Source organism: uncultured Phascolarctobacterium sp. (assembly GCF_902463975.1).
Classification (GTDB): Bacteria; Bacillota; Negativicutes; order Acidaminococcales; family Acidaminococcaceae; genus Phascolarctobacterium_A.
This window is the reverse complement of record NZ_CABQHJ010000017.1, coordinates 1-57,238: the sequence shown is the minus strand read 5'-3', so window position 1 is coordinate 57,238 and position 57,238 is coordinate 1. Positions and strand designations below refer to the sequence as shown.

Here is a 57,238-nt window from a genome sequence, read left to right as displayed (position 1 = left end):
GGCGGCCGTACCGTTGGCGCTGGCGTTGTTTCCGAAGTAGAAGAGAAATAATTTTTCCGGCATAGTAATGCAAAATACAAGACCGGTCAGCTTATGGCCGGTCTTGATTTTTTAAGACTGATTGCCAAAGAAACGCTTTAGAGTAAATAAGCACTGTTTGTGCAGAAAAAATTTGCGTCAGACGGATATTTATAGTTGACATAAAGTGTTAACTGTGTTACTCTATATTAGCGACAATTTGTGATTGGTTTTATTATTATGTACGTAAGCGAGGTGTAACTAAATGCGTAACCTGATTACTTTGGCTTGCACTGAGTGCAAACAGAGAAATTACCAAACCAACAAAAACAAAAAGAACGATCCTGATCGTATCGAGCTCAATAAATATTGCAAGTTCTGCAAGAAACACACTCTGCACAAAGAGACCAAATAATATTGGCTCGTGCGTAACCGGGTAGTAATAGCAAGGATGTGACAAGATGGCCGTTCCGGAAACTACAGACACTGAGAATAAGGGCTTTAGTATTACCACCTTTCTTAGTGAAACTAAAGTAGAATTAAAAAAGGTTACCTGGCCTACCAAACAAGAGCTTATTGCTAACACTATAGTGGTAATTATTGCAGTTGTTTTGTGCGCAGCTCTAATCTGGATTATTGATTCCATCTTTAGTATGTTATTCCGCATGATTTTGCAATAATGAGCTTTTAAGCTTAAGTAAGGAGGGAAGGGGAAGCGTTGCTTTCCGTTTATTCATGGAAGAAGAAAAGCAAGGAAAACATTGGTATGTAATCCATACCTATTCTGGCTACGAAAATAAAGTACGCGCAAACCTGGAACGAAAAGTTCATTCCTTGGGTATGGAAAATGAAATTTTCCGTATTGAAATACCTACGGAAAAAGAGGTTGAAATCACTTCGGATGGCAAGAAAAAGCTTGTCGAGCATAAGGTTTTCCCAGGCTATGTGCTGGTGGAAATGATTGTCAATGAGCGCAATTGGTATGCTGTCCGCAATACTGCAGGTGTAACTGGTTTCGTCGGTTCTGACTCTACCCATCCGACTCCGCTTACAGCTGAAGAAGTAAGGCAGATTATGCCTTCGATGGGTATGGAAGTTGAAGCAACTGAAAAACCCGCAAAAATTGATTTTCAGTTACATCAGAGAGTCCGCATCAAGACTGCGCCCTTCATGGATTTTGAAGGCACAATCAGTGAAATCAACGAAGAAAAGGGTAAACTGAAGGTACTCGTTGATATCATGGGACGCGAAACTCCTGTTGAAATTGACTTTACACAAGTTGAAGAAATTGAGTAAGGAGGTGTAATTAAATGCCGAAAAAAGTCGTTAAAATGGTAAAATTACAGGTACCGGCTGCTAAAGCTACTCCGGCTCCTCCGGTAGGTCCTGCACTTGGCCAGGCTGGTGTTAACATCATGGCCTTCGTTAAGGAATTTAACGCACGTACTGAGAAACAAGTTGGCCTCATCATTCCTGTTGAGATCACTGTATTCGAAGATCGTTCCTTTACTTTCGTAACCAAAACCCCTCCGGCTGCAGTTCTGCTGAAGAAGGCTGCTGGTCTGGAAAAGGCTTCTGGTGAACCTAACAAAAAGAAAGTTGCTAAACTCGGTCGTGACAAAGTTCGCGAAATCGCAGAAAGCAAAATGCAAGACCTCAATGCTGCAAACGTTGAAGCTGCTATGAGAATGGTAGAAGGCACTGCACGTAGCATGGGTATTGTAATCGAAGACTAATTTTAAACAGTCTTCTCATTTAGTGGGAGGCAAAAGCCGCTTGTACCACATAGGAGGAATTCATAACAATGGGCAAAAAGTATGCTGACGCTTTGAAATTAATCGAAGCTGACAAATTCTACTCTCCGAAAGAAGCAGTAGCTCTGGTTAAGAAAACCGCTGCTACTAAATTCGACAGCACTGTTGAAGTTGCTTTCCGTCTGGGTGTTAACCCTAAATACCCTGATCAGCAAGTTCGTGGTGCACTGGTTCTGCCGAACGGCACTGGTAAATCCAAGACTGTTATGGTTTTTGCTAAAGGCCCCAAAGTTGCAGAAGCAGAAGCTGCTGGCGCAGATTTCGTTGGCGGTGAAGAATATGTTGATAAAATCAAGAACGGCTGGATGGCATTTGACGTGTGCATCGCAACCCCTGATATGATGGGTCTTGTTGGTCGTCTTGGTAAAATCCTTGGCCCTCGTGGTTTAATGCCTAACCCGAAGGTTGGTACCGTTACCATGGACGTAACTCGTGCCGTTAAGGAATCCAAAGCTGGTAAAATCGAGTATCGTACCGATAAATCCGGCAACGTACAAGCTCCTATCGGTAAAGCATCCTTTACTGAAGAGCAACTGTTACAAAACTACATGACTTTGGCTGATACCCTGGTTAAGGTTAAACCGGCTGGTGCTAAAGGTCAGTACATGAAAACTATCACCATGTCCTGCACCATGGGCCCTGGCGTTAAAGTTGACGTCCTGAAAGCTAATAGCGATAAATAATTGTAGTTTTACTTAATTTTACTAAATCAGAAGATAATCGGGCCATAGACAGCAGGTGCCACGTGCGTAAGTTTTAACTACGCCTGCCGAGGCTGGAGCGTGAAGATATATTAGACCTTCCGACCTCCGGCTACGGCCGAGAGGTCTTTTTGATTTAATAAAAACATCAAAAAAAGGAGGTGCAATCTAAATGGCAGTTATTAGACCTGAAAAAGTAGCTAAAGTTGCTGAAATTCAAGAGTTGCTTTCTAACTCCAAATGCACTATTTTAGTTGACTTCTGCGGTTTAACTGTTGCTCAGGATACCGAGCTGCGTCGCAAAATGCGTGAAGCTGGCGTTCACTACAATGTAGTTAAGAACACCCTGCTGCGTATTGCTGCAGAACAAGCTGGTATTGAAGGTCTGGAACCTTCTCTGGAGAAAAACACCGCTATCGCTGTTTCCCCGGAAGATCCTGTTGCAGTTGCAAAAATCGTTTGCGAATTCGCAAAAGAAAACAAAGAACTGAAAGTTAAAGTTGGCGTTCTTGATGGCAAAGTTATCGGTGCTGACGAAATCAAAGCACTGGCTTCTCTGCCGCCGAAAGAAGTTCTTATTGCCAAGATGCTGGGCAGCATGAATGCTCCTATCAGCGGTTTTGTCAATGTACTTCAAGGTACTATCCGCAATGTCGTATACGCTCTGGAAGCTGTACGCAAACAAAAAGAGTCCGCTTAATTTGCGGCATGCTGCATAAGGCAGCTTAAAAAATAAAAACTTACTTATTATTGGAGGTAACTATAATGAATAAAGATCAAATCATCGAAGCTATTGAATCCATGACCGTACTCGAGCTGTCCGAACTGGTTAAAGCTCTGGAAGAAAAATTCGGCGTATCCGCAGCTGCTCCGGTAGCTGTTGCTGCTGCTCCGGCTGCTGGCGGCGAAGCTGCTGCAGCTGAAAAAACTGAATTCGACGTAATCCTGGCTTCCGCTGGCGCTTCCAAAATCGGCGTAATCAAAGCTGTTCGCGAAGCTACTGGCCTGGGCCTGAAAGAAGCTAAAGAGCTGGTTGACGGCGCTCCGAAAGCTATCAAAGAAAAAATCTCCAAAGCTGACGCTGACGCTCTGAAAGAGAAACTGGAAGCTGCTGGCGCAACTGTAGAAGTTAAATAATCTTGTTGCTACGTTAGTAGCACAATAGATTGTTGATTCGTCTGCAATCCAACTCCCGATACACTTAGGTGTGTCGGGAGTTTTTTGATTTTCTGCCTCAAAGAATATATAATATTTGCAACGGAACCGGGAGGCGAGTAGAGGATGCAAGTTAATTATCAAGGCAATCGCGACGCAAAAGTAGTCTTGCTTCAAATAATAGGAGAACACGAGTTACCATTGCTCGAAGAGGAGCTTTCTCATATAAAAGCTATAACGCAGAGTACAGATTTTTTGTTTATTACAGTGCAGGTTGATAGCTGGAACGACGACCTTTCACCATGGGTGGCAGAGCCGATTTTTGGAGAGGCTGCATTTGCCGGCAATGCGGAAAAACTTCTAACACGTATAAAAAATGAAGTAATTGTTCCGTTATTAAGTGAGCATCAAGGTATAAAGATTTTTGCAGGCGGCTATTCCTTAGCAGGATTATTTGTATTGTGGGCGGCTTATCAAACAAATTTATTCGAAGGTATAGCAGCAGTATCTCCGTCTGTGTGGTTTCCTAAATTTGTTGATTTTGTACATAACAACAAAATATTAACCAATAGAGTTTATTTAAGTCTTGGCGATAAGGAAGCAAAGACACGCAACCAAATTCTGGCACAGGTGGCAAATGATATTTATGATGTGTATCGCTCATTGGAAGATTATAGGTTGAGCAGTATTCTTGTTTGGAATGAGGGAAGTCATTTTAAGGAACCTGCTTTGCGTATGGCAAAAGGATTTGCATGGTTGATGAGCTATGAAAAGATTCACTCATAAGAACACCCATAGATTGTTGATTCGTCTGCAATCCGACTCCCGATGCACTTAGGTGTGTCGGGAGTTTTTGATTTTGCAGATTAACCTTATCAGAGTACAATTTGCTGCCTGCATATGCTATAATATAAAAGATGAGCTACTATATTACTATGATAAAATGATTGAGATTTTTTATAAAGGAGTTTCATATGCTTACAGACGAAAAACGTAAAAAGCTTTTGGCAGGTACGCTGATAGCGGTAATGTTGACCGGTGTTGCCGGCTGTGGCAGCAATAAAGACAGCGAGTGGAAGAATGATAACTCTGCTCAGAACGATCAAAATGAAAAGAAGGATGAAAATAACGGCGGCGGCTTTTTTCATGGCTTCTTTCCTTGGTATTTCATCGGCCGCACTTTTGGCGTAGGACCTGCAGCAGGTGTGCGCACTGCGCCTGCTGCTAATACGAAGCAGGATAATACAGCTGCTGGTTCAGCTACTGCCAGAGATAGCAGTAATGCAGCTAATGGCGCCTCTGTGCAACATGGAACTGCAGGAAGCACGCAAAGTTCCAAGCTCGGCAGTACGGGCACTACAGGTAAAAGCGGCATCGGTAGCGGCATGAGCCGTTCCAGTGGCAGCGCAATTTCCTGAGGTGATGAAGATGTATAAATATCATAAGCCTGATACCTGGCTTGATAAAATTGATTTGAATATTATGCCGTATGTGGATGCGCCGGAGTGGGAAAATCGTTATCCTACTATCAGCGCGCTGCTTATGAGCAATGCCAATAAGCGTAAGCTGCAGCGCATCAGTGCCGGCCTTACAGCAGCACTGTCACGCCTGGCAGAGGCTTTGCGTACCAATAATAATGGCGCAATGCCCTTTAATCTGTTTAATATGACGGATAAGCTCACACCGTATATCCTTGCGGATAACTCTGACCATGTCAGCTATATCAGCCGTCTTGACTTTGTAAAGAATACCGACGGCTGCTATAAGCTGGTAGAAATAAATTCGGATACACCCTGCGCTTTGCCTGAAACCTTTTATGCCAACAAGGTTGCGGAAGCATATTTTGCTAAGGAATACGGTCTGGATTTGCAGCCGCGTTCAGATGGGGAGGAGCTGGCAGAGCCCTTTTTAAAGCTGCTGGAGCAGGCTAAGTATGCAGATAAGGATGTAGTGCGCATAGCCTTTGCTGCTGATAAAAGCTACAGTGAGGATTGGGCTAATGCTAAATTTTTATTTGAGCGTGTGCAAGAGGTGTTGCGTGAACGCATTTTGAGCAAGCAGCCATTCGTTTGTCGCCTTGTCGGCCTGGATGAGCTGATTGTACATGATGACGGAGTTTACATTCCCAATGAAATCTTCAAAAGTAAGGAAGATAAGCTTGATATACTGTATCGTCTGCATCCGCTGGAGCTTTTGATGGATGATGAAAGCGAGGATGGCTATCCTGTAGGCTTAAAGCTTATGGAGCTGGCAAATTTCGGGGCTGTGGATCTGGTTAACCCTGTAAAATCCATTGTACTGCAGAATAAAGCGCTGCTGGCATTGGCCTGGTATTTATATCAGCACCGCTTGTTCTGGACACCGCAGGAGGAAGAGCTTATAGCTGCGCATTTAACGCCAACATATTTGGACAGCAAGCCGCTGGCAGGACAGCGTTATATCAAAAAGCCTATCTTTGGCCGTGAGGGTGCCGGTATTGCTATTGTAGAGCCTAATGGTGCGCTGAGCTACGAGGCAGAGGAATGCGATGACTGCGATTTGATTTACCAGCAGTTTGTTCCTTCGGCTGATGTACAGCAGGAGACGGACAATGGTGAGGTAACCGGTAAATATACGTATTCATGCTTTGTGATTAATGGTAAAGCATCAGAAACCTTTGTACGGTTGCAGCCGGGAGAAATTACCGGCGTAGAAGCATATTTTGTACCTGTTCTTGATGAAAAATAAGAATTTGAGGAATATCCGAAATGAACATCCAAGTATATCAATCTTTTTTGACTGTTGTACAGTGCCGCAGCTTTACGCAGGCTGCGAAATATCTTAATTTTACTCAGCCTACAATTAGCAATCACATCAATGCTTTGGAAGAGGAATATGGCGTCATTCTTTTTACCAGAGATGGCAAGAATGTTTATCTGACGCAGGCCGGTAAAAATTTTGTGCCGATAGCACAGCAACTGATGGCTGATTATCAGAAAAGCCAGGAGGTAATGCGCCAGTTTCAAAAGAAGAATTACAGCTTAAAAATCGGCGTTTCTACTCAGGGTATAAACTTTTATCTTTTACCAGTGCTGCTGAAGCTCAAAAAGGAATTTCCTGAGCTTGATATAGAGGTTAACCGCTGTATGACGGTGGAATCGACCATCAATGATGCTTTTGTACAAAAGCTGTATGATTTTGCCTTTGTACATATTGATGTGCAGCCATTATATACTAAGCGTGTACAGCTTTGGAATCAGCCGATGGTTTTGGTAGCGTCTAAAGAACTGTATGAGCAGATGGGCAGGAATAATAATATTTATGATTATCCGTTTATTGCTTATCCTGCAAGCGAGGTATACTATAAGCATCTGAAATCTAAGGTCGATTTTACACGTCTGCAAAGCGTTCTGACCTTTAGTGATTCTGAATCCGTCTTGATGGCAGTAGGGAAGAATCTGGGCATAGCGCTGACGCCGCGAATCAAGGTTAGAAAAGAACTGGAGCAGGGAACGCTTGTTGAATTCCCGGCAAAGTATTCGGGAAATATGCCAATTTCTGTTCTTTATGATTATGAATTTAACTTTACCTTGCCTACGAAACGCTTTTTGGAGCTTTTAAAAGAGTCGCAGGAAAAGATAAAGGGTTAATTTACTTTCTGTTCTTTATATAAGAATAATTTATCGAAACGCCATAACAGGAAAAATAATCTTATTGATTTTTTAATTTAGGACTTCTTCAGCATGTTCGAAGAAGTCCTAAATTTTTAGTATAAAATAGTATACATTTAAGCAAATGTCTACGAAATATACTACAAATCTTGTATACAAAATACAAAACGCCTCTAAAAACGCTTATGTATACAAGAAAAAATCCAATAAGTATAGATAAAGAAAACTATTGAGCTAATTAAGTTATAATGATAAAATTTTTATAGATGACGTTGATGTCGCTAAATTAAGCCGGCTAGATGACCGGCAGAAACGAGGGTATTATGTCAAAGGATATGCAAAAAACTGAAGAAAAAACAAATAAGCGTATGCCAACCTTTACGGAATCTGTTATTCCTATTATTGCTATGATGGTTATTCTGACTGTCGGCAAAGGTTATCTGGGTTACGCAACTGAGCCGCTGCTGCTTTTGGTAGCTGCTATTGCCGGCCTGATTGCTTACCGCGTTGGTGTTACCTGGGATGAAATGATGGATGAAATCTGCCAGAAGATTGCTAAGGGCATGCCGGCAATTTTGATCCTGACCTGCGTTGGTGCGCTGGTTGGTACCTGGATGGCTTCCGGTACTATCCCGATGATGATTTATTATGGCGTGCAGATTGTAAACCCGACCTTCATGCTGGTAACCGCGTTTCTGATTACCGCAGTAGTATCTATCGTAACCGGCACCTCCTGGGGCTCTGTTGCTACCATGGGTGTTGCACTGATGGGTATCGCCAGCACTCTGGGTGTAAACTTGGCAGCTACTGCTGGTGCTGTAATCGCCGGTTCCTATTTTGGTGATAAAATCTCCCCGCTGTCCGATACCACTAACCTGGCACCGGTTGCAGCTGGTTCTACTCTTTATGAACACATTGCTCATATGTTCTGGACTACTGTTCCGGCAACTATTATTTCCCTGGTTGTTTACGCTTTCGTAGGCTTAAAGGGCAATATCGGCGGTGATGTTTCTTCCGAAGCAGTAAGCACTATGCTGACTCAACTGGATGGCATGTATAACTTCAACATTCTGCTGATTCTGCCTGTACTGCTGATTCTGGCAGGCTCTATCTTTAAGAAACCGACTCTGCCGGTTATGATGGCTTCCACTGTTCTGGCAGGTGCTGAAGCATTGATTTTCCAAAACATCAACTTGAAAAATCTGCTGCTGGCTACTGTAAAAGGCTTCAAAATTTCTATGCTGACCACTCCTGGCTTTGACCCTGCTACTGCTGCTCCGCAGATTATTAAGCTGCTGAACCGCGGCGGTATGGCTGAAATCATGGGCACCACTCTGCTGGTATTCTGCGCATTCTGCTTTGCCGGTATCATGAGCAAGGCCGGCTGCCTGGAAGTAGTTCTGCAAAAAATCCTGACCTTTGCTAAGAGCACCGGCGATCTGATTGCTTCCACCGTTGCTTCCTGCATTACCATGGGCCTGTGCACCGGTAACTCCTACCTGTCCATTCTGATTCCCGGTGAAATGTTCCGTGATGCTTATAAAGCAAGAGGTCTTGCTGCGAAGAACCTGTCCCGTACCTTGGAGGATGCAGGTACCGTATTTGTACCGTTGGTTCCCTGGTCTGCAGCAGGTGCTTATATGACCGCTTGCACCGGCATTGAAACTCTGGATTATGCACCGTGGGCAATTCTCTGCTACACCGGTTTCATTATCGCTCTGTTCTACGGCTACACCGGTATAGGTATTGCTAAGCTGGAAGACGAAAAGAAATAAGCCGATTGCGCAAGCAAGTCGGCAGTACTGAGCAACTGCTTAGTACACAATGAAAGGAAAAGTGACACATTTTGATTAAGTTAATTAGAAACGCTGACGTTTATGCACCTGCGCATCTTGGAAAAAAAGATGTGCTGGTTATTGCAGATAAGGTAGTGCGTATTGCTGATAAAATCGAAGGCTACGAAGGTATGCCTGAGGTTGAGGTATTTGATTTCAGCGGCAAAAAGCTGTTGCCCGGTTACATTGATATGCATATGCATATCACCGGCGGCGGCGGTGAGCAGGGCCCTGCTTCCCGCGTACCCGAAGCAATGCTGAGCCAGATTACCAGCTGCGGTATTACTACTGTTCTGGGCCTGCTGGGTACAGACGGTGTAACCAGAAGTGTAGAAAACCTGGTGGCTAAGGCACGCGCACTGACGGAAGAAGGCATTACCGCCTACTGCCTGACCGGTGCTTACGGTATCCCTTCTCCGACCATTACCGGTTCTATCGAAAAGGATATCATGATGGTTCCACCGATTATCGGCACCAAGATTGCAGTAAGCGATCATCGTAGCTCTAATCCTCAGGGACCGGAGCTGATTGAGGTTGCTACCGCAACCCGTCGCGGTGGCCTGTTGGCCAACGTTGCCGGCCTGGTAACCATGCATATGGGTTCCGGTGTTGGTAAGCTGGATCCGCTGTTCTACGCACTGGACCATTCCGATGTTCCTGCAAAGAACTTCCTGCCGACTCATATGCTGCGTACGCATGAGCTGATGGAAGAAGGTGCAAAGCTGGTACGTCGCGGCGGTTACTTCGACATGACTGCCGGCAGCACTGATGAGGATATGGAAATCGGCGCAGAACAGATTATGGAGCTTTTGAGCTGGGAGGGTATGAGCACTGATCATCTGACGATGAGCAGTGATGCTTTCGGTTCCCAACCTAAGTTCAATGAAAATGGTGACTGCATTGGTCTAACCTACTGCTCTCCTAAATATCTGCATCTGACAATCAAGACTCTGGTACGCCGCGGCCTGCCGCTTGAAGAGGCTATTAAGCTGCTGACCTCTACACCTGCCGAGCTGCTTGGCAAGACTGGCGTTAAGGGCTGCGTTGCAGTTGGCGCGGACGCTGACCTGTTGGTTCTGGACGAAAACCTGGATATTGACGCATTGTTTGCTAAAGGCCAGGTAGCTCTGCTGGATAAAGAGATTGTACTTAAAGGACGTTTTGAATAAAACGTGGCTATAAAGTTACAGACACCCATAAAAATGAGGTGTCTGTAATTTTTTTTTGAGCTAAATCTTGACAATTTGCATTATTTATGATAACATATCATACTACATCATTATTATTTTTGCAGGTGTAAATTTTGACAACAAATACTGCCGGGTCAGTGGTTGAACGGCGTATCTTGCTTATAATGAAAGATGAGGCTGCTCATCGAAGACAACTGACAAGGTCCTTGTGGTAAGAACCTTGTTGTTTTTTTTGTCGGGAGTGATGCTGCCAAGTTTAGTATGCTGATAATACAAGAAGGGGTGAGGAATTACATGTTTAAACCGGTTCCAGTAGGTGATAGGACTCGGTATAGTTATGCGAGAATCAATGAAATTCTGGCTATGCCGCATTTGATTGATATTCAAAGAAAGTCCTATGAGTGGTTCATTCAGAAGGGCCTCATGGAGATTCTGCATGACATTTCTCCTATTAAAGACTTTGCAGGCAATCTGGAGCTTTACTTCGAAAGCTTTGAATTAGGAGCTCCTAAATATAGCGTTGAAGAGTGTAAGGAGAGAGATGAATCTTATTCTGCACCAATGAACGTAAAAGCTCGTCTCGTTTTCAAAGATGACTCTGGCGAGATGAAAGAATCCTCTGTGTTTATGGGTGACTTCCCACTGATGACTGATACCGGTACCTTTGTTATCAATGGTGCTGAACGTGTTATAGTCAGCCAGCTGGTACGTTCTCCTGGCGTTTACTATAGTGTAACTATGGATCCGAGCGGCAAAAAGATTTATGGTACTACCGTAATTCCTAACCGTGGCGCTTGGATTGAATATGAAACTGATATCAATGATATCATCTCTGCTCGTGTAGACCGTACCCGTAAGGTTCCGGCAACAGTGCTGCTGCGTGCTTTAGGCTTATCCTCTAATGATGAGATTATAGCATGCTTCGGCAATCATCCTGCATTGCTGGCTACCCTGGAGAAGGATACCACTACCAACAAAGATGAAGCAATGCTGGAGCTTTACAGAAAGTTGCGTCCTGGCGAGCCTGTTATCCTGGAAAACGCTGTACAGCTGATTGAGAATACCTTCTTCGACAGCAAGCGTTATGATCTGGCTAATGTTGGCCGTTATAAGCTCAACAAGAAGCTTGGCTGGCGCAACCGTTTGAGCGGTACTGTACTGGCTGAACCTATTGTTAATGAAGAAACTGGCGAAATCATCCTGCCGGAAGGCACTAAGATGACCGACGAAAATCTGGATAAGATTGAAGAGAGCGGTGTCTACAGTGAACGTGGCCTGCGTGCTGTTAAGGTTAAAAATCATGAAGCAGATATGCTGCTGATGTTTACCACCGGCATTGATGCAAAACTGCATACAGTTACCCAAGAGGATGTATTTACCTCCTTTAACTATCTGCTGAACCTGATGGATGGTCATGGTACCGGCGATGATATTGACCATCTGGGCAACCGTCGTGTACGCTGCGTTGGCGAATTGCTGCAAAACCAGTTCCGTATCGGCTTGTCCCGTATGGAACGCGTTGTTAAAGAACGCATGACAATTCAGGACAATGAGGCTATTACTCCGCAGGCACTGATTAACATCCGTCCTGTAGTTGCTGCTATTAAGGAATTCTTCGGCAGCAGCCAGCTGTCCCAGTTTATGGACCAGAACAACCCGCTGGCAGAGCTGACTCATAAACGTCGTCTGTCTGCCCTTGGCCCTGGCGGCTTGTCCCGTGAGCGTGCAGGCTACGAAGTCCGCGACGTACACAACTCCCACTATGGCCGTATGTGTCCTATCGAGACGCCTGAAGGTCCTAACATCGGTTTGATCGGTTCCTTGTCTACCTATGCTGTTATCAATGAATACGGTTTCATGGAAACTCCGTACCGTGTTGTTGATAAAGAAAATAAACGTGTAACTGAAGAAATCAGATACATGACTGCTGATGAAGAGGATAAATATATCGTAGCACAGGCCAACGAACCGTTGGATGATAACGGCTACTTCTTGGGCGAGCGTGTAACTGCCCGTGCTAAGGATGATGTCCTGTCTATTACTCCTGATAAAGTAGACCTGATGGACGTTTCTCCTAAACAGGTAGTATCTATCGCAACTGCACTGATTCCGTTCCTGGAAAACGATGACGCTAACCGTGCTCTGATGGGTGCGAACATGCAGCGTCAGGCTGTACCTCTGCTCTGTACTCAGGCTCCGATTATCGGTACCGGTATGGAATACAAGGTTGCTTCTGACTCCGGTGTCTGCGTCCTGGCTAAACGTGCCGGCGAGGTTATCCGCGTAGTAGGCAACGAAATCCGTGTACGTGCTGAAAATGGCGAGGTAGACGTATATCCGCTGCTGAAATTCAAACGTTCTAACCAAGGTACCTGCGTTAACCAGCGTCCTATCGTCTTCAAAGGCGACAAGGTTGTTGAAAAGCAGATTCTGGCAGATGGCCCGGCTACCGATCACGGCGAGCTGGCTTTAGGCCACAATGTAATCGTTGCTTATATGCCTTGGGAAGGCTATAACTACGAGGATGCTGTTCTGCTGAACGAAGACCTGGTAAAGGCTGATATCTTTACTTCTATCCATATTGAAGAATATGACTGTGATGCCCGCGATACCAAGCTTGGTAAAGAGGAAATCACCCGCGAGATTCCTAACGTATCTGACGAAGCTCTGAAGGATCTGGACGAGCGTGGTATTATCCGCATTGGTGCAGAAGTACGTCCTGGCGATATTCTGGTAGGTAAGGTTACTCCGAAAGGTGAAACCGAGCTGACTGCTGAAGAACGTCTGCTGCGTGCTATCTTTGGTGAAAAAGCACGTGAAGTACGTGACAGCTCCCTGCGTGTACCGCACGGCGAAGCTGGTAAGATTGTCAGCGTTAAGGTATTCAGCCGTGAAAACGGCGATGACCTGCCGCCGGGAGTAAACGAACAGGTTCGTGTACATATTGCCCAAAAACGTAAAATCTCCGAAGGCGATAAGATGGCAGGTCGTCATGGTAACAAGGGTGTCGTTTCCCGCATCATGGCGCGTGAGGATATGCCGTTCCTGCCTACTGGCGAACCGGTACATATCGTACTGAATCCGCTGGGCGTACCTTCCCGTATGAACATCGGACAGGTACTGGAGAACCATCTGGGATGGGCAGCACGTGCTTTGGGTATGGAAATTGATACCACTAACCTGGCAGCTAAGCTGAACGCAGTTGAAAAGACTGGCGCAGCAGAAGGCACTCCGGAATTTGAAGCGGCTTATAAGGAAGAGCTTGCTAATTCCGAAACCGCTAAGAAATTAGAGCATTACGGCTACGATTATGAAAAATATGGTATGCCGGAAACTGTTGAAATTGATAAATTCGGTGGCAAGAGCGTAAAAGCAGTACAGATTTCTGTACCTGTATTCGACGGTGCGCATGAGCAGGATATTGCTGATGCCCTGGAGCTTGCAGGCATTGATAAGACTGCTAAGACTACTCTGTATGATGGTCGTACCGGTGAGCCCTTCGATAACCCTGTTACCGTTGGTCTGACCTATTACCTCAAGCTTCACCATTTGGTTGATGATAAGATCCATGCACGTAGCACAGGCCCGTACTCCCTGGTTACCCAGCAGCCTTTGGGTGGTAAGGCACAGTTCGGCGGCCAGAGATTTGGTGAGATGGAAGTTTGGGCGCTGGAAGCATACGGCGCTGCTTACACCCTGCAGGAAATCCTGACTGTTAAGTCCGATGACGTTGTTGGACGTGTTAAGACCTACGAAGCAATCGTTAAAGGCGAGAATGTACCTGATCCTGGCATTCCTGAATCCTTCAAGGTACTTGTTAAGGAGCTGCAGTCTATCGGCCTGGATATCAAGGTTCTCAACGAGGACGAGGAAGAGGTTTCCCTGCGTGACGATGATGATGAAGATATCGCAACCACCGCTCGCGAAATGGACATGGATATCAGCGGCCAGGTAATTGAAAATGCACCTGAAAAGCCTGTTGATGATTATGCTGATAATGACGCTACCGAGGATGTAAGTGACTCCGGGGATATCATTGCTGATATGGGTAATTTCACAATTACCGATAATCCCGACGGTGACTTAAATGATCCGGATAATATGTAAGAGAAGGGAGCGAATGATTCTTGATCGACGTAAATAATTTTGTGTCTATGCGTATCGGTTTGGCCTCTCCTGACCAGATTAGAGCCTGGTCTTACGGTGAGGTAAAAAAACCCGAAACCATCAATTATAGAACCCTGAAGCCGGAACGAGATGGCCTGTTCTGCGAAAGAATCTTTGGCCCTACTAAGGATTGGGAGTGTCATTGCGGCAAATATAAACGCATCCGTTATAAGGGTATTGTCTGCGATAAGTGCGGCGTTGAAGTAACCCGCAGCAAGGTTCGTCGTGACCGTATGGGCCACATCGAGCTGGCTGCGCCGGTTTCCCATATCTGGTACTTCAAGGGTATCCCCAGCCGTATGGGCCTGATGCTGGATATTTCTCCGAAAAGCCTGGAGCAGGTTCTGTATTTTGCTAAATTTATCGTTCTTGATCCGGGTGAAGGCACTGACTTAGTTAAAGGTCAGCTGCTGACTGAGCCTGAGTATATGGAAAAGCGCGACAAATATCCTGAAGCAGGTATCCGTGTAGGCATGGGTGCGCAGGCTATTAAAGAGCTGCTGCAAGCTATTGATCTGGAAGCTTTGACAGAGCAATTGCGCCATGATATGAAGGAGCTGAGCGGTCAGCGCCGTGTACGCGCTATCCGTCGTCTGGAAGTTGCTGAAGCTTTTCTGAAATCCGGCAACCGTCCTGAATGGATGATTATGGATGTAGTACCGGTTATTCCGCCTGAGCTGCGCCCAATGGTACAGCTGGACGGTGGCCGTTTCGCTACCTCCGATTTGAATGATTTATATCGCCGCGTTATCAACCGTAACAACCGTTTGAACCGTTTACTGGAGCTGCATGCGCCTGATATTATTGTCCGCAATGAAAAACGTATGCTGCAGGAAGCAGTAGATGCTTTGATTGACAATGGTCGTCGCGGTCGTCCGGTTACCGGTCCTGGCAACCGTCCGCTGAAATCCTTGTCCGATATGCTCAAAGGTAAACAGGGCCGTTTCCGTCAGAACCTGTTAGGTAAACGTGTTGACTATTCCGGCCGTTCCGTAATCGTAGTAGGTCCTGAGCTGAAAATGCATCAGTGCGGCCTGCCGAAGGAAATGGCTTTGGAGCTGTTCAAACCCTTCGTTATGAAGCGTTTGGTAAACAGCGGTGAAGCAAGCAATATCAAGAGCGCTAAGCGCATGGTAGAGCGTGCTACCAACGCCGTATGGGATGTTCTGGAAGAGGTAATCAAGGAGCATCCGGTACTGCTGAACCGTGCACCGACTCTGCATAGACTTGGTATTCAGGCATTCGAGCCTATCCTGTCTGAAGGCCGTGCTATTAAGCTGCATCCTCTGGTATGTACCGCTTATAACGCCGACTTCGATGGTGACCAGATGGCTGTCCATCTGCCGCTTTCCGTTGAGGCTCAGGCTGAAGCACGTATGCTGATGATGTCTGTAAACAATATTCTGGCACCGAAGGATGGCAAGCCTGTTGCTGTTCCTACCCAGGATATGGTTTTGGGCTCCTACTATCTGACTATCGTCAAGACCAGCAAGGATGATCCGAACATCAAGGGTGAAGGCAACCGCTATAGCAGCGTGGACGAGGCTCAGCTGGCTTACTTCCACCAGGCTGTAGATCTGCAGGCAACCATTGAGGTTTATATTCCCAACAGCGAAATCTATGACGAAGAAAAGGGTGCGGCCGTTGGTGAAACCGGTATGTCCCTGGTAGTTACAACAGTTGGTAACACTATTTTCAATGGCGAGCTGCCTCTGGAAATGCGTTACTATCATAAAGAAAAAGATCAGGTTGTTGAAAAGCATCTTGATGCTGAAGGCAACGTTGTTGAAGAAACAGTTGAGGTTGAACGTTGGCACCTTGGCAAGCTGATTGACAAAAAAGAATTGGGCAAACTCGTTGCTAAAGCTCATAAGCTGTACGGCAACCTGCGTACTGCTGAGATTCTGGATATTGTTAAAAAGATGGGTTACGATAATGCTTGTAAGTCCGGTATTTCTATCGCAACCTCTGATATTCAGATTCCTGCTGAAAAAGAAGTTATTCTGGAAGCAACAGAGCATGAGGTTGATAAGGTTGAGCGCCTCTTCCGCCGTGGCTTGATGAGCGATGACGAACGTTATCGTAAGGTAATCGACCTCTGGAACGAAGCAACCGATAAGGTTACCGACAAGCTGATGAAATCCACCATGAACAAGTTTAATCCTGTTTCCATGATGGCTGACTCCGGTGCCCGCGGTAACAAACAGCAGATTCGTCAGCTGGCTGGTATGCGTGGTTTGATGGCCGATCCTTCCGGTCGTATCATTGACCGTCCTATCAAATCCAACTTCCGTGAAGGCCTGACCATTTTGGAATACTTCATTTCTTCTCATGGTGCTCGTAAAGGCTTGGCCGATACTGCATTGCGTACTGCTGACTCCGGTTACCTGACTCGTCGTCTGGTTGACGTTGCTCAGGACGTAATTGTACGTGAGGATGATTGCGATATTGTAGGTATGAACCTGGTTAAGGAACGCAGCCGCCTGAGCAAGGCTGTTCTTGGTGCAAGCCAGAACAAAATCCGCGAAAAGGTTATGGGCCGCACCCTGGCTTCCGGCGTACTTGACGCAGAAGGCAATCTGATTGCAGAAGCAGATACCAACATCACTGAAGAGCTTTTCGCTAAACTCAATGATGCTAAGATTGAAGAGATTAACCTCTACTCTGATGAAGATATGAATGGTGAGGATATTGAAACTGTCCGCATCAACATCAGCGACACCTTTGCACATAATGTGCTGAAGGAAGCTATGATGCATAACTTCAACAATAAAGAGGTAGCATCTGATATTGTTAACGGTGCAGGCGAAGTGCTGGCACATACCGGCGACACCATGACCGAAGACATTATCAACGCTATTTTGGCTGACGGTACTGTTAAGGAAATGCGTATCCGCAATAACGAAATTGCCGGCATTGAGGTTGAGGCAATTACCGAAGGCAAGAAAGAGAAAACCATCATTGAAACATTGCATGACCGTATCATTGGCCGTAACCTGGCTGAGGATATTCTGGATGAAAATGGTGAAATTCTCTATCATATCAATGAATATGTTACCGAGCCTATGGCAGAGCGCATCTGCCAGCTGCGTGAAAAGGTTAAGATCCGCAGTGTACTGACCTGTAAGGCTAAATTCGGCGTTTGCCGCAAGTGCTATGGCCGCAACCTGGCAACTGGCAAGAACGTTGATGTAGGTGAGGCAGTCGGTACTATTGCTGCACAGTCCATCGGTGAACCTGGTACTCAGCTGACCATGCGTACCTTCCATACCGGCGGTGTTGCAGGTGCTGATGATATTACCCAAGGTCTGCCTCGTGTCGAGGAACTGTTCGAAGCACGTAAGCCGAAGCATCCTGGCATTTTGTCCGAGGTTGCAGGTCACGTACATATTACCCAGGAGGGCAACAGCCGCAAGGTAACCGTAATGGCACTGGATGGCGAAAACCAGGAATACCAGATTCCTTATGGTGCTAAGCTGTCTGTTGTTGAGGGCGAGGAAATCGCTAAGGGTGACCGCCTGACTGAAGGCTCTCTGAACCCGCATGACGTACTGCGTATCAGCGGCGTCAAGGCTACCCAGAACTATCTGGTATCTCAGGTAGTTGGCGTTTATAAGTCTCAGGGCGTAGATATCAACAGTAAGCACATCGAGGTTATGGTTCGTCAGATGATGCGCAAAATCCGCATCGAGGAATCCGGCGATACTACGATGCTGCCGGGTGAAGACGTTGATGTGGCAGAATTTGAAGATCAGAATACCGAGATGCTGGAAGCAGGTAAGACTCCTGCAGAAGGCCGCGCTATTTTGCTGGGTATCACCAAAGCTTCTTTGGCTACCGATTCCTTCCTGTCTGCCGCTTCCTTCCAGGAAACCACCCGCGTACTCACCGATGCCGCTATCAAAGGCAAGGTTGACCCGCTGCTGGGCCTGAAAGAAAACGTTATCATTGGTAAGCTTATTCCGGCTGGTACTGGTATGAGCCGTTACCGTGATATCAAAGTAAAATATAATGTTCCGATGCCGGAAGTTCCAACTGCTGAAGCTGAAGCAGAGGAAACTACTGATAAGGAATAACGTATAAGCAAGTGCGCCTCAAAGCCTTAGGCTCTGAGGCGCTTTGCTCTATGAGGAGAACGATTTATGCTGATAAAAAAATTTCCTGTTCCCTGTCGCGTTGACTACGTGCCTTCTCCCTATGAGCCTGATGAGGACGGCGTGCAGGATGTCGGCTATTATAACGGCAAGCTGAGCGATGGCCGCGCCTATCGCCTGGAATGCTGGCGTATGGACGATATGCTGATGCTGACAGTAATGTTTTCAGACCAGTGCCTGGAAGGCTACAGACGCGACGATATGCCGCTTTTGCTGGAGCTGGAAGGCATTGTGAGCTTTACAGACACTAGTCGTAAGTTGCAGGCTACACGCACGGAGGATGACCGCGGGCAGGCTGTATGGGCCATTAATCTTATGCTGGCCAATAAAAAAGGCACTTATGCAGAAATTGTGCCGCCGCTGAACAGATATATCATGTAAGACAATCGCTGCTGAAGGCAAAGCTTTGGCAGCGATTTTTCAGTTAAAATTAATTTTACATGCCTATACTGCATTATGATACAATAGCAGTAACGGAGGCGGAAGCAATGAAAATTTTATTAGCTGAGGATGATATAAATTTAGGCAAGCTTTTAAGCATGCTGCTGAAAAAACAAAATATAACTGTGAACTGGGTACAGGATGGCGAGGCTGCCTACGATGCTGTGTATGCCGACGGCTATGATGTGCTGGTATTGGACTGGATGATGCCGCTTTTAAGTGGCCTTGACCTGTGCAAGCGCCTGCGTGAAGAAGATTATCAGGGGAAAATATTGCTGCTGACGGCAAAGGATACATTGGCGGATAAGGTAGAGGGATTAAACAGCGGTGCGGACGACTATCTGGTAAAGCCTTTTGAGCTAGAGGAGCTGGTGGCGCGCTTGAATGCTCTCTACCGCCGCCAGGGACAGTACAGCGCGGAAAAGCTGCGCTATGGTGCTTATACGTTGGAAAGCTCTACCTATTGTTTGGCTTATGGCGAGCAGCGCGTAGAGCTGCGTCCGCGTGAATTTAAGCTGCTGGAGCTGCTTTTGCGCAACCGGGGGCAGGTTATGCCGCGTGCGGTGCTGCAGGACCGTATCTGGGGCATTGACAGCGATGTGACGGAGAACAATCTTGATGTGCATATCCGTCTGCTGCGTAAAAAAATTATGGAGCTGAACGGAGAAGAACTGATTAAAACGATGCGGGGCGTGGGCTATTATGTGGAATAAGCCTTTTGAAAAGCTGCGCCGGCGCATGACCTGCTTATATGCCGCCATCTTCGGTGCTTTGATTTTGGTTATTGTGGCTGCGGCCTACACCTTTATCTGGTGGGAAATACTGGCGCACGAAAAGGAAAACCTTGTAGCGCAGATTTACCATGAGGGCGAAGAATGGATAGAGTCGGAGGAGGCTCCCTGCTCTGAAGCAGCTATCCGCAGCGGAAAAATGCTTGCATACTTTGTGAATGCAGATGGCTCGAAGGTAATTTTAAACCAGCTGGGAACCGGTGAGGCGGGGCAGGAGCTGATGAGTCATAAGGATGATTGGCCGAAGGTGCTGAATACATCGCGTCTTTTGCGGATGCATGGAGTGAATGGTGAGCGTTATCGTTATCTGGTTGCAGTTGCTCCTGTTATTGACGGTGATAAGCAGGTTGGCAGGCTGTATATGTTCAAAAATATGGAGTTTTATTATCATGCGGCTTATAAAACGCTGTTTTTGCTTTTGTGTATGGCGCTGGTGCTGTATTTTGCCGCCTGCTATTTCGGTTATTGGCTGGCAGGACGCAATATCCGTCCTATAAGCAACATGTATGCCAAGCAGCAGCAGTTCACAGCGGATGCTTCGCATGAAATGCGCACACCGCTTGCCGTTATGAAGCTGGCTGTGCAGGGACTGCAGGAGGATGAGGACAGCAGGCTGAGCGATTTTGCCAAAGAGTCAGTAGATATGTTGAAAAGCGAGTCGGAAAGACTTAGCCGTCTTACGGAAAATCTTATGACCTTGGCGCGCAGCGATGAGGATTTTCTTCCAGTGTATACGGCGCAGGTGGATATAACGGCGCTGTGTAAAAAGGTTGCATCACAGATGTCGCTTTTGGCAGCAGAAAAAAAGCTGCAGCTGAAGCAGGAAATCCAGGATAATCTGATAATGCAGGGCGACGAAATGGCTTTATCGCGTCTGCTGATTATTTTGGTGGATAACGCTATGAAGTATTCGCCGGAGCAGACGCAAATTACTCTGCGTGCAGCCAAGGTGAAAACGCATCTGGTACTGGAGGTACGTGATGAGGGTTGTGGCATCAGTGACGAAGATAAGCAGAAGATTTTTGATCGCTTCTTCCGCGTGGACAAGGCGCGCAGCCGCAGTCAGGGTGGCCTGGGCTTAGGATTATCGCTGGCCTTGGCGATTGTGCGTCAGCATGGCGGCAGCATTAAGGTTTTTGATAATATGCCGCAGGGAACTGTTATGTATGTGAAGCTGCCGCTAGAGGCTAAGTAATGCTTTGGCTATATTAACCTGATATAATCTAAAGGCAAGATTAATTTAAGATGAATACCCCTTTCAGTAATCGTTAAGCAGAAGCGTTTATACTGTGCTTAATGAAAAGCAGAATGACAATATTCTGCTGCTGAAGGGGGATTTTTTATGCCACGAAAATATTGGCTGCTGCTTTTTGCAGCTGCCGCAGCATTGCTTTTTGCGGGTAATGGCAGCCTGATGATTACAGATAGCGTAGAATCTAATTATGCTTTGACGGCGAAGGAAATGGTACTGAGCGGCGATTGGCTGTCACCGCAGATTTACGGTCATTACTGGTATGATAAGCCGATTTTCTTTTATTGGCTGACGGCGCTGGCTTATAAAATGTTTGGCTTTACTGAATTTGCCTCGCGCTTCTTTCCGGCATTATTCGGTTTGGGCAGCGTTGCATTATTGGCGTGGGGAGGCAGCAAGCTGGAAAATGCGCGCAGCGGCTTTTTCAGCGCGTTGGTGCTGCTGAGCAGTGTGGAATTTTTTCTGATCAGCAAGTCGGTGATTACCGATGCGGTGCTCTTCTTTTTCTTAAGTGCGACGTTGCTGTTTTTCTATCTGGGCTATCGTGACGGCAGGGCGCACTATTGGTATATTATGTATGCTGCAGCAGGCTTTGCGGTTTTGACTAAGGGTCCGATTGGCGTGCTGCTGCCGGGATTGATTATTACGTTATTCCTGTTGTGGCAGCGTGATTGGCACGTACTGAAGCGCATGCATCTTGTAAGCGGCACATTGCTGTGTGCGGCGGTTGCTGTGCCCTGGTATGCTGTTATGTACAGCCTGCACGGCAGTGATTTCATCAATACCTTCTTCGGCACACACAACTTCCTGCGCGCAACGGTATCGGAGCATCCGCGTGACGATGTGATTTATTATTATACGCTGGTAAATTTGCTGGCGCTGTTTCCGTGGAGCGGACTTGTTCCCTGGGCTGCCTATAAATGGTGGCGGCAGGGACAGCGCAGCCTGGAAGAACAGCAAAAATTTTTACTGCTGTGGGCACTTGTTGTTTTCATTTTCTTTCAATGTATGGCAACGAAATACATCACCTATACCTATCCGCTGCTCTTCCCGGCCAGCCTTTTACTGGGAAGCATGCTGGCAAAATATACCGAATGTGTGGATGGCGGTTATATGATATTTGTCGGCGGAGGCTTTGGCTTGCTGCTTGTGGGAGCATGGTTTGCGGTAAGTCATCAGCTGATAGCATCTGAGCTGATGTTCTTGCTGCCGTTGGCGCTGATTATCAGCGTGATGCTTGATTATATACTGCGCTTAGTGACGGGCGAGCGTGCCTGCAGTATTGCGGCGATGTCGCTAGTATTTTATATTGCGCTCGTTTTCAGCATTGCAGTGCCGTTCAGTGAGCAGCGCAGTGCGAAGAATTTGGGTGAGATGTTGACGGAAAATGATGTGCACGAGGTAGGCTTATATGGCAAATATCCTACTTCTGCAGTTTTTTACAGTAACAGTAAAGTAGTCAAGCTGATGCATGAGCGTGAGGTTGCAGGCTATATTCCCAAGGATTTTTCCTGGACAAGCAAGAACGTTATGCCTTACGCAACGCTGGAGCGGAATCCGTATCGTATTGTTGTTGTTACGCCTTCAAGCTATGATAGATTTATTGCTCAGCAGAATAACAAATGGCAGGTTATTGATGCCGATAATAGCTGGATTATGCTGAGAATGAAGAAGGGATGAACTGAGATATTATTGTCTATATAACCGATAAGTGCCTGTGACGTAGTGTTGCAGGCACTTTTAATAATTTGGCAGATTTTCAGCAAATTAAAGAATAATTAAGTTTATGATAATATGCTATAATAAGGAAATAGTAACTAAACAGGAGGCGTAAGCATGCACAATAAAAATTCTGCTATGGCGTTTATCGTGCTGCTTGGTGTTGTCAGCTTGTTCAGCGATATGACGCATGAAGCAGCGACAAGTATTAAGGGAGCGTATTTATTAATTTTAGGAGCGAGTGCTTCTACAATCGGTTTTATCTCCGGCGTAGGCGAGCTTTTGGGCTATGGCCTGCGTTATCTTTTTGGTCGTTTGGTAGATAAAACGCACAACTACTGGGGCTTTATGATTTTAGGCTACGCTGTGGATGTTTTTGCCGTACCGGCATTGGCGCTGGTCCATCGTGACGGCTGGATAGCAGCCTGCGTGCTGCTTGTTGTTGAGCGCATCGGCAAGGCGATAAAAAAGCCTGCCAAGAATACTATTCTTTCCTTTGCGGCCTCACAGGAGGGTGTCGGCAAAAGCTTTGCTATACAGGAAGCCTTGGATCAGCTTGGTGCTTTTATCGGCCCCTTGCTGCTTTATGCGGTGATGCTGTATAAGCATGGCGATGAATACGAGGTATACAATGCAGCCTTTGCTTTTCTGGCTTTGCCTGCTGTCTGCACAATTGCTTTTTTACTGTTTGCTAAAAGCCGTTTCCCGAATCCGGAAGCCTTTGAGCCGGAAGCTAAGGAAGAGAAGAAGGATAGCTTTGTAGGCAAGAAAAGCTTTTATTTGTATCTTGCAGGCATCAGCTGTTTCGCTTTCGGTTTTGTAGATTTTCCGCTGGTGACTATGCATTTGGCAAAAAATAAGCTTTTTGACGACAGCACTTTGCCGTTGCTATATTCCGGTGCTATGCTTGTGGATGCGGTTGCGGCGCTTTTCTTTGGCTGGCTGTTTGACAAAATGCGCACGAAGGCATTGGTTATTTCTACAGCTATTTCAGCTTTCTTTGCAATTTTTGCCTTTGGTATGACTTCGCCGGGTATGATTATGCTGGGTATTGCTTTGTGGGGCGTAGGCATGGGCGCTCAGGAATCTATTATGAAAGCAGCGGTTGCCACCATGACGAGTAAGGAGCATCGTGCAAGCAGCTACGGTACGTTCGAATTTTTCTTTGGCTTAGCGTGGTTTTTGGGCAGCTGGCTGTTGGGAGCAATTTATGATTACTCATTGAATACCTTCATCATTGTTTCTGTAGCGGCACAGCTTATCGCTTTACCCTGTTATCTTTTAAGCGAGCGCAGCTTTGCACGTGAAAACTGCTAACGAATTGCTTCAAAAGTTACATTACCTTATGTATTCGTGTATACATAAAAAATTGTTAAAAAAAGGCTTGCGTTCTTCAAAAAGTGTGTTATAATAGCGTACATAAGTAAATAACGAGTGGATGATGTATATGGGAGAAGGCACTGCCTACCGAAGGAGCAAAACTCTCAGGTGCTTAATTTTAAGCAGGAACCGTATGCTGACACAACTCTGGAGAGTCCCTTAAATGGGCGCCGAAGGTGCAAAGATGTCTTCTGAATTTCAGAAACGTCCTTATCTCTCAGGCCAGTGGACAGAGCAAAGCTTATGTGATGGCGCTATTGCCTATCATATGTCATTGACTTTTACCGGAGTATTTTTTGTATACTCCGGTTTTTTATTTGCTTATAAATAATTAATGGGAACTAAAAGGGAGATGTTTTAATCATGTTGGAAATTTTGAATGAAATTGATGCGTTTGTCTGGGGCCCGCCGCTTCTGGTACTTTTGGTTGGTACCGGTATTCTGCTGACCTTCCGTCTGAAGCTGCTGCAGGTTTTCAAGCTGCCACAGGCTTTGGGCCTGATCTTCAGTGCTAAGAACGATGGCAGCGGTGACGTAAACAGCTTTAAAGCACTGTGCACCGCGCTTGCTGCAACCGTTGGTACCGGTAACATCGTTGGTGTTGCAACTGCAATTAAAGCAGGTGGTCCGGGCGCACTGTTCTGGATGTGGATGGCAGCCTTCTTCGGTATGGCAACCAAATATTCCGAATGTCTGCTGGCTGTAAAATATCGTACTGTTGATGCTAACGGCAATATTTCCGGCGGCCCGATGTACTACATTGAAAATGGCTTGGGCAAAAAATACAAACCGCTTGCTGTTATGTTTGCTGTATTCGGTATTCTGTGCGCATACTTTGGTATCGGTACCTTTGCTCAGGTAAACTCCATTGTTGAAATTACCCAGATTTCTGCAGGTATTCCTGTTGTTTACACCGGTATTGCTCTGACTGTAGTTGTTGCTGCTGTAACCATCGGCGGTTTGAAATCCATTGCAACTGTTGCTGCAAAGGTAGTTCCTGCTATGGCTATGCTGTACTTTTTGACTACTGTTGGTATCATGATTGTTTTTGCAGACCAGGTTCCTGCTGCAATCGCAACTGTATTAAATTCTGCTTTCACTCCGACTGCTGCTCAAGGCGGTTTCCTTGGTGCAACCGTTATGCTGGCAATGCGCAGTGGTGTTGCCCGCGGCGTATTCTCCAACGAATCCGGTTTAGGTTCTGCTCCTATCGTTGCTGCTGCTGCTAAAACCAAATGGGCTGCAGAGCAAGGCTTGATTTCTATGACCGGTACTTTTATTGATACTATCATTATTTGTACTCTGACCGGCTTGTCTCTGGTTGTCAGCGGTGTATGGTGCGGACCTCTGAACGGTGCTGCAATGACTGAATCTGCCTTCACCATGGCGTTCCCTGCATTTGGCAGCATTCTACTGTTGGTTGGCCTTGTACTCTTTGCTTTCACCACTATCCTTGGCTGGAACTATTACGGCGAACGCTGTGTAGAATATCTGATGGGTGTTAAGGCAATTCTGCCGTACCGCATCATCTTCATCTGCTTGATTGCCTGCGGTCCCTTCCTGAAGCTGGAAGAGATTTGGGTTTTGGCGGATATTGTTAACGGCCTGATGGCTATTCCTAACTTAATTGCACTGATTGCTTTGTCCGGCGTAGTTGTTGCCGAAACCAAGGCTTATCAGAAGCATTTGGATGAACAAAAGGATAAATAAGTAAGCCTGATATTTCATTTTATATAGCAAAGCGGCGTTGTGCGACTCTCCCCAGAGTTCCCACAGCGCCGTTTTGTTGTTAAAAAAATCAATAAATATACTTTAGTTTACAGTTTGCAATGTATGCGTGTATACATTGCTGTAAGCTCTTGAAATTTGTTTAATATGTGCTATAATCAGATACATAAGTAAATAGTGAGTGGATGAAGTACATAGGAGAAGGCAATGCCTACCGAAGGAGCAAAAACTCTCAGGTGCTTATAAAAAGCAAGAACCGTGTACAGACACAACTCTGGAGAGTCCCTTAAATGGGCGCCGAAGGTGCAAAGATGTGCTTATTTACATCCTTATCTCTCAGGCCAGTGGACAGAGCAAAACCATGATGATAGTACAGCTATCAGGGCCGCTGACAAACCAGAGTATCAGATAATATACTCTGGCTTTTTATTTACTTAGGGAACTTTAAAAATGAGAGGGGAAATCATCATGTTGGAAACATTGAATGCAATTGATTCGTTTGTCTGGGGTCCGCCACTACTGGTGCTGCTTGTAGGTACCGGCATTATGCTGACTATTCGTTTAGGCTTGCTGCAGGTATTGAAGCTGCCGCAGGCATTGAAGCTTATCTTCTGTGCTAAGAATGAAGGTCATGGTGACGTAAACAGCTTTAAAGCACTGTGTACCGCTCTTGCTGCAACTGTTGGTACCGGTAACATTGTTGGTGTTGCTACCGCAATTAAGGCCGGTGGTCCCGGTGCTTTGTTCTGGATGTGGTTGGCTGCCTTCTTCGGTATGGCAACCAAATATGCGGAATGCCTGCTGGCTGTAAAATATCGTACTGTCGACGCTAACGGCAATATCTCCGGCGGTCCGATGTATTACATTCAAAACGGTCTTGGCAAGCAATATAAACCATTGGCAATTATGTTCTGTGTCTTCGGTATCATGTGCGCATACTTCGGCGTAGGTACCTTTGCTCAGGTAAACTCCATTGTTGAGATTACCAAAATCTCTGTTGGTATCCCGGTTATCTACACCGGTATTGCTCTTACCGTATTGGTTGCTGCTGTAACCATCGGCGGTCTGAAATCTATCTCTAATGTTTCTTCTAAGGTTGTTCCCGGCATGGCAGTAATTTACTTCTTTACTACCTTGGGCATTTTAGTTAGCTTTGCGGACCAGGTTCCGGGCGCTATCGCACTGGTTATTGAAAGCGCTTTCACTACTACTGCTGCACAGGGCGGTTTCCTTGGAGCAACTGTTATGCTGGCGATGCGTAATGGCGTTGCCCGCGGCGTATTCTCTAACGAATCCGGCTTAGGCTCTGCTCCTATCGTAGCAGCTGCTGCCAAAACTCATTGGCCTGCTGAACAAGGTCTGGTTTCCATGACCGGTACCTTCATTGATACTATCATCATCTGCACCATGACCGGTTTGTCCTTGATTGTTACCGGCGTTTGGAACGGCGATCTCAATGGTGCTGCCATGACTAATGCAGCCTTCAGCTCTGCATTCCCTGCCTTTGGTACTTGGTTACTGTTGGTTGGCCTGGTGCTCTTCGCCTTCACTACTATCCTTGGCTGGAACTACTACGGCGAACGTTGTGTAGAATATCTGATGGGTGTTAAAGCAATTCTTCCGTATCGCATCGGTTTCATTATTCTTGTAGCTGTTGGCCCGTTCCTGAAGCTGGAAGAAATCTGGGTTATGTCCGATATCGTTAACGGTCTGATGGCTCTGCCTAACCTTATCGCACTGGTTGCACTTTCCGGTGTAGTTGTTGCTGAAACTAAAGCATATCAACAACATCTCAAGGAAGAATCTGAGCTGGTTCCGGCAAAATTAGCCGAAGAAAGCAATCATTAAGTTATCCCATTTAATTTAATATAGTGCAGCGGCACTGTGAGACTCTCCCCAGAGTTCCCACAGTGCCGCTTGCCTTTGCGCTTGCACAAAAGTTAGCGGTATGCTAAACTAGCCTTAGAGAGATTACTTACAATCTTTTAAATCAAATGTATCAGTAACCAACTACGTGTATATTTTTCGGTGTGACGGTTGGTTTGTCAGTAGATGAAAGGAAGTGCGCAATGAGCATTATCGGTAATATTATCTGGTTTTTATTTGGCGGTATTTTAGCAGGCATTATCTGGTATCTGGTAGGTCTGTTATGGTGTTTGACGATTATCGGTATTCCGGTAGGACTGCAGTGCTTTAAGCTGGGACGCTTGAGCTTCTTCCCCTTTGGTAAGGACGTAGTTTTGAGCGGCGAAACAACCTCATTGCTGTTAAATATTTTTTGGCTGATTTTTGGTGGTATCGAACTGGCAATTACGCATGCTGTTTTTGCTGTGATTCTGTGCTGCACGATTATCGGCATTCCCTTCGGTATGCAGCATTTTAAGCTGGCTAAGCTGGCACTGCTGCCGTTTGGAGCACAAATTGTAGATAATTAAGAATAAACTTATAATATAGCAATAGTTCATACAGGAATTTTATTCACGATTTCTTCAAAACTTTGCCCTTGCTATGTCACAGCAATATAGTATACTATGAGTGTAGCAAGAAGTTGCTACACCCTTCCCATCAAATTCATCATAAACAGCTTTCCTAAGAGAGGCAGCCTGCAATATCCCCTGCAGGCTGTTTTCTCGTTTTCTAAAGCTCGTGTTGCTTTGCTGGCATTAAAATTGAACGTTTTGATTTATAAAAATAAGCCGTAAACGTGCTTGAGAGTTTATGGTTTACTTTTTTATCATTATGGTTAACCGTAAAAGAAAATGCGGTTGACTAATCTTTTTATCGCGTATATAATTAGTAAGTACACGAATTTATGATGGAGGCACTGTTGTGATTAGTATAAAGAATTTGAAGCATTACTATACAGATGCTGATGGCAACGAGGTAAGGGCACTGGACGGCGTAAGCCTGGAGATTAAGCAGGGCGAATTTGTTGCTGTTATCGGCGCTAACGGCAGCGGTAAATCTACGCTGGCACGTCATTTGAACGCTTTGCTGCTGCCGACAGACGGCACTGTGCTGGTAGATGGCATGGATACTGAAGATGAAAACAAAATGTGGGATATCCGCCAAAAGGTTGGTATGGTGTTCCAAAATCCCGACAACCAGATAGTTGCTGCGATTGTGGAAGAGGATGTGGCCTTCGGCCCGGAAAATATCGGTGTACCGGGACAGGAAATACCGCAGCGTGTAGCAGATTCATTAGCTGCTGTAGGCATGACGGAATATGCCAAGCATGCACCGCATCTTTTGAGCGGCGGCCAGAAGCAGCGTGTGGCTATAGCAGGTATTCTGGCGCTGCAGCCGGAATGCATTGTGCTGGACGAGCCGACAGCGATGCTTGATCCGCAGGGACGCAAGGAAATTGTTGGCACTGTACGCAAGCTTAATGAAGAAAAAAAGATGACTATAGTTTATATTACGCACTACATGGTGGAAGCACTGGCTGCTGACCGCGTAGTTGTTATGGAAAAAGGTCATATCAGATTTATGGGTACTCCGCGTGAGGTTTTCAGCAGGGTAGATGAGCTGGAGGCTTTGGGCCTGGAGGCTCCGCTGGCGGCGAAGGTAGCCAGTGAGCTGCGCAAAAGCGGTGTAAAGCTGCCGCAGGATATTATTACAGATGAGGAGCTGGCGCAGGCATTATGTCAATAAAACTTTCTAATATATATCATACATATTCCAAGAGTACGCCATTTGAACGCCTGGCACTCAATGATGTGTCGTTGGAGATTTCCAAGGGCGAAATAGTTGCCATTATAGGACACACCGGCAGCGGCAAGTCTACCTTAGTACAGCATTTAAACGGCTTGCTGAAGCCTGATAAGGGCAGTGCAAGCATTGATGACATTGATATTACTGCCAAGGGGGCGGAAGCCAAGACTGCACGCCAGCAGGTTGGCATGGTATTTCAATATCCGGAGCATCAGCTGTTTGCGGAAACTGTTTTCGAGGATATCGCTTTCGGTCCGCGCAATAAAGGCTTTGCCGAGGATGAGGTAGAAAAGCAGGTGCGTGAGGCTATGGCCTTCGTCGGCCTGGATTATGATACCTATGCGCAGCGCTCTCCCTTTCAGCTGAGCGGCGGCCAGATGCGCCGTGTAGCTATTGCCGGCGTAGTTGCGATGAACCCTGATTATCTGGTATTGGACGAGCCTTCCGCAGGCCTGGACCCGCGTAGCCGCAATGCAGTATTCAAGGAAATCATGTCGCTGCACAAAAGTCGCGGTATTGCGATTGTGCTGGTAACGCACAGCATGGAGGAGGCAGTAAAATATGCTGACCGCCTGCTGGTTATCAACGCCGGCAAGGTGCTGTTCGACGGCACTCCCGCAGATATTTTCAAGCAGCATGCCGATGAGCTGGTCAAGGTTGGCGTAGATGTGCCGCAGGTTTACAAGCTGGCGGATTTACTGCGCAAAAACGGCCTGGCAGTGAAAGAGAACATTAAAGACGATATGAGCCTGGTCAAGGCGATTAAGCAAGCAAAGGGGTGGAAATAATGCTGACAGATATAACCTTAGGACAATATTTCCCCGGTAACTCCTTTATCCATAAGCTTGATCCGCGTACTAAGCTGTTGGCTACCTTGATTTATATTATTGCTATTTTCTTTGCGGTAACGCCGTTGGCCTATGGCATTTTGACCGCCTTTGCAGCTGTGGTGATTCTTATTTCAAGAGTACCGTGGATGCTGGTCTTCAAATCACTGAAGCCTATCTGGATTATTGTTATTCTGACGATGCTGATTCATATGTTTACCGCTCCTGGTGAGCATATTGTTTTTACCTGGAAGTTTTTGAGCGTAACTGCCGAAGGCATCGATATGGGCGTAAAGATGGCAGTTCGCCTGATTCTGCTGCTGCTGTTTTCTTCGGTGCTTACCTTTACGACATCACCGATTGTATTGACTGACGGTATTGAAAATCTGCTGCGTCCGTTCAAAAAGCTGGGTGTTCCTGCGCATGAGCTGGCTATGATGATGACCATTGCTTTGCGCTTTATTCCTACATTATTGGATGAAACAGACCGCATTATGAAGGCACAGACCTCTCGCGGCGCTGATTTTGCCAGCGGTAATATTTTCCAGAGAATGAAAAATATGCTGCCGCTTTTGGTACCGCTGTTTATCAGTGCCTTCCGCCGTGCCGATGAATTGGCTGTTGCAATGGAAGCTCGCTGCTATCGCGGCGGTGAAGGACGTACACGCATGCATGAGCTGGCATATGCCGGCCGCGATTACCTGGCCTTTGCTTTGATTATTATACTGGCGGTTGGCCTCGCAGTATTGCGCTGGGGGAACGTATGCGTACAATAAAGCTGGTTGTAGCCTATGACGGCAGTGCCTATCATGGCTTTCAGAAGCAGAAAAACGTGCAGACGGTGCAAAATGTGCTGGAAGAAGTGTTGACTATGCTGTGCGGCGAAAAAGTAGTAACCGCAGGCAGTGGGCGCACGGATGCCGGGGTACATGCTTTGGCACAGACGGTGACCTTTACTACGAATGGTCGCATTCCCTGTGCTAATCTGGTGCGTGCGGCGGCAAGCCTGCTGCCGGAGGATATCGTGGTTGTGAACGCCGAGGAGATGCCGGAAGGCTTTCACGCACGCTTCAGCGCACAGTGGAAGACGTATCATTACAAGCTGCTTGTCAATGAGCACGTCAATCCCTTTATGGTGCGTTATGCCTGGCAGCTGCGTCAGCAGCTTAATCTGAAGGCTATGAATGAGGCGGCTGAGCTGCTGCTGGGAACGCATGATTTCAGTGCTTTCCGCAGCAGCGGCAGCGTAGATACTTCGCCGATAAAAACAATTTATGCTGCCAAGTGGCAGCAGCAGGGAGAAGAGATTCTTTTCCGCATCAGCGGTGACGGCTTTTTGTATCACATGGTACGCAACATAGTCTGGTCCCTGGTACAGGTGGGAATGTGCAAGCGTACGGTGCAGGATTTTGCCGCCGAGCTGACGGCACAGCGCTGTGAATTTCTGAACGAGCCTGCTCCGGCACAGGGTTTATACCTGGCAGAGGTAGGTTATCGGGAGTATCCGCAGTTTTAATGTAAAAACTCTTGGAAAATGCTAAAATTTTAACAAAAATACTTGACTTAAACTCTTAAGTTGCGTATAATATATCTACGTGATTTTCCGCTTGATTTCACTAGCCCCGAAATACGGTGAGAAGATCGCAACGAACTGTATATTTGGAAAATATCTAGGAGGGACACAAGCGATGAAATCTTTTATGGCTAATCCGTCTAACATCGAACACAAATGGTACGTTGTTGACGCAGCTGATAAAACTCTGGGCCGCCTGGCTGCAGAGGTTGCAAAAGTCCTGCGCGGTAAACACAAACCGACCTTTACCCCGCACATGGACACCGGTGATCACGTAATCATTATCAATGCAGATAAGGTTGTTCTGACCGGCAAAAAACTGACTCACAAAATCTATTTCCGTCATTCTGGTTATCTCGGCGGCGACAGCTATGTAAAAGCTGGCGACATGCTGAAGAAAAACCCTGTAAGAATGGTAGAGCTCGCTGTTAAAGGCATGATTCCGCACAACAGCCTCGGCGCTCAAATTTTCTCCAAACTTCATGTATATGCTGGCAGCGAACATCCGCATGCAGCTCAAAAACCTGAAGTAATGGAAATCAACGTTAGATAATATCCGGGAGGGAACAAATAAATGGCAGTAGTTACTTATAACGCAACTGGTCGTCGTAAATCTTCTGTTGCTCGCGTTCGCCTGGTTCCGGGTGAAGGCAACATCGTTATCAACGACCGTGAATTGAACAAATACTTTGGTCTGAAAACCTTAGAGCTGATTGTTAACCAACCGCTCGAAGTTACCGAAACCAAAGGCAAATATGACGTACTCGTTAACGTAAACGGCGGCGGCATTTCCGGCCAAGCTGGTGCTATCCGTCACGGCATTGCTCGCGCTCTGCTGAAAGTTGACGCTGAATTCCGTCCTGCTCTGAAAAAAGCAGGCTTCCTGACTCGCGACCCGCGCGAAAAAGAACGTCGTAAATACGGCTTGAAGAAAGCTCGTAAAGCTAGCCAGTTCTCCAAACGTTAATTTTTGGTTTACTGTCAAGCACCAATCACAAACACAAATCGCACAAATTACTCCGCAACTATTGCAGTTGCGGAGTTTTTGTATTGTCTGTGTTGTTGGTTTTATGTCTGTAAAATACCTTTTGCTTCCGCAGGCCTGCAAACCTTGCTTAAGGGCGGTAACGCAATTGATGCTGCTATTACTGTTGCAACCTGTCAGCCTGTAGTTGAGCCTACCGGTAATGGCCTGGGCAGTGACTGCTTTGCACTTATCTGGTATAAGGGCAAGCTGTATGGCATTAACGGCAGCGGTCCGGCTCCGATGGCTGCTTCTATCGCCGCTTTGAAGGAACGTGGCTTTGATAAAATTCCTCCCTATGGTGTTGAGCCGATTAACGTTCCGGGTGCTGTAGGCGCATGGATGGAAATTCATAAAAAGTTTGGCAAGCTGCCTATCAAAACTGTTATGGAACCCTCCATCAACTATGCGGAAAACGGCTATCCTGTTTCTCCGAACATGAGTCGCCTGTGGGAAGAGGCTGACGGCTTCTATACTAAATATAAAGATAGACCGGAATTCAAAGGCTGGTTTGATACCTTTGAGCCTAACGGACATTGGCTGCAGCCGGGCGAAGTATTCAAGAATCCCGATATGGCTAAAAGCCTGCGCCTGATTGCCGAAACCTATGGCGATGCTTTCTATAAAGGTGAACTGGCAGATAAGATTGATGCTTTTATGCAAGAACATAACGGCTTCCTGCGCAAGAGCGACCTTGAAGCCTATAAGCCGGAATGGGTTGAACCGCTGAGCGTTAACTATCGTGGCTACGATATCTGGGAGCTGCCTCCTAACGGTCATGGTATTACCGTACTTATGGCGCTGAATATTCTTAAGGGCTATAACTTTACCGAACGCGATACTGTAGAAACAATGCACAAGCAAATCGAAGCTATGAAGCTGAGCTTTGTTGATACTAAAGAATATGTTGCCGAGCCTTCCTACATGAAGGTTACTGCCGAGCAGCTTTTGAGCGAGCGTTATGCCGCAGACCGCCGTGCTCTGATTAATGATAAAGCACTGGAGCCGGTTGTAGGTGACCCGCGTTACAGCAGCACTGTTTACTTCTGCACCGCTGATGCCGAAGGTAATATGGTCAGCATGATTCAGAGCAACTATCGTGGCTTTGGCAGTGGTATCGTTGTACCAGGAACTTCCATTTCCTTTAATGACCGTGCCGAGAACTTCTCTTTTGATGAAAATCATCCGAATGCACTGCAGGGTGGCAAGCGTCCGTATCACACCATTATTCCTGCCTTCATGACCAAGGATGGTCAGGCTGTTAGTGCCTTTGGTATTATGGGCGGCTTTATGCAGCCGCAGGCTCATGTTCAGGTTGCTATGAACATGATTGATTTCGGCCTGAATCCGCAGCAGGCGCTGGATGCTCCGAGATGGCAGTGGATCGGCGGTAAAACTGTAGAGGTGGAACAGGATACTCCTAACCACATTATCCGTCAGCTGCAGCGTATGGGCCATAACGTTGTGGTTCAGCCCGACCCGTATCATATGGGCCGCGGACAGATTATTATCCGTGATGAGGATGGCGTGCTGTGCGGTGCAACTGAAAAGCGTACAGACGGACAGATTGCCTGCTTCTGATTTAACAGCAGCTTAATAAAAAACTATTTCCCCGGTATTGCGTATTTGCGCGATATCGGGGATTTTTGCAATGATGAAGAAGTAAAGCTTGCCGATATCTGTGGTAAAAGAAGCCTCTCTTTAAATTTTGCAACCTTTTTGTGAAAAACAAAAATAAAAAAAGGATTTTAGATATACTTGCAAGAATTAATAATAGTTAAGTTAAAAAGCTGCGTGAAGGAGTGAAAGTAGATGATTGTAGGCATTGGCTGTGATATTATCGAAATAGAACGTATTGCCCGGGCAATAAAGCGCGAGTCTTTCATTCAGCGTGTATTTACAGCAAAGGAGGCTGCTTATTGCCAAAGCCGTGGCCAGCAGGCAGCAGCAAGCTTTGCAGCTCGTTTTGCAGCTAAGGAAGCAGTGCTGAAGGCTTTGGGAACAGGCCTGAGAGAAGGTTCATTGCAGGAAATAGCTGTAGCTAATGATGCATTAGGTAAACCTTTGGTGCAGCTTAGCGGGCACTTTGCAGCGCTGTCCAGACAGCTTGGCGTAAAAAATATACAAATCAGCCTGAGCCATAGCAGAGATTTTGCTGTGGCCTATGTGATAATGGAGGATGACAAATGAAATTAGTAAATGTACAGGAAATGAAACAGCTTGATCAACTGGCGACAGCGGAATATGCTGTACCGGGAATCTTATTGATGGATAATGCAGCGCAGGCTGTTGCCGATGCTGTTAATGATAGCTTAGATGAGCTGGATGGAGAAAGCGTAGTTGTTTTTTGCGGTGGCGGCAATAATGGCGGTGATGGCTTCGGTGCTGCCCGTTGGCTGCAAAATTATGGCGCCAAAGTACGCGTTTTTGTTGTGGGCAAGGCATTGGAGGCTGTGACCGGTGATGCTGCAGCAGAGCTTGCGATGCTGCAAAAAACTGATGCTAAGGTAGAGGCTATTGCCAGCGAGGATGATTGGCTGCTGGCGGAGCTGGCTGTTGCCAAGGCAGATTTGTTGGTTGATGCGTTAGCAGGAACTGGTTTCCACGGCGAGCTGGAGGGAGATATTCTGCGTGCCTGCAAGCTGTTGAATGAAAGCGAAAAATATATTGTTGCTGTTGATGTGCCTACGGGTGTAAATGCAGATAATGGTGCTGTTGCTGAAAATGCAGTGCGTGCAGATAAAACTGTAACTATGGCTTTGCTGAAAACCGGTCTTTTACTTTATCCAGGTCGCGAATATTGCGGTGATATTGAGCTGGCAGATATTGGTATGCCTGCAAAAATGGTTGATGAATGTGCGAGCAAAAAATATCGTCTGACAGACGATATTGTGCGCGAGCTGCTGCCGCTGCGTAAGGCAGATGCGCATAAGGGTGATGCCGGACGCGCTGTAATCTGCGCTGGTAGCCCCGGTTTTACCGGTGCTGCAGCCTTGAGCAGCTACGCTGCTGTTAAGGCAGGCGCTGGTCTTGTTTCGCTTTATACACCGCTCAGCAGCCGTGATGTGCTTGCAGGCAAGCTGACAGAGGTTATGGTGCATGGCTTGCTGGAGCGCATGCCTGGTATTTTGGGCGGTGGTGCTGCAGGCGATGTTGCGAAAAATGCTAATGCAGCTGACGTGCTGGCGATTGGCCCCGGCTTAGGCACCAGCGAAAGCACCCAGCAGGCAGTGCGCGATATATTGCTGCAGCTGCAGGTGCCTGTTGTTATTGACGCAGATGCACTGACAGCTTTGCAGGGACATACAGAAATTTTGACGCAGATGCAGGCAGCAAAGGTGCTGACACCGCATCCTGGCGAAATGGCACGCCTTATTGGCAAGGAAATCAGTGAAATTAATGCTGACCGTATTAATATTGCTATGCAATACGCTAAGGAATGGAATGCTATACTGGTGCTCAAGGGAGCGCCGACAGTTATTGCCTGCCCGGACGGCACTGTTTATGTCAACAGCACTGGCTCTAGTGTCTTGGCTACAGGTGGCAGCGGTGATGTGCTGACAGGTATTATTGCCGGTCTGGCAGCGCAGGAGATTACTTTGCAGGAGGCTGCTGTTTGCGGTGTTTATCTGCATGGAAAGGCTGCGGATATCAGTGGTATTGATATTGGTCTGGCAGCAGGTGAGCTGGCGCAATATTTGCCGGAAGCGCGACATGAGGTTCTGAAAGGCAATTAATGCTTTAATACTAATTTTGTTTACAGACTTCCGCAATTAGTGTTAAAATATATTGTTGAAGTAAAATCTTTAGTAAGGGTATATAAGTTTGCGAGGTGGAACTATTGCGCAAGATTTTCCTGCTGACGCTTTTGGCCTGCTGTATGCTTTTAGGCGCGGTTGCTCAGGCGGCGCAGATAACAGATGTAAAATGGGGTGTCAATAAAGCAGACGTTCTGCGTATTGTTGTTGATGTAACGGATACTGCAGGCTATGCTGTTGATATGGATGGCAATACGCTGAATTTGACGGTAAACGCTGATAAGGGAGCGCAGGTGCCGCAGAGTAAGGCTGTAAAAAGCTCTTTGGTTGATTCCTTGAAAATTGTGGATAAAGGCAGCTATACGGTGGTGCGTGTACCGCTGAAACAGCGCCTGCTGGAAAAAAGCTATAAGGCTTTCGTCTTAAAGAAGGATCCTGCAACAGGCCGTCCCTTCCGCGTAGTGCTTGATATTACGCCAAGGCAGGCTTCCTACAGCGGTTCCGGTGCTGCAACCACCGTTGTAAGCAACAGACCGGTAGTAAGCAACCGTCCGACAAAGACTAACAGCAGCATCAAGCAAAATACTGTTGTCAAGACAAATACTACAGTGGTTAAGACACCCGATAAGAAAAAGAATAATAAAAAGAAAACCGAAACCAAGAAGGTTGACAATAAGAAAAATACTGTAGCTGCTAAAACAGAAACAACGGTAAACAAACCGGTCAATAAATCTGATACTGATAAGCTTGCGGTAATCAAAGGAAACGGCAGGTTCCGTACAAGCGGCGGTCTTGACGGTAAAATTATTACCTTAGATGCAGGCCATGGCGGCAGCGATCCGGGCGCTATCGGCAGTGACGGTACTAAGGAAAAAAATATCACCCTGGCTATTACAAAAATAGTTAAGGAAATTCTGGAAGATAAGGGTGCCAAGGTTTATATGACGCGTACTACCGATGTTGATGTATTCGGACCTAATGCTAGTGATGCTGAGGAGCTGCAGGCACGTGTAAATGTTGGTGAAAAATATAATTCAGATATGTTCGTCAGCCTGCATATCAATTCTTCTGTCAATAAAAATATCGGCGGCTTTTCTACATACTACTATCCGAAAACCGATAATGATTTGCGCTTAGCCAAAAATATCCAAAATAAGCTGGCAGCTAATTTCGGTGTAGATGATCTGGGTGTACGTCAGGCAAACTTTTATGTTATCAAGCGTATTAGTATGCCGGCAGTTTTGGTTGAAATGTGCTTCATCAGCAATGAAAAGGAGCTGACCTTGATGAAGGGACAATGGTTCCAAAAGAAAACAGCTCGCCTGATTGCTGAAGGCATTGAAAAATATTTTGCATAATACGGAGGCGGCAAGAATGAGAAAGCTAATTTTATTGATGCTGCTTTTGTGTGCAGTAATAGCAAGCGGTTGCAGTGAAAATGTTCCGCCGAAAGAGGATGCTAAGAATGCGGCAACTGCTGTAGTGCAGGAAAAAAAGGATATCAGCTTTATTGTTTATCGCGCAGCTTCCGATGGCAGCGAAAAGCTGTTGCCGGAAAAAATTACGATGAAGGATAACGGCAAAAGTTTGCCGGAAAATGCTTTGATTGCTTTGGTGACTACTAAGCCGCAGGACGCGAAGATGGATGATGTTGTACCTATCGGCACTAAGGTGCGCAGTCTGAAAATTGAGCAGGACGGCACTGCCTATGCTGATTTTACGCGCGAGCTGGCCAAGAAGGGACAAGGCTCCTATGGCGAGATGATGCTTTGCTACGCTATTACCAATACCTTGACAGAGTTTCCGGAAATTAAACGGGTACAGATTCTGATAGAAGGTAAAAAGGCTATTACCTTGAGTGGTCATATGGATATTGAGGATCCGCTGACGCGTAATACGACTTTATTGTAAAAACAAAGAAGCGGTACTGGTAATTCTGGTGCCGCTTTTTCAAATTATTGATTACTATGGCAAATACTTTTGCCAAATGTGAGGAGAGTTGTTTATGGAAATTTATTTGCAGGACAGCGCTGCAACGGAAGCCTTGGGAAGGCTTTTGGGCAAGCATGCAGCAAGCGGTGATGTGTACTGCCTGAGCGGAGATCTGGGAGCAGGCAAAACGCTGCTCAGCCGCGGTGTTGCTGTAGCCTTGGGTGCTGCGGCTGAAGATGTCAACAGTCCGACCTTTGCCATCATGAATGTCTATCAGGGGCGTGAGCTGGAAATAAGGCATTTTGATTTATATCGCCTCAACCGTCCGGAAGAGCTGGAGGACATTGGCTTTGAGGAATATGCCGGAGGCGATGGCGTAACCTTGATTGAATGGGCTGAGCTGTTCAAGGAGGAGCTGCCGGAGGAATATCTGCAGATTACATTGCTGCATGATGGTGAAGGCCGTCGTGCTGTGCTGCAGGCTCAGGGTGAAAGATATGAAAAACTGCTGCAGGAGGTAGAAGAAGATGCTGACTTTAGCAATTGATACGGCTACTAAGGTGTGCACGATTGCTTTATGCCGTGATAAGGAAATTTTAGCTGAATATACGATAAATATGGGGATGACACACAGTGAAGGACTGCTGCCGCAATTAGACCAGCTGCTGCAGCGTACCGGTGTGCAAAAGCAGGACATCGAGCTTTTGGCTGTCAGCATGGGCCCCGGTTCCTTTACCGGTTTGCGTATCGGTCTGGCAACGGCAGAGGCTATGGCCTACAGCTGGCAGTGCTGTCTGCACGGTGTTGATACTTTAAAGGCTATGGCTTATAATATTCAGCTTGAAGGCAGGGTGCTGTCACCGGTGCTGGATGCGCAAAAGGGCAATTTTTATCAGGCCTTATATGAATGGCGCAATGGTGAGCTTGTAGAGCTTGCACCTGTTGAGGTTGTCAGTGCGGAAAAAGCGTTGGAAAGAATTGCCCTGCAGGGAATGCCTGCGCTGCTTTTGGGCGAGTGCAGCAAGCTCGCAAAAAACGGTCTGCCTGATTTTATCAGCGTAGCACCGGAAGCATTGCGTATGCCTAAAGGCAGCTCTGTTGCTTTGGCTGCGTTAGCAGAATTTGATGCAGAAAACGATAAGAAAATTTTTGGCCTGGAGCCATACTATATCAGAAGATCGGAGGCTGAGGAATTGTGGGAGAAGAAGCACAAGCAACAATAAGCTTCAGAGCAATGACGGAGGCAGATATTCCGGCTCTTGTTACCATTGAGGCACAATCCTTTTATGATGCCTGGAATGAGAATATGTTGCGTAATGAAATAGCTAATGAGCTGACTACCTATCTGGTGATGGAATGTGCCGGTAAGTTAGTCGGTTATGCAGGCTTCTGGCTGGTGGCTGGCGAAGCACAGATTACGCGTGTGGCTGTTGCTGAGGAGGAGCGCGGCCAAGGCTATGGTACACGCCTGACGGCAGCAATGGTGAACAAGGCCTGGGAGCTTGGTGCTACGGCGATGACGCTGGAGGTGCGTGAGGGCAACATTGCCGCGCAGAAGGTTTATCTGACCTGTGGCTTTGCCAGCGAGGGCATTCGTCCGAATTATTACGAAGACAATCATGAAAATGCAGTTATAATGTGGCTGTATAAAGAAGGAGCAGGCCATGAATAAAGAGCAGAAGGATGTATATATTTTAGGTATTGAAAGCAGCTGTGATGAAACTGCGGCTGCCGTAGTAAAGAACGGCCGTGAGGTACTGAGCAATATTATTTCCTCACAAATCGTTATTCACCGTAAATTTGGCGGTGTTGTGCCGGAAATTGCTTCACGTAAGCATATTGAAAATATTATGCCTGTTATTGATGAGGCTTTATCTCAGGCAGGCGTCGGCATGGAGCAGATAGACGCTGTTGCCGTTACCTATGGACCTGGTCTGGTCGGCGCGCTGCTTGTCGGCCTTTCGGCCGCCAAGGCGCTGGCCTGGGCAACGGATAAACCGTTGATAGGTGTCAACCATCTTGAAGGCCACGTATTTGCCAATTTTTTGGCAGACAGCGAGCTGAAGCCGCCGTTCATGGCGCTGGTTGTCAGCGGCGGTCATACGGCGCTGCTGAAGGTTACCGGCTATAACAGCTTTGAGCTTTTGGGACAGACGCGCGATGATGCGGCAGGCGAAGCCTTCGATAAGATTGCCCGCGTTATGGGGCTGCCTTATCCCGGCGGTCCGGAAATTGAGCGTCTGGCATTGGACGGCAATGACAAAGCTATTGATTTTCCGGTAGCACGTCTGGATAAGCCTTACGAGTTCAGCTTTAGCGGTCTGAAATCTGCTGTAATCAATTATCTGCACAACCAGCAGCAGGCAGGCCGTGAGGTGAACCGCAGCGACGTGGCGGCATCCTTCCAGCGTGCAGTTGTGGATGCACTGGTTAAGGAAGCTGTGCATGCTATGCAGCATACCGGTTATAATAAAATTGTACTGGCCGGAGGTGTTTCTGCCAACAAAACACTGCAAAACACGCTGGCAAAGGCTATGGAGGGGATTGGCGCCCAGCTGGTACACCCGACACCGATTTTGTGTACCGATAATGCCGTAATGATTGCCTGTCGTGGGTATTTTATGTATCAGACAGGTAGCTTCAGTCCATTGGATTTAAACGCTAATCCATCGTTGAAATTAGGCTAAACAAATGTCTTTTATGGTGTATAAGCCTGTGGATGTTGTGGATAACTTGGAAATATCCATATATAAGCGCATTAATGTTGTGGAAAAGCTTGTGGATATAGTGGATAAAATAGTGGATTAATTAGAAAAAGCTGTGGAAAGGACAACAGCAGGAAGAAGAGGGGAAACATGCTGAGCAATTTAACAGCAGAACAAAGAAACAGTTTACAAGCTATGCCACAGGTGCTCGGCTTGGCAGCAGATATAGCGCATGCTGCTGTGACGATTTATCTGCCGGGAGAAAATAAAAAGTTTTTAAATGTTTATAAGCAGGAACAGCCGATGACTCAGGTTGGCAATGTGCGTCCTGATATGACAGGGCGACGTGTGCGGGCGGTTGAGGAACCGCTTGTAGCGCGTGTGCTGCAGAAAAATGTGCCTGTCAACGGCAAGCGGGAGTGGGCCTTGGGTATGTTCAGCAGCCTGAAGGTTTTCCCGCTGCGCGACAGTCGTGGCCATTGCTATGGCGCTGTAAGCTTTGAAAGTGCTGCTCCTGATGATATTATTATTGCCCAGGCGCTGGAGCTTTTGTGCAGCCTGCGCCAGGATGTGAGCAATAACAATAACTATCGCCGTCTGCTGCCTTCTGACGGTATTATGGTGGTAGATACCAACAGAGTGATTATTGCTGCCAATAATCGTGCGCGACACATGTTTGACGTGATGGATATTTCCAACCTTATTGGCTGCCGTACTAATGATGTTGCTATTAACTGGCCGCTTGTTGGCATGGTTATGGAAACTGGCACGGCAGAAAGCAAGGAGTTTACCATGCATGGGCTGTTGCTTTCTATACGCATTCTTCCGGTAATACCAAGGCCGAAGGCTGGTTGTGCAATTGTCATTTTGCAGGATATCACTGAGCTGCGAAAAAAGGACGAGGAGCTGCTGATAAAATCTGTCGTAATCAAAGAGATTCATCACCGCGTAAAGAATAATCTGCAGACTATTGCCAGTCTTCTGCGCTTGCAGGAGCGCCGCGCGCAGTGTGATGAAACTAAAATAGTTTTGCGTGACTGCGTCAACAGAGTCAACAGCATCGCAATTGTGCATGAATATCTATCGCAGCAGGATGCTGGTCTGATTGATGTCGGTAAAGTAGCTAAGGGAATTTATCAGGCGATTATCAGCAGCATGCTGAATCCTGAATTTATGCTGCATGCTGATTTTAAAGCAGATCCTGTACAGCTGCCATCGGACAAGGCGACGAGCATTGCGTTGATTTTAAACGAATTGCTGCAGAATACTATAGAACATGCTTATGAAGGGCGCATGAGCGGCAGTCTGCAGGTGCGTTTTACAGAAGAGAGCAAACAGTACGTTTTGTCAATTGCTGATGACGGAGTTGGTCTTCCGGAAGGTTTTTCCTTAAATAGCAGTCGTCATAGCTTAGGGCTGAAAATAATCAAGACAATGGCGGAAGCAGACCTGCAGGGAAGCTTCCGCTTGACGAATCGTGAGGATGGCGGTACACTTGCTTTAGTAACAATTCCAAAGGAGGGGCTGGAAGATGTTAAATAAACTGAGAATATTATTGGCAGATGACGAAGCTATTTTGCGTCTTGATTTGCGCGAAATGCTGGCAGATGCCGGTCATGACATAGTAGGCGAGGCAGCGAACGGACAGGAGGCAGTGAAGCTGGCTGCAGAATTAAAGCCGGATTTTATCATCATGGACGTAAAAATGCCCGTCATGGATGGTATTACGGCCGCAAAAATCATTGCTGCCGATAATATTGCTCCGGTATTACTGTTGACAGCATACAGTCAGCAGGATATTGTTGAGCAGGCATCTGAGGCAGGCGTTATTGCTTATCTTGTTAAGCCTGTGCGTGAGGAGCAGCTCTTTCCGGCAATGGAGATTGCAGCCAAGCGCTTTCAGGAAATGCAGAAGCTTAATCTGGAGCTTGATAAGCTGAAGGAAAGTCTGGAGACACGTAAGCTGCTGGACCGTGCCAAGGGTATTCTGATGACAGCGCATGGCATGACGGAACAGGAAGCGTATCGTAAGATGCAGCAGTTCAGTATGGCTAAACGTATCAGCCTGAAGGAGCTTGCGGAAAGCATTATTGCCGCGGCGGCGAAGAAACAAGGATAAGCTAAAAGAGCAGTACGAACTGCTCTTTTTTTGTGCTCAAGCAGAATTTTGAACCTGCGAAGCAAAAAAATAGAGCGCTGAAGCAGGTTTTTGAGGGTGTGAAGCTGAATTTGCGACAAATTTGTAAAAAACAGCAAAAAAGTACTTGCATTTTTTCCTAATATGGATATAATAAGAATTGTGGTTAGCACTCGTGATAAATGAGTGCTAATAACCAAGAAGCAAATTACTCTCACGTTAGTAAGAATACTCGAAAGGGGTTATGAAAAATGTTAAATTTAAAACCTTTGGCTGATCATGTTATTGTTGAGGCTGTAGTAGTAGAAGAAAAAACCGCCAGCGGTATTTTCCTGCCGGACACCGCTGTGAAAGAAAGACCGCAACAAGGTAAAGTACTGGCAGTTGGCGCTGGTAAATATGACCACGGCGTATTTGTAAAACCTTCTGTTAAGGTTGGCGATGAAGTAATTTTCGCTAAATATAATGGCACTCCTATTAAACATGAAGGTAAGGAATATCTGATTCTCAATGAGCGTGATTTATTCGCTGTAATCGAGAAATAATTTTTGGCGTTGCAGAAAGCACCGTCTGTGTCGTTATCGGTACTGCACAAAGCACGGCGCAAATCAATATGTAGTTTAATAATAAAGTAACTTAAGGAGCGATATAAAATGGCTAAACAAATCCTGTTTAATGAAGAAGCTCGTCGCAGCCTGGAGCGTGGCGTAAATGCTCTGGCTGACGCTGTAAAAGTAACCCTCGGTCCTAAAGGCCGTAACGTTGTACTGGAAAAGAAATTCGGCGCACCGACCATCACCAATGACGGTGTAACCATTGCCCGCGACATCGAACTGGAAGATCCGTTTGAAAACATGGGCGCACAGCTGGTTAAAGAAGTATCCATCAAAACCAACGATGTTGCCGGCGACGGTACTACAACTGCTACTGTTTTGGCACAGGCTATGATTAACGAAGGCATGCGTAACGTAGCTGCCGGCGCTAACCCGATGGTTCTGAAAAAAGGCATCAAAAAAGCAGTTGACGTATTAGTTGACGAACTGAAAAATGTTTCCCAAAAGGTTGAAACCAAAGCAGCAAAAGCACAGGTTGCTTCTATCTCCGCAGCTGACGACGAAATCGGTAATCTGATTGCTGATGCTATGGAAAAGGTTGGTGACGACGGCGTTATCACTGTTGAAGAATCCAAGACTATGGAAACTCATCTGGAAACTGTTGAAGGCATGCAGTTCGACCGTGGCTACATTTCCCCGTATATGGCAACCGATGCTGATAAAATGGAAGCTGTTCTGAGCAATCCGTATGTATTTATTACCGACAGAAAAATCACCATGATTGCTGACATTATGCCGGTTTTGGAAAAGGTTGTTCAAAATGGCGGCGAACTCTTAATCATCGCTGAAGATGTTGAAGGCGAAGCATTGGCAACCCTGGTTGTTAACAAGCTGCGTGGCACCTTCAAGGCAGTTGCTGTTAAAGCTCCTGGCTTCGGCGACCGTCGTAAAGCAATGCTGCAGGATATCGCTACTCTGACCGGTGCAACCGTTATCAGTGAAGAAGTTGGCCGTAAACTGGACAGCGCAAGCATGGCAGACCTTGGCCGCGCAGGTCAGGTTCGTGTAACCAAAGAATTGACCACCATCGTTGACGGCTTGGGTGATAAAGATGCTATTGCTGCACGCGTTGCTCAAATCCGTGCACAAATTCCGGAAACCACTTCTGATTTCGATAAAGAAAAACTGCAAGAACGTCTGGCTAAACTGGCCGGTGGCGTAGCTGTTATCAAAGTCGGCGCTGCTACCGAAGTTGAGCTGAAAGATAAAAAACTGCGCATTGAAGATGCTCTGAACGCTACCCGCGCTGCTGTTGCTGAAGGCATTGTTGCCGGCGGCGGTACTGCTCTGCTGCAAGTACAGCCTGCTCTGGCAAAAATCAAAGCTACCGGCGATGAGAAGACCGGCGTAGAAATCGTTAAACGCGCTATTGAAGAGCCTGTTCGTCAAATCGCTTACAACGCTGGCCTGGAAGGCGCTGTTATCGTTGATACCATTAAACGCAGCCGCAAGGGCTATGGCTTCAACGCTCTGACCGAAGAGTATGTTGACATGATCGAAGCAGGTATCGTTGACCCGACTAAGGTTACCAGAAGCGCACTGCAAAATGCTGCAAGCATCGCTTCTATGGTTCTGACCACTGAATCCATCGTAGCTGACAAACCTGCTAAGGAAGGCGCTGCTATGCCGGCAATGCCTCCGATGGGCGGCGGCATGCCCGGTATGATGTAAGCTGCAGACCGGATGTCAAAATTGTATAATATAGCTTGAGTAGGCTATAGATTGCACACTCTGTTACTGATTTGGTAGCAGGGTGTGCTTTTTTGTTACAAAAAAGCTGATGTGAAAAATTTTCTGGGTATTAGTGTAGTCTAATTATGTTTTTTTGCTGGCAAATATGCTATAATAATTTCATTCTATAGACAGAAGGAGCTGTTGATAATGGGTGAAGCTGCAGCCGAAAAAGATTTTTACTGGAAGCTGTTTAAATCGACCTTTATAATTAGTGCCTTTACTATCGGCGGCGGTTTTGTCATCATTCCGTTGCTGAAGGCCAAATTTGTTGACGAGTATAAATGGATGGATGATAAGGAAGCGCTGAACCTGGTGGCGATTGCGCAGTCCGCGCCGGGTGTTGTGGCAGCCAATGCGGCAATCAGTATGGGCTACAAGCTTGGCGGTATCCGCGGTACGCTTACTGCTTTGCTGGCAACTATTCTGCCGCCACTGATTACCCTGAGCGTTATTTCCTATGCTTATGATGCCTTTGCGCATAACCAATATATTCAGCTGGTTTTGAAGGGCATGCAGTGCGGTGCGACGGCTATTATTATTAACGTGGCGATTGACCTGCTCAAAAAGGAGCTGAAGAAAAAATTGGCACTGCCGCTTTTGATTATTGTTGGTACCTTTATTGCCAATTATTTCTTTAATGTAAATCTGATGTATGCAGTCGTTGTGGATGCTATTATCGGCTTCTTCCTGCTGCGTGACAAAAAGTACGCGTAAGGAGGCGGCGAGATGTATATTTATTGGGAGCTTTTCTGGAGCTTTGTCAAGGTTGGTGCCTTTTGCGTCGGCGGCGGTTATGCTTCTATGCCGTTGATTCAGGCTGAGGTTATTGAAAATCATGCATGGATGACTATGCCGCAGTTTATTGATATTTTTACTATTTCGCAGATGACACCGGGTCCTATCGGTATCAATGCGGCGACGTTCGTCGGTACAAAGGTTGCAGGCTTGCCCGGTGCTGTTGCGGCAACTGTGGGCTTTGTTTTCCCTTCGGTGTTTATTGTACTGGCACTCGCAAAATTATTCTTTAAATATGGCGATATCGGTCCGATTCGCGGTATTCTGAACGGCCTGCGTCCTGCGGTTGTGGCACTCATCTGCTCTGCCGGATTAAGCTTTGTAATGCTGGCGCTGTGGAATACTGAAACACTGCCGAATGATTTTACCAAGGTGGATTTGCTTGGCTGTATCGTGCTGCCGATTTCCCTGTGGTGTATCCGTCATAAGGTAAGCGTTATCCGTACCCTGTGCATGAGCGGTGTTTTGGGCTTAATTTTGGGTATCGCGGGTATTCGCTGATATTTACTGTAATAGCGCGCTGCGCTGTGAGCTTTGGCTCGCGGCATGGCGTGCTTTTTGTTATATTGAAGTTAACTTCTGCAAATTAACGGTTGACGCAAGCGAAATTCTGCTATATAATAGATACAGTTAACTAACGAATGGCGTCGGTTAACTACTAAGGTTAGGGATGTGAATTACAATGCAAAAGATTATTGCACTGGCCGAGAAGGTTTTGAACGGTCAGGATATTACTAAAGAAGAAGCTGAATTTTTGATTAACGTGAGCGATGACGACACCATGCTGCTTTTAGCTATGGCTGATAAGATTCGCCAAAAATATGCCGGCGATGCTGTTGATTGCTGTGCAATCATCAACGGCCGCAGCGGTAAATGCAGCGAGAACTGCAAGTTCTGCGCACAATCCGCACATTATCATACCGGTGTTAAGGAATACGGTCTGCTGAGCGAAGAGGAAATCTTCAATGCAGCTAAAAAAGCTAAGGAAGCAGGTGCTGTACGCTTCTCCATCGTTACCAGCGGTCGTGGACAGAGCAAGGCTGATGACTTTGAAAACATCTGTCGTACCCTGAAACGTATTAAAGAAGAACTGCACATTGAGGTTTGCGCTTCTTTGGGCATTTTGACTGTAGAGCAGGCAAAAGAGCTGCGCAAGGCTGGCGTAACCCGCTATCATTCCAATCTGGAAACCGCAGGCAGCAACTTCCCGAATATCTGCACTACTCATACCTATGCTGATAAATTTGTTACCATCAAAAATGCACAGGCTGCCGGCCTGCGTGTTTGCAGCGGTGGTATTTTAGGACTTGGCGAAACACGTGAGCAGCGTGTAGAATGGGCCTTCACTCTGAAGGAGCTTGGTATTGACAGCGTACCTCTGAATATGCTGACTCCGATTCCGGGCACTCCGTTTGAAAACAACAAACCGCTGCCGCCGCTGGAAATTCTGCGTGCGTTCGCTGTTTTCCGTTTTGTTCTGCCGAAGGCACAAATCCGTACCGCAGGCGGTCGCGAAGTAAACCTGCGTGACCTGCAGGCACTGGCACTCAATGGCGGTGCAAGCGGCATTATGATCGGCGGTTATCTGACTACTGCCGGCCGCGGTACTGACCGCGATATGCAGATGCTCAAGGATCTTGATCGTCCGCGCAGCATGCCGAATCTGGATTAATTAGTTTTCCATGAATTTTTAATACAATCTTACACCTTAAAATCTCAAAAAGATAAGCAGACTGGAGTTGCGACCAGTCTGCTTATTTTTTTATGCGTGCGTGATAACGCACCGTCTTCCGCATCATCAATCTTTCGACGTATGAGAAATCCATATCATCAATCCATCATTTATTTGCGGACGCACTGCCCTCTACGGCAAATTTTATGATATAATATAAATTACTAATGACTTTCAAGAGGTGAAGCAAAATGCAGTCACACTTTCTTATTATTACCGGTATGTCCGGTGCAGGCAAAACGCAGGTTGTGCGTACCCTGGAGGATTTAAATTTCTTTTGCATTGACAATTTGCCGGCGACCTTGATTCCTAAGTTTGCGGAGCTTTGCCGTCAGACTTCGGAGGAAAAGGTAGCTCTTGTTGTTGATATCCGTGGCGGACGCTTTTTTGATAAGCTGCTGCAGGTTTTGGATGAGATGGAGGCCAGCGGCCAAAAATATGAGCTGCTGTTTTTGGATGCTTCCGATGCGACACTGGTGCGCCGTTACAAGGAAACGCGTCGTCGTCATCCCTTGGGTGAGCGCAATACCTTGCTGAAGAATATTACCTGTGAGCGTGAATTGCTTGATCCGCTGCGCGAAAAGGCTACGCATATTATTGATACCTCAACGCTGACTACGGCACAGCTGAAGGCTAAGGTAACAGAAATGTTTGGCGAGGGCTCTTCTAAAGAGCGTATGGGCATTGTTGTGCGTTCGTTCGGCTTCAAGCATGGTCTGCCGCTGGACAGCGATCTGGTTCTGGATGTGCGTTTTTTGCCGAATCCGTTTTATGTGGAGGAGCTGCGCAATATGACCGGCAACGACCGCCCGGTAGCGGATTTTATCTGCCGCTATCCGCAGACCTTCCAGTATCTTAAGCTTGAGGAGCAGCTGCTCGATTTTCTTGTACCGCAATATATTAACGAAGGCAAGGCACAGCTTGTTATCAGCGTCGGCTGCACAGGCGGACAGCACCGCAGCGTTTTTATTGCCAATAAATTGTACGAATATCTGCGTGAAAAGGGTTACAGCGTTGATGTGACGCATCGTGATATTCCTCACAGAAAGTAAGGGAGGAGCCTAATGGGTTGGATTAGTTGGCTGTGTCCCGGCATTAATTTGAAGCGTTGGCTGCTGCTTTTTGCAGTAGGTGTACTTTTATGTGCGTTGGGACTGGCTTTGTTTTTTAATTATCAGCTGATGGGCAAGGCGGAAGAGCTGCTCTTCCAGATGACCTATCTGACAACAGGACGCTATTCAAACGGCCTGATTATGACGATGGGCGTGGGCTTTCTTATCGTGGGCTTCGCTATTATGGTGTACGGAACACGTCGCTTAATCAGCTCGGTAGTATCTGTTGTAGTGCCTGACAAAAACGGTTCATTGATGGAAACGATTTTTATGCAGCGCAAGCTGACGCGTGGCCCGGCAATTACCGTTGTCGGTGGCGGTACCGGTTTGTCGACGCTTTTGCGCGGCATGAAGTATATCACTAATAACTGTACGGCCGTAGTAACAACTGCTGATGACGGCGGTTCTTCCGGTCGTCTGCGCAAGGAGCTGGGTATTATTCCTCCCGGTGATTTGCGTAACTGCCTGACGGCTCTGGCTGACCGCGAGCCGCTGATGGAGCGCCTGATGCAGTATCGCTTCCAGGGTGATTCCCCACTGGCAGGTCACTGCTTTGGTAACCTGTTCATTGCGGCGATGGCGCAGGCTGAAGGCGGCATGGAGGCCGGACTGAATGCTACGAGTCAGATTTTGAAGGTGCGCGGCAGAGTTATTCCGTCTACCTTGGAGAATATTCAGCTGCAGGCACGTATGACAGACGGCACTATTGTGACAGGTGAATCGGAGATTCCCAAGGTGCGCAAGCAAATCAAAAAGATGATGATGCTGCCGGCGGATGCGCAGGCAGCAAATGGTGCGATAGAGGCTATTTTAAACGCAGATGTACTTATTTTTGGCCCTGGCAGCCTGTATACCAGTGTTATTCCTAATCTTTTGGTAGAAGGAATCCGCGATGCTGTTGTCAGGTCCAACGCCATCAAAATCTATATCTGCAATGTTATGACACAGCCTGGCGAAACTGACGGCTATGGTGCTTATGACCATGTGCAGGCGTTGGTTGACCATGTCGGTACGCAGTTTTTGGATTACGCTATTGTAAATTCCCAGGATGTTACGTCAGAGCAGCTGCGTCAGTATGATGCAGAGGGCTCACGTCCGATTACGCCGGATATTGATAAAATCCGCAGTCTGGGAATTACGGTTGTACCGGCGCGTCTGATAAGCAAGGATGATTTGGTGCGCCATGATCCGCGTAAATTAGCGCGTGTACTTATTGCTTTGATTTATCGTCTGCGTCTTTTTGGGCGCGGCATGCAATTTTTTGATTACTTCTTTATGCGTGCAGGCATGAAGAAGCTGTATAAACAAAAATGAAACCAGACGCTGTAGTCTACAGGCTGAGAAGGGAGGAGTCTGCTTGTCTTTTTCCAATGATGTAAAAAATGAATTATCTCGTATAGAAACTAACGATGCGACCGGTGACAAAGCAGAGCTGCTCGGTCTTTTGCGTATGAGCGGTGCAATTGTTATCCGCGGTATGAATATAGGGATCCACTTTTCAACAGAAAATGCTGCTTTGGCCAGACGTGTACTGCAGCTGTTGAAAAGCAATTATCAAGTGCAGACGGAGGTAGTTATTACCCGTTCACGCCGCTTGAAGAAGAATAACCGTTATCAGGTACATGTAGTGCCGGCGCCTCAGGTAAGCAAGGCGCTGAACGAGCTGCAGCTCTTAAGTGTAGAGGGCGATTTGAAAAATCCGCTGCTTTCGCATCATGAAGGCAAGCGTACCTTTTTGCGCGGAGCCTTTTTGGGCGGCGGCAGCATCAGCCGTCCGGCCAGTGATTACCATCTGGAGATGGTTACCGGCAACGAGGATTTTGCTCATACGATTATTAAGGTTATGCAGAGCTTTTCCTTGAAGGCCAAGCTGACCGACAGAAAAAATGAGTATATTGTTTATCTGAAGGATGGCGAAAGCATTATCAGCTTTTTGAGCGTTATCGGCGCGCACAATGCGATGATGGAGCTGGAAAATGTCCGCATTGTCAAGGAAATGCGCAATAATGTCAACAGAGCAGTTAATTGCGAAACTGCGAACCTGAACAAGGTGGTTAAGGCTGCCGTGCGTCAGGTAAGCTGCATCCATTATATTGATGAGCATATGGGCTTGAGCGAGCTGCCTCAGGGATTGCAGGATACGGCGCGTCTGCGACTGCAGTATCCGGATGTATCGTTAAATGATTTAGTGGAATACTCCGGTGGTTTGGGTAAATCCGGCATAAATCATCGTTTGAAAAAGCTGCAGGATATTGCAGTAGGTTTAGGTATGGAATTGGAGAAAGCAGATAAATGATTAAGAAAGTATGCTTAGTATTCCTGGCGCTGGTTGTCGTACTTTTGGCGGCTGCAGGTGTTGCATGGAAGCTTAACGGCGAGCGTTGGCAGCAGGAATATGCGGCCTTTAGGAAAACCGGTGCACCGGTACTGATGTATCACGCTGTCGGTCCGGAAGAAGGCGCAGACTGGCCTAGAACGCTTATTATGAAGCCGGAGCTGTTTGAAGCGCATTTGAAGTACCTGAAGGAGCAGGGCTACACGATTGTGACGGTAGCAGAGCTGGCAGAGCGTCTGCAGCAGGGAAAAAGTGTAGATAAGTATGTTGCCTTGAGCTTTGATGATGGCTATAAGAATAATCACAGTGTAGTGTTGCCGTTACTAAAGAAGTATGATGCCAAAGGTTCTTTCTTTGTCATCAATAGGGACATCGGCGATGAGCTGCATATGAATGAGCAGGAAATCAAGGAGCTTATTGCTGCCGGTATGGAGCTTGGCTCGCATACCTACAGCCATAATCCGCTGGCTGCTATTGATGAAAAATATCTGGTATGGGAAACGGATACGTCACGTTATTGGCTGAAGAAGAAATTCGACGGCTATATTGTGCGTACCTTGGCTTATCCTAACGGCAGCTATAATGACAGGGTTATCGCTGCAGCGAAAAAATATGGCTTTTACAGGGCGCTGACTGGTCATGTAGGTGTCAATACGGCGGCTACGTACCAAAAGGCACCTTTTGAAATGTACCGTGTAACCGTTGCCGATGACGGAAACGGACTCGAGGGCTTTAAGAGACGCTTAGAGCAGGCATATTTCTTCGGCTTTTTGCAGACGAAGGGCATTGATATCAATATTGTGCGCGACATATTTGTGCGCTAAGGAATATTTAGGGAGACGGTTGTCTCCCTTTTCTTTTGCATATAAAGTTAACCATAAAAATAAATCGGTTGACAATGAGCGGAAATTAGCGTATCCTATAAACTATGAACTGTAACAAAGGTTACAGAAGCTTTGGAGGCGTAAATTATGCATTTGAGTACGAAGGAACTGATTTTATGCGCATTGTTTATTGCGCTTATTACTGTGGGAACGTTTATTAAAATTCCGGTAGGCACTGATGTCTATACATTGCAGTTTTTGTTTACTTTGCTGGCCGGTCTGCTGCTCGGACCGCGTCTAGGCGCGATTGCTGTTGGTACATATGTTGTGATGGGCCTGGTGGGCATTCCTGTTTTTGCATCCGGCGGTGGTCCCGGTTATATTGCACAACCGACCTTCGGCTATCTGCTGGGCTTTATCGTACAGGCTTGGGTAAATGGTGCCTGGGCACGCAAGGCTAAGCAAATCAATTTCCGCAGCCTGATAGAGGCAAATCTTGCCGGTATGGTAATTGTTTATCTGTTCGGTCTGGTGTGGTTCTATGTTGTGTCCAATTATATAATCAATGCACCGATTTCCGTGTGGGCGGTTATCTGGTACTGCGGTATTCTGCAGGTTATTCCGGATGTTGTGCTCTGCGTTGGTGCAGCGATGCTGGGTGTGCGCGGTTATAAGGCCGGCATTTGGCTTAAGGCATAAAAAAGGCAGTCCTGGCAATCTTTTAAAAAGATTGCCGGACTGCTTTTCGCTTTTAAAATGCTTTTAGAAGGTCTTCTGCAGGAAGGCGTCCAGGGAAGCTTCGTTCATGCTGCCGACTGTACTTGCAACTATGCGGCCATCGGCGCTGATAATATATGATGCAGGGATAGCGTCAATGCCGTAGGCTCGTCCGAGTGCTTGGTGGTCACCATAGGCGGCAGGGAAGGTGTAGCCCTTGCTTTTAATGAAACGTGCCGGTTCCTGTTCGTTATCATCTACGCTGAGGATAACAAAATGCATTCTGTCTTTATACTCGGCATATTTCTTTTCGATGTGCGGCAGCTCGCCGACACAGGGAGGGCACCAGGTCGCCCAAAAATTGATGAAGACAGGCTTACCCTTTAAGTCATTCAGACGCATGGTTTTGCCACTGCCTAACTCTTTGTAGCTGAAATCAGGTGCGACTTCAGCAGATGAGGCCTTCGCAGTGCTCATCTGCGGTTTGCTGTCGGCAGTTTTATCGGAGAAGGGACAGCTGCAGCCTGCGGTAAATAATAGCAATGCAGTCATAGATAAGGTTAGCAGAAATTTTTTCATGTTGACCTCCTTATAGGGATAAGAGAAAAATGATGTATATAAATTAAAACTTTTTGCCGAGAGAGATGGCCTTTACCGGGCAAACCTTGCGGCATTCACCGCAGGCGATGCATTCACTGTCGCCTACATGTTGACAATCCATCTTGCAGTGGTCCATACAGAGATTGCAGTTGATGCACTTGACATGGTTAACCTTCATGCCAAAGAGGGAGATTTTATTAAAAATTCCGTAGATGGCACCTAAAGGGCAGATGAAGCGGCAGAAGGGGCGATAGATGAAGATGGCTGCCAGCACAGTCAGGCATAACAGTGTCAGCTTCCAGATAAACAGCTGGCCCAAAAGCTCACGAAGCTGTGGCTTGAAAAATGCCAGAGGCAGAGCAGCCTCCAAAGTACCTGCGGGGCAGATAAATTTACAGAAGGCAGGCACGCCGCTGCCTGTGAATTGATAAAAGGCCAAAGGCAGCAGCAGGAGAAAAATCAATGCAATAAAATATTTTAGATAGCTTAGCAGATAGGTGAAGCGGTTGCGTTGCAGCTTTGGCGTAGAAATTTTGTAGAGCAATTCCTGCACGAGGCCGAAGGGACAGCCCCAGCCGCAGATAAGACGCGCAAAGATTAACGCAAAGAGCAGAATAAAGCCCAGCACATAGAAGGGAATGCGTAAAAATACACCGCTGAGCGAGCTTTGCAGCGAACCAAGCGGGCAGGAGCCTAAGGCTCCGGGGCAGGAGTAGCAGTTCAAACCCGGCAGGCAGATATTCTTGCTGCTGCCCTTCCAGATGTTGCCGGTGGTAAAGCCTGCAAAATTGCCGTTATATAGGAGGGCGGTGCAAATTTGTACAAGCTTACGTTTAACCAATGCCGATACACTCCAGACAAATTGTTGCTGCCTTGCGCCAGACAGCAAGATATTCTCTTTGGCTGATACCATACGCCAGCATGGCAGCGGCACTCAGAAGGATTAAGATACGTGTAGTTTTCATAGCAGGCCTCCTATATAATTTCTAAGAACATTCTAGCATATACGGAGAATTTTTACTATGAATGCATGACTATACATTATTGAAGTCGGGTAGTAAATAGCAAGGAAAAATATTAAATTATCTCTATCCATGAAATTATGGCTAGTTTTAAGGCAGTAATGTATTATTTACAGGATAAAATGGAAGATGATGAGACAATAGAAGGATTTAATAGTTTCTGTAAATGATTAACTTAAAAAAATCCTTGCAAAATAAGCTAAAACAGGGTAAAATAAAGCAAGTACTAATATATTTTTTTGGAGGTAATCGTTATGCGTAAACACATTAAAACTGTTAATAAAGCAATGCTGAACAAAACTCTGCGTACCGGTGGCTGCGGCGAGTGCCCGGCTTCCTGCCAATCCGCTTGCAAAACTTCCTGCACCGTTGGCAACCAGGTTTGCGAACACTGCAAATAATATCTGAGCTTAATGCAGCTCCCTGTCTGGTGCAGGGGGCTGTTTTACTATCTATGCAAAAAAGAAAGGTTGGAATACATGCTGATACATAAAATGCGTCTTGATGATAATATGGCTGTGCTGGATATCAACAGCGGTGCCGTTCATCTTGTAGACGATGTTATTTACGATTTACTTGATTATTATGATGGCAGCAACGATGCTGAGGCTATGGCTGCTTTGAAGGATAAATACAGCGAAGAGGATTTGCGCGATGCATTGGAAGAAATGCACGGCCTGCAGGATGAAGGTCTGCTTTTCAGCCCTTCATTTGACGTGCCGCCGACTTTTGCAGAAAAGCCGATTGTAAAATCCCTGTGCCTGCTTGTAACTCATGACTGCAATCTGCGTTGCGGTTACTGTTTTGCTGACACCGGTTCTTTTGGTGGCTGCCGTCAGCTCATGAGCAAGGAAACTGCGGAAAAGGCTATCGAGTTTGCTATTGAAGGCAGCAAGAAGCGCCATAACCTGGAGCTGGATATGTTCGGCGGTGAACCGCTGATGAATTGGCCGGTTGTTGTGCATATCACAGAATATGTACGCCGTCGCGAAAAAGAAACCGGCAAGAATATTAAACTGACTTTGACAACCAATGGTACTCTTTTAAATGATGATAATATCAAATTCCTCAACGATAACCGCGTTATGCTGGTTCTGAGCCTGGATGGCAAGAAGGAAACTCATGATGCTATGCGTCCTTTCCCGAACAAAGCTGGCAGCTATGATGCAGCAGTACGCGGCTTCAAAAAGGTAATTGACAGCCGTGAGGGCAAAAACTACTATCTGCGCGGAACCTATACCCATTTCAGCACCCACTTCTGTGAAGACGTGCTGGATATGACTAAGGTGGGCAAGGAGATTTCCGTAGAGCCGGTAGTAGGCATTGATGAACCTTGGGTATTGACTGAGGAAGATTTGCCGGTTATTTTCGATGAATATGATAAGCTGGCTCGTGCATATCTGGAGCGTCGTCGTGAAGGTAATCCCTTTGACTTCTTCCATTTTAATGTAGCACTTGATAATGGTCCGTGTGTTGCAAAGCGTCTGGCTGGCTGCGGCGCAGGTCATGAATACTATTGCATTACTGCTGATGGCGATATTTATCCGTGCCATCAGTTTGTAGGCCGTGAACAATATAAGATGGGTACCTTGGATACTGGTATTGTTACACCTGAGATGGTGCAGAAGTTCCGTCATACCCATGTTCTTACTAAGCCGGAGTGCAGCAAATGCTGGGCACGCTTCTTCTGTAGCGGTGGCTGCCACGCCAATGCGGATTTAATTAACGGTGATATTACCAAGCCGTATGAGTATGGATGTCGCCTGCAAAAGAAACGTCTGGAGAATGCTATCATTGTTCAGGCTGTTCTGTCTGCCGAAGCACAGGAAGGCGAGGACCTGCGTCCGCATATCAACAATTTCACTTACGAAAAATAATAGCTTTTTATTAGTGCGCTCTGCGAAAGCAGAGCGCATTTTTACGTTTTCATCGATAATAGTGAAAAATGCCGGAAAAAACAAGCAGGAAATTTGCTGCTGAGAAAGAAAAAATCTCGAAAATTTTTCGGGAGAAAGTGATTTTTTTACGCAAAATTTGCCGTTTTTCGGTAGAAAATCTAACTTTTTTTGAGATTTTTTGAAGAAATTT

General features: G+C 46.6%; 55 protein-coding genes, 2 riboswitches and 1 other annotated feature. Of the genes, 52 read left to right on the top strand and 3 right to left on the bottom strand.

Annotation, left to right across the window (positions count from 1 at the left end):
- Positions 1–283: 283 nt before the first annotated feature.
- The 50 genes from rpmG (at position 284) to RDW05_RS06245 (ending at position 53,510) form a co-directional block, all read left to right on the top strand.
- The gene (rpmG, locus tag RDW05_RS06490) at positions 284–433 is read left to right on the top strand and encodes a 50S ribosomal protein L33 (protein ID WP_009145199.1); all 150 of its coding nucleotides are present in this window, start codon (positions 284–286) and stop codon (positions 431–433) included.
- Positions 434–479: 46 nt separating this feature from the next.
- On the top strand, positions 480–698 hold the full coding sequence (gene secE, locus RDW05_RS06485; RefSeq protein WP_009145198.1) for a preprotein translocase subunit SecE: 219 nt from the start codon (positions 480–482) through the stop codon (positions 696–698).
- Between the two features lie 55 nt (positions 699–753).
- Positions 754–1,314, top strand: a complete 561-nt coding sequence (gene nusG, locus RDW05_RS06480; RefSeq protein ID WP_021721100.1) for a transcription termination/antitermination protein NusG — start codon at positions 754–756, stop codon at positions 1,312–1,314.
- Between the two features lie 14 nt (positions 1,315–1,328).
- Complete coding sequence (rplK, locus tag RDW05_RS06475) at positions 1,329–1,754, top strand: 50S ribosomal protein L11 (RefSeq protein WP_009145196.1); 426 nt, start codon at positions 1,329–1,331, stop codon at positions 1,752–1,754.
- 68 nt (positions 1,755–1,822) lie between these two features.
- The gene (gene rplA, locus RDW05_RS06470; RefSeq protein ID WP_293725127.1) at positions 1,823–2,515 is read left to right on the top strand and encodes a 50S ribosomal protein L1; all 693 of its coding nucleotides are present in this window, start codon (positions 1,823–1,825) and stop codon (positions 2,513–2,515) included.
- A gap of 24 nt (positions 2,516–2,539) precedes the next feature.
- Positions 2,540–2,675: a sequence feature (ribosomal protein L10 leader region), on the top strand.
- A gap of 30 nt (positions 2,676–2,705) precedes the next feature.
- The gene (gene rplJ, locus RDW05_RS06465) at positions 2,706–3,233 is read left to right on the top strand and encodes a 50S ribosomal protein L10 (RefSeq protein ID WP_009145194.1); all 528 of its coding nucleotides are present in this window, start codon (positions 2,706–2,708) and stop codon (positions 3,231–3,233) included.
- 65 nt (positions 3,234–3,298) lie between these two features.
- A complete protein-coding gene (rplL, locus tag RDW05_RS06460; protein WP_210684818.1) occupies positions 3,299–3,670 on the top strand; it encodes a 50S ribosomal protein L7/L12 in 372 nt (123 codons plus the stop codon).
- Positions 3,671–3,814: 144 nt separating this feature from the next.
- Positions 3,815–4,474 carry a hypothetical protein gene (locus RDW05_RS06455; protein ID WP_307978285.1) on the top strand — a complete coding sequence of 220 codons (660 nt, stop codon included), beginning with the start codon at positions 3,815–3,817 and terminating at the stop codon, positions 4,472–4,474.
- A gap of 188 nt (positions 4,475–4,662) precedes the next feature.
- A complete protein-coding gene (locus RDW05_RS06450; RefSeq protein ID WP_307978284.1) occupies positions 4,663–5,106 on the top strand; it encodes a hypothetical protein in 444 nt (147 codons plus the stop codon).
- Positions 5,087–6,415 carry a glutathionylspermidine synthase family protein gene (locus RDW05_RS06445; protein ID WP_307978283.1) on the top strand — a complete coding sequence of 443 codons (1,329 nt, stop codon included), beginning with the start codon at positions 5,087–5,089 and terminating at the stop codon, positions 6,413–6,415. The genes RDW05_RS06450 and RDW05_RS06445 overlap by 20 nt, the downstream gene beginning before the upstream one ends.
- A 20-nt stretch (positions 6,416–6,435) precedes the next feature.
- Positions 6,436–7,317, top strand: a complete 882-nt coding sequence (locus tag RDW05_RS06440) for a LysR family transcriptional regulator (RefSeq protein ID WP_307978282.1) — start codon at positions 6,436–6,438, stop codon at positions 7,315–7,317.
- Between the two features lie 344 nt (positions 7,318–7,661).
- A complete protein-coding gene (gene nhaC, locus RDW05_RS06435; protein WP_298883788.1) occupies positions 7,662–9,113 on the top strand; it encodes a Na+/H+ antiporter NhaC in 1,452 nt (483 codons plus the stop codon).
- Between the two features lie 71 nt (positions 9,114–9,184).
- A complete protein-coding gene (gene iadA, locus RDW05_RS06430) occupies positions 9,185–10,342 on the top strand; it encodes a beta-aspartyl-peptidase (RefSeq protein WP_307978280.1) in 1,158 nt (385 codons plus the stop codon).
- Between the two features lie 315 nt (positions 10,343–10,657).
- A complete protein-coding gene (rpoB, locus tag RDW05_RS06425; protein WP_307978279.1) occupies positions 10,658–14,470 on the top strand; it encodes a DNA-directed RNA polymerase subunit beta in 3,813 nt (1,270 codons plus the stop codon).
- A 20-nt stretch (positions 14,471–14,490) separates the two neighbouring features.
- The gene (gene rpoC / locus RDW05_RS06420; RefSeq protein WP_307978277.1) at positions 14,491–18,606 is read left to right on the top strand and encodes a DNA-directed RNA polymerase subunit beta'; all 4,116 of its coding nucleotides are present in this window, start codon (positions 14,491–14,493) and stop codon (positions 18,604–18,606) included.
- A gap of 66 nt (positions 18,607–18,672) precedes the next feature.
- Positions 18,673–19,065 (top strand): hypothetical protein, encoded by a 393-nt coding sequence (locus RDW05_RS06415; RefSeq protein WP_293724877.1) that lies wholly within the window; start codon positions 18,673–18,675, stop codon positions 19,063–19,065.
- A 107-nt stretch (positions 19,066–19,172) separates the two neighbouring features.
- Positions 19,173–19,838: a response regulator transcription factor gene (locus RDW05_RS06410; protein WP_307978276.1), complete on the top strand. Its 666-nt coding sequence runs from the start codon at positions 19,173–19,175 to the stop codon at positions 19,836–19,838.
- Positions 19,828–21,111 carry a HAMP domain-containing sensor histidine kinase gene (locus RDW05_RS06405; RefSeq protein ID WP_307978275.1) on the top strand — a complete coding sequence of 428 codons (1,284 nt, stop codon included), beginning with the start codon at positions 19,828–19,830 and terminating at the stop codon, positions 21,109–21,111. The genes RDW05_RS06410 and RDW05_RS06405 overlap by 11 nt, the downstream gene beginning before the upstream one ends.
- A gap of 147 nt (positions 21,112–21,258) precedes the next feature.
- Positions 21,259–22,848, top strand: coding sequence for a glycosyltransferase family 39 protein (locus RDW05_RS06400; protein ID WP_307978274.1), 1,590 nt, complete (start codon positions 21,259–21,261; stop codon positions 22,846–22,848).
- 156 nt (positions 22,849–23,004) lie between these two features.
- Entirely contained in the window at positions 23,005–24,204 is a 1,200-nt protein-coding gene (locus tag RDW05_RS06395) for an MFS transporter (protein ID WP_307978273.1), read from the top strand.
- A gap of 200 nt (positions 24,205–24,404) precedes the next feature.
- Positions 24,405–24,510, top strand: a riboswitch (glycine riboswitch).
- Positions 24,511–24,630: 120 nt separating this feature from the next.
- Positions 24,631–25,977 (top strand): sodium:alanine symporter family protein, encoded by a 1,347-nt coding sequence (locus tag RDW05_RS06390; protein WP_307978272.1) that lies wholly within the window; start codon positions 24,631–24,633, stop codon positions 25,975–25,977.
- Positions 25,978–26,259: 282 nt separating this feature from the next.
- A riboswitch (glycine riboswitch) is annotated at positions 26,260–26,357 on the top strand.
- A 106-nt stretch (positions 26,358–26,463) separates the two neighbouring features.
- Positions 26,464–27,843 carry a sodium:alanine symporter family protein gene (locus RDW05_RS06385; protein WP_307978270.1) on the top strand — a complete coding sequence of 460 codons (1,380 nt, stop codon included), beginning with the start codon at positions 26,464–26,466 and terminating at the stop codon, positions 27,841–27,843.
- A 221-nt stretch (positions 27,844–28,064) separates the two neighbouring features.
- Positions 28,065–28,430, top strand: a complete 366-nt coding sequence (locus tag RDW05_RS06380) for a YccF domain-containing protein (RefSeq protein ID WP_304238150.1) — start codon at positions 28,065–28,067, stop codon at positions 28,428–28,430.
- Between the two features lie 394 nt (positions 28,431–28,824).
- A complete protein-coding gene (locus RDW05_RS06375) occupies positions 28,825–29,649 on the top strand; it encodes an energy-coupling factor transporter ATPase (protein ID WP_307978269.1) in 825 nt (274 codons plus the stop codon).
- On the top strand, positions 29,640–30,497 hold the full coding sequence (locus tag RDW05_RS06370; protein WP_307978267.1) for an energy-coupling factor transporter ATPase: 858 nt from the start codon (positions 29,640–29,642) through the stop codon (positions 30,495–30,497). Before RDW05_RS06375 ends, RDW05_RS06370 begins: the two co-directional genes overlap by 10 nt.
- Complete coding sequence (locus tag RDW05_RS06365; RefSeq protein ID WP_293388969.1) at positions 30,497–31,312, top strand: energy-coupling factor transporter transmembrane protein EcfT; 816 nt, start codon at positions 30,497–30,499, stop codon at positions 31,310–31,312. The genes RDW05_RS06370 and RDW05_RS06365 overlap by 1 nt, the downstream gene beginning before the upstream one ends.
- Positions 31,300–32,052, top strand: coding sequence for a tRNA pseudouridine(38-40) synthase TruA (truA, locus tag RDW05_RS06360; protein WP_307978265.1), 753 nt, complete (start codon positions 31,300–31,302; stop codon positions 32,050–32,052). The genes RDW05_RS06365 and truA overlap by 13 nt, the downstream gene beginning before the upstream one ends.
- 172 nt (positions 32,053–32,224) lie before the next feature.
- Entirely contained in the window at positions 32,225–32,662 is a 438-nt protein-coding gene (rplM, locus tag RDW05_RS06355) for a 50S ribosomal protein L13 (RefSeq protein ID WP_021720962.1), read from the top strand.
- A 21-nt stretch (positions 32,663–32,683) separates the two neighbouring features.
- On the top strand, positions 32,684–33,076 hold the full coding sequence (gene rpsI / locus RDW05_RS06350; RefSeq protein ID WP_009145170.1) for a 30S ribosomal protein S9: 393 nt from the start codon (positions 32,684–32,686) through the stop codon (positions 33,074–33,076).
- Between the two features lie 144 nt (positions 33,077–33,220).
- Positions 33,221–34,714, top strand: coding sequence for a gamma-glutamyltransferase family protein (locus RDW05_RS06345; protein WP_307978264.1), 1,494 nt, complete (start codon positions 33,221–33,223; stop codon positions 34,712–34,714).
- Between the two features lie 231 nt (positions 34,715–34,945).
- The gene (locus RDW05_RS06340; RefSeq protein ID WP_293724903.1) at positions 34,946–35,323 is read left to right on the top strand and encodes a holo-ACP synthase; all 378 of its coding nucleotides are present in this window, start codon (positions 34,946–34,948) and stop codon (positions 35,321–35,323) included.
- On the top strand, positions 35,320–36,870 hold the full coding sequence (locus RDW05_RS06335; protein WP_307978263.1) for an NAD(P)H-hydrate dehydratase: 1,551 nt from the start codon (positions 35,320–35,322) through the stop codon (positions 36,868–36,870). The genes RDW05_RS06340 and RDW05_RS06335 overlap by 4 nt, the downstream gene beginning before the upstream one ends.
- Positions 36,871–36,974: 104 nt before the next feature.
- Complete coding sequence (locus tag RDW05_RS06330) at positions 36,975–38,249, top strand: N-acetylmuramoyl-L-alanine amidase (protein WP_307978261.1); 1,275 nt, start codon at positions 36,975–36,977, stop codon at positions 38,247–38,249.
- A gap of 16 nt (positions 38,250–38,265) precedes the next feature.
- A complete protein-coding gene (locus RDW05_RS06325; RefSeq protein ID WP_276706386.1) occupies positions 38,266–38,802 on the top strand; it encodes a GerMN domain-containing protein in 537 nt (178 codons plus the stop codon).
- Positions 38,803–38,896: 94 nt separating this feature from the next.
- Positions 38,897–39,370 carry a tRNA (adenosine(37)-N6)-threonylcarbamoyltransferase complex ATPase subunit type 1 TsaE gene (gene tsaE, locus RDW05_RS06320; RefSeq protein ID WP_298884913.1) on the top strand — a complete coding sequence of 158 codons (474 nt, stop codon included), beginning with the start codon at positions 38,897–38,899 and terminating at the stop codon, positions 39,368–39,370.
- A complete protein-coding gene (gene tsaB, locus RDW05_RS06315) occupies positions 39,351–40,046 on the top strand; it encodes a tRNA (adenosine(37)-N6)-threonylcarbamoyltransferase complex dimerization subunit type 1 TsaB (RefSeq protein WP_307978259.1) in 696 nt (231 codons plus the stop codon). The genes tsaE and tsaB overlap by 20 nt, the downstream gene beginning before the upstream one ends.
- On the top strand, positions 40,019–40,495 hold the full coding sequence (gene rimI / locus RDW05_RS06310; RefSeq protein ID WP_307978258.1) for a ribosomal protein S18-alanine N-acetyltransferase: 477 nt from the start codon (positions 40,019–40,021) through the stop codon (positions 40,493–40,495). The genes tsaB and rimI overlap by 28 nt, the downstream gene beginning before the upstream one ends.
- Positions 40,488–41,510 carry a tRNA (adenosine(37)-N6)-threonylcarbamoyltransferase complex transferase subunit TsaD gene (gene tsaD, locus RDW05_RS06305; protein ID WP_307978257.1) on the top strand — a complete coding sequence of 341 codons (1,023 nt, stop codon included), beginning with the start codon at positions 40,488–40,490 and terminating at the stop codon, positions 41,508–41,510. The genes rimI and tsaD overlap by 8 nt, the downstream gene beginning before the upstream one ends.
- Positions 41,511–41,678: 168 nt before the next feature.
- A complete protein-coding gene (locus RDW05_RS06300; RefSeq protein ID WP_307978255.1) occupies positions 41,679–43,070 on the top strand; it encodes a histidine kinase N-terminal domain-containing protein in 1,392 nt (463 codons plus the stop codon).
- Positions 43,060–43,647, top strand: coding sequence for an ANTAR domain-containing response regulator (locus RDW05_RS06295; RefSeq protein ID WP_021719493.1), 588 nt, complete (start codon positions 43,060–43,062; stop codon positions 43,645–43,647). The genes RDW05_RS06300 and RDW05_RS06295 overlap by 11 nt, the downstream gene beginning before the upstream one ends.
- 269 nt (positions 43,648–43,916) lie before the next feature.
- Entirely contained in the window at positions 43,917–44,210 is a 294-nt protein-coding gene (groES, locus tag RDW05_RS06290) for a co-chaperone GroES (protein ID WP_021719494.1), read from the top strand.
- Positions 44,211–44,318: 108 nt separating this feature from the next.
- Positions 44,319–45,950, top strand: coding sequence for a chaperonin GroEL (groL, locus tag RDW05_RS06285; RefSeq protein ID WP_009145698.1), 1,632 nt, complete (start codon positions 44,319–44,321; stop codon positions 45,948–45,950).
- Positions 45,951–46,160: 210 nt separating this feature from the next.
- A complete protein-coding gene (locus tag RDW05_RS06280; RefSeq protein WP_298884899.1) occupies positions 46,161–46,727 on the top strand; it encodes a chromate transporter in 567 nt (188 codons plus the stop codon).
- A gap of 12 nt (positions 46,728–46,739) precedes the next feature.
- Complete coding sequence (locus RDW05_RS06275; RefSeq protein WP_307978254.1) at positions 46,740–47,309, top strand: chromate transporter; 570 nt, start codon at positions 46,740–46,742, stop codon at positions 47,307–47,309.
- Positions 47,310–47,490: 181 nt separating this feature from the next.
- Positions 47,491–48,480, top strand: coding sequence for a biotin synthase BioB (gene bioB / locus RDW05_RS06270; protein WP_293724929.1), 990 nt, complete (start codon positions 47,491–47,493; stop codon positions 48,478–48,480).
- A 251-nt stretch (positions 48,481–48,731) separates the two neighbouring features.
- On the top strand, positions 48,732–49,592 hold the full coding sequence (gene rapZ, locus RDW05_RS06265) for an RNase adapter RapZ (protein ID WP_009145703.1): 861 nt from the start codon (positions 48,732–48,734) through the stop codon (positions 49,590–49,592).
- 12 nt (positions 49,593–49,604) lie between these two features.
- Positions 49,605–50,966 (top strand): gluconeogenesis factor YvcK family protein, encoded by a 1,362-nt coding sequence (gene yvcK / locus RDW05_RS06260; protein ID WP_293830681.1) that lies wholly within the window; start codon positions 49,605–49,607, stop codon positions 50,964–50,966.
- A gap of 43 nt (positions 50,967–51,009) precedes the next feature.
- A complete protein-coding gene (gene whiA, locus RDW05_RS06255) occupies positions 51,010–51,948 on the top strand; it encodes a DNA-binding protein WhiA (protein WP_293822799.1) in 939 nt (312 codons plus the stop codon).
- On the top strand, positions 51,945–52,811 hold the full coding sequence (locus RDW05_RS06250; protein ID WP_307978252.1) for a polysaccharide deacetylase family protein: 867 nt from the start codon (positions 51,945–51,947) through the stop codon (positions 52,809–52,811). The genes whiA and RDW05_RS06250 overlap by 4 nt, the downstream gene beginning before the upstream one ends.
- A 147-nt stretch (positions 52,812–52,958) precedes the next feature.
- Positions 52,959–53,510, top strand: coding sequence for a biotin transporter BioY (locus tag RDW05_RS06245; RefSeq protein WP_307978251.1), 552 nt, complete (start codon positions 52,959–52,961; stop codon positions 53,508–53,510).
- A 63-nt stretch (positions 53,511–53,573) separates the two neighbouring features.
- Here RDW05_RS06245 and RDW05_RS06240 read toward each other — a convergent pair whose 3' ends face one another.
- From RDW05_RS06240 to RDW05_RS06230, 3 genes are read right to left on the bottom strand one after another with little or no spacing between them, the layout of a single operon-like run.
- A complete protein-coding gene (locus RDW05_RS06240; RefSeq protein ID WP_307978250.1) occupies positions 53,574–54,107 on the bottom strand; it encodes a TlpA disulfide reductase family protein in 534 nt (177 codons plus the stop codon).
- A 43-nt stretch (positions 54,108–54,150) separates the two neighbouring features.
- Entirely contained in the window at positions 54,151–54,969 is an 819-nt protein-coding gene (locus RDW05_RS06235) for a 4Fe-4S binding protein (protein ID WP_307978248.1), read from the bottom strand.
- A complete protein-coding gene (locus RDW05_RS06230; protein ID WP_307978247.1) occupies positions 54,962–55,093 on the bottom strand; it encodes a CD1871A family CXXC motif-containing protein in 132 nt (43 codons plus the stop codon). Before RDW05_RS06230 ends, RDW05_RS06235 begins: the two co-directional genes overlap by 8 nt.
- 311 nt (positions 55,094–55,404) lie before the next feature.
- Here RDW05_RS06230 and scfA point away from each other — a divergent pair, with 311 nt between their 5' ends.
- Complete coding sequence (gene scfA / locus RDW05_RS06225) at positions 55,405–55,551, top strand: six-cysteine ranthipeptide SCIFF (RefSeq protein WP_009145710.1); 147 nt, start codon at positions 55,405–55,407, stop codon at positions 55,549–55,551.
- Between the two features lie 78 nt (positions 55,552–55,629).
- Positions 55,630–57,027, top strand: coding sequence for a thioether cross-link-forming SCIFF peptide maturase (gene scfB / locus RDW05_RS06220; RefSeq protein ID WP_276635006.1), 1,398 nt, complete (start codon positions 55,630–55,632; stop codon positions 57,025–57,027).
- The last annotated feature ends 211 nt before the right edge of the window (positions 57,028–57,238 follow it).

Bases quoted from the DNA above. Each gene is read 5' to 3' on its own strand.
- RDW05_RS06295 (WP_021719493.1), top strand. From the start codon at position 43,060: ATGTTAAATAAACTGAGAATATTATTGGCAGATGACGAAGCTATTTTG.
- secE (WP_009145198.1), top strand. From the start codon at position 480: ATGGCCGTTCCGGAAACTACAGACACTGAGAATAAGGGCTTTAGTATT.
- RDW05_RS06230 (WP_307978247.1), bottom strand. From the start codon at position 55,093: ATGAAAACTACACGTATCTTAATCCTTCTGAGTGCCGCTGCCATGCTG.
- RDW05_RS06455 (WP_307978285.1), top strand. From the start codon at position 3,815: ATGCAAGTTAATTATCAAGGCAATCGCGACGCAAAAGTAGTCTTGCTT.
- rplM (WP_021720962.1), top strand. From the start codon at position 32,225: ATGAAATCTTTTATGGCTAATCCGTCTAACATCGAACACAAATGGTAC.
- RDW05_RS06450 (WP_307978284.1), top strand. From the start codon at position 4,663: ATGCTTACAGACGAAAAACGTAAAAAGCTTTTGGCAGGTACGCTGATA.
- rplK (WP_009145196.1), top strand. From the start codon at position 1,329: ATGCCGAAAAAAGTCGTTAAAATGGTAAAATTACAGGTACCGGCTGCT.
- RDW05_RS06240 (WP_307978250.1), bottom strand. From the start codon at position 54,107: ATGAAAAAATTTCTGCTAACCTTATCTATGACTGCATTGCTATTATTT.
- RDW05_RS06440 (WP_307978282.1), top strand. From the start codon at position 6,436: ATGAACATCCAAGTATATCAATCTTTTTTGACTGTTGTACAGTGCCGC.
- RDW05_RS06245 (WP_307978251.1), top strand. From the start codon at position 52,959: ATGCATTTGAGTACGAAGGAACTGATTTTATGCGCATTGTTTATTGCG.
- RDW05_RS06410 (WP_307978276.1), top strand. From the start codon at position 19,173: ATGAAAATTTTATTAGCTGAGGATGATATAAATTTAGGCAAGCTTTTA.
- bioB (WP_293724929.1), top strand. From the start codon at position 47,491: ATGCAAAAGATTATTGCACTGGCCGAGAAGGTTTTGAACGGTCAGGAT.
- tsaD (WP_307978257.1), top strand. From the start codon at position 40,488: ATGAATAAAGAGCAGAAGGATGTATATATTTTAGGTATTGAAAGCAGC.
- groL (WP_009145698.1), top strand. From the start codon at position 44,319: ATGGCTAAACAAATCCTGTTTAATGAAGAAGCTCGTCGCAGCCTGGAG.
- RDW05_RS06395 (WP_307978273.1), top strand. From the start codon at position 23,005: ATGCACAATAAAAATTCTGCTATGGCGTTTATCGTGCTGCTTGGTGTT.
- RDW05_RS06405 (WP_307978275.1), top strand. From the start codon at position 19,828: ATGTGGAATAAGCCTTTTGAAAAGCTGCGCCGGCGCATGACCTGCTTA.
- groES (WP_021719494.1), top strand. From the start codon at position 43,917: ATGTTAAATTTAAAACCTTTGGCTGATCATGTTATTGTTGAGGCTGTA.
- truA (WP_307978265.1), top strand. From the start codon at position 31,300: ATGCGTACAATAAAGCTGGTTGTAGCCTATGACGGCAGTGCCTATCAT.
- RDW05_RS06250 (WP_307978252.1), top strand. From the start codon at position 51,945: ATGATTAAGAAAGTATGCTTAGTATTCCTGGCGCTGGTTGTCGTACTT.
- scfA (WP_009145710.1), top strand. From the start codon at position 55,405: ATGCGTAAACACATTAAAACTGTTAATAAAGCAATGCTGAACAAAACT.
- rpoB (WP_307978279.1), top strand. From the start codon at position 10,658: ATGTTTAAACCGGTTCCAGTAGGTGATAGGACTCGGTATAGTTATGCG.
- nhaC (WP_298883788.1), top strand. From the start codon at position 7,662: ATGTCAAAGGATATGCAAAAAACTGAAGAAAAAACAAATAAGCGTATG.
- rpmG (WP_009145199.1), top strand. From the start codon at position 284: ATGCGTAACCTGATTACTTTGGCTTGCACTGAGTGCAAACAGAGAAAT.
- RDW05_RS06275 (WP_307978254.1), top strand. From the start codon at position 46,740: ATGTATATTTATTGGGAGCTTTTCTGGAGCTTTGTCAAGGTTGGTGCC.
- tsaE (WP_298884913.1), top strand. From the start codon at position 38,897: ATGGAAATTTATTTGCAGGACAGCGCTGCAACGGAAGCCTTGGGAAGG.
- RDW05_RS06325 (WP_276706386.1), top strand. From the start codon at position 38,266: ATGAGAAAGCTAATTTTATTGATGCTGCTTTTGTGTGCAGTAATAGCA.
- RDW05_RS06385 (WP_307978270.1), top strand. From the start codon at position 26,464: ATGTTGGAAACATTGAATGCAATTGATTCGTTTGTCTGGGGTCCGCCA.
- RDW05_RS06380 (WP_304238150.1), top strand. From the start codon at position 28,065: ATGAGCATTATCGGTAATATTATCTGGTTTTTATTTGGCGGTATTTTA.
- rplJ (WP_009145194.1), top strand. From the start codon at position 2,706: ATGGCAGTTATTAGACCTGAAAAAGTAGCTAAAGTTGCTGAAATTCAA.
- RDW05_RS06280 (WP_298884899.1), top strand. From the start codon at position 46,161: ATGGGTGAAGCTGCAGCCGAAAAAGATTTTTACTGGAAGCTGTTTAAA.
- rplA (WP_293725127.1), top strand. From the start codon at position 1,823: ATGGGCAAAAAGTATGCTGACGCTTTGAAATTAATCGAAGCTGACAAA.
- RDW05_RS06370 (WP_307978267.1), top strand. From the start codon at position 29,640: ATGTCAATAAAACTTTCTAATATATATCATACATATTCCAAGAGTACG.
- RDW05_RS06340 (WP_293724903.1), top strand. From the start codon at position 34,946: ATGATTGTAGGCATTGGCTGTGATATTATCGAAATAGAACGTATTGCC.
- RDW05_RS06300 (WP_307978255.1), top strand. From the start codon at position 41,679: ATGCTGAGCAATTTAACAGCAGAACAAAGAAACAGTTTACAAGCTATG.
- RDW05_RS06390 (WP_307978272.1), top strand. From the start codon at position 24,631: ATGTTGGAAATTTTGAATGAAATTGATGCGTTTGTCTGGGGCCCGCCG.
- RDW05_RS06415 (WP_293724877.1), top strand. From the start codon at position 18,673: ATGCTGATAAAAAAATTTCCTGTTCCCTGTCGCGTTGACTACGTGCCT.
- nusG (WP_021721100.1), top strand. From the start codon at position 754: ATGGAAGAAGAAAAGCAAGGAAAACATTGGTATGTAATCCATACCTAT.
- RDW05_RS06365 (WP_293388969.1), top strand. From the start codon at position 30,497: ATGCTGACAGATATAACCTTAGGACAATATTTCCCCGGTAACTCCTTT.
- RDW05_RS06335 (WP_307978263.1), top strand. From the start codon at position 35,320: ATGAAATTAGTAAATGTACAGGAAATGAAACAGCTTGATCAACTGGCG.
- tsaB (WP_307978259.1), top strand. From the start codon at position 39,351: ATGCTGACTTTAGCAATTGATACGGCTACTAAGGTGTGCACGATTGCT.
- rapZ (WP_009145703.1), top strand. From the start codon at position 48,732: ATGCAGTCACACTTTCTTATTATTACCGGTATGTCCGGTGCAGGCAAA.
- rpsI (WP_009145170.1), top strand. From the start codon at position 32,684: ATGGCAGTAGTTACTTATAACGCAACTGGTCGTCGTAAATCTTCTGTT.
- scfB (WP_276635006.1), top strand. From the start codon at position 55,630: ATGCTGATACATAAAATGCGTCTTGATGATAATATGGCTGTGCTGGAT.
- RDW05_RS06400 (WP_307978274.1), top strand. From the start codon at position 21,259: ATGCCACGAAAATATTGGCTGCTGCTTTTTGCAGCTGCCGCAGCATTG.
- rplL (WP_210684818.1), top strand. From the start codon at position 3,299: ATGAATAAAGATCAAATCATCGAAGCTATTGAATCCATGACCGTACTC.
- yvcK (WP_293830681.1), top strand. From the start codon at position 49,605: ATGGGTTGGATTAGTTGGCTGTGTCCCGGCATTAATTTGAAGCGTTGG.